Annotated in this window: 62 protein-coding genes, 1 tRNA gene, 1 rRNA gene and 1 pseudogene; 44 read left to right on the top strand and 21 right to left on the bottom strand. The window is 31.5% G+C overall.

Features of this window, described 5'->3' with window-relative positions; all coding sequences use genetic code 11:
• Positions 1 to 16: 16 nt before the first annotated feature.
• From MR875_01550 to MR875_01540, 3 genes are all read right to left on the bottom strand, one after another.
• Positions 17 to 808, bottom strand: coding sequence for an IS5 family transposase (locus MR875_01550; protein MCI6993538.1), 792 nt, complete (start codon positions 806 to 808; stop codon positions 17 to 19).
• A gap of 452 nt (positions 809 to 1,260) precedes the next feature.
• Positions 1,261 to 1,692 carry an amino acid-binding protein gene (locus tag MR875_01545; protein MCI6993537.1) on the bottom strand — a complete coding sequence of 144 codons (432 nt, stop codon included), beginning with the start codon at positions 1,690 to 1,692 and terminating at the stop codon, positions 1,261 to 1,263.
• Between the two features lie 8 nt (positions 1,693 to 1,700).
• On the bottom strand, positions 1,701 to 3,005 hold the full coding sequence (locus tag MR875_01540; GenBank protein MCI6993536.1) for a phenylacetate--CoA ligase: 1,305 nt from the start codon (positions 3,003 to 3,005) through the stop codon (positions 1,701 to 1,703).
• 210 nt (positions 3,006 to 3,215) lie between these two features.
• On the opposite strand from MR875_01540, the gene MR875_01535 reads away from it, so the two are divergent.
• The 3 genes from MR875_01535 (at position 3,216) to MR875_01525 (ending at position 6,638) form a co-directional block, all read left to right on the top strand.
• Complete coding sequence (locus tag MR875_01535) at positions 3,216 to 4,016, top strand: hypothetical protein (GenBank protein ID MCI6993535.1); 801 nt, start codon at positions 3,216 to 3,218, stop codon at positions 4,014 to 4,016.
• Between the two features lie 109 nt (positions 4,017 to 4,125).
• On the top strand, positions 4,126 to 5,736 hold the full coding sequence (locus MR875_01530; protein ID MCI6993534.1) for a sodium:solute symporter family protein: 1,611 nt from the start codon (positions 4,126 to 4,128) through the stop codon (positions 5,734 to 5,736).
• Positions 5,737 to 5,915: 179 nt separating this feature from the next.
• Positions 5,916 to 6,638 (top strand): carboxymuconolactone decarboxylase family protein, encoded by a 723-nt coding sequence (locus MR875_01525; protein ID MCI6993533.1) that lies wholly within the window; start codon positions 5,916 to 5,918, stop codon positions 6,636 to 6,638.
• 23 nt (positions 6,639 to 6,661) lie between these two features.
• Here MR875_01525 and MR875_01520 read toward each other — a convergent pair whose 3' ends face one another.
• The gene (locus MR875_01520) at positions 6,662 to 7,066 is read right to left on the bottom strand and encodes a pyridoxamine 5'-phosphate oxidase family protein (protein MCI6993532.1); all 405 of its coding nucleotides are present in this window, start codon (positions 7,064 to 7,066) and stop codon (positions 6,662 to 6,664) included.
• Between the two features lie 310 nt (positions 7,067 to 7,376).
• Between MR875_01520 and MR875_01515 the strand changes: the two genes are divergently transcribed.
• Both MR875_01515 and MR875_01510 read left to right on the top strand, forming a co-directional pair.
• The gene (locus tag MR875_01515; GenBank protein MCI6993531.1) at positions 7,377 to 7,571 is read left to right on the top strand and encodes a hypothetical protein; all 195 of its coding nucleotides are present in this window, start codon (positions 7,377 to 7,379) and stop codon (positions 7,569 to 7,571) included.
• Positions 7,572 to 7,643: 72 nt separating this feature from the next.
• Positions 7,644 to 7,790 carry a hypothetical protein gene (locus MR875_01510; protein MCI6993530.1) on the top strand — a complete coding sequence of 49 codons (147 nt, stop codon included), beginning with the start codon at positions 7,644 to 7,646 and terminating at the stop codon, positions 7,788 to 7,790.
• Positions 7,791 to 7,992: 202 nt separating this feature from the next.
• Here MR875_01510 and MR875_01505 read toward each other — a convergent pair whose 3' ends face one another.
• Positions 7,993 to 8,541, bottom strand: coding sequence for a DNA-3-methyladenine glycosylase I (locus MR875_01505; protein MCI6993529.1), 549 nt, complete (start codon positions 8,539 to 8,541; stop codon positions 7,993 to 7,995).
• A gap of 256 nt (positions 8,542 to 8,797) precedes the next feature.
• Here MR875_01505 and MR875_01500 point away from each other — a divergent pair.
• From MR875_01500 to MR875_01445, 12 genes and pseudogenes are all read left to right on the top strand, one after another.
• A pseudogene (locus MR875_01500) lies at positions 8,798 to 9,465 on the top strand (aldo/keto reductase).
• Positions 9,439 to 9,831, top strand: a complete 393-nt coding sequence (locus MR875_01495) for a 4Fe-4S dicluster domain-containing protein (GenBank protein MCI6993528.1) — start codon at positions 9,439 to 9,441, stop codon at positions 9,829 to 9,831. Before MR875_01500 ends, MR875_01495 begins: the two are co-directional and overlap by 27 nt.
• A gap of 111 nt (positions 9,832 to 9,942) precedes the next feature.
• A complete protein-coding gene (locus MR875_01490; GenBank protein MCI6993527.1) occupies positions 9,943 to 10,290 on the top strand; it encodes a nascent polypeptide-associated complex protein in 348 nt (115 codons plus the stop codon).
• A gap of 8 nt (positions 10,291 to 10,298) precedes the next feature.
• Entirely contained in the window at positions 10,299 to 11,042 is a 744-nt protein-coding gene (locus tag MR875_01485; protein ID MCI6993526.1) for a metallophosphoesterase family protein, read from the top strand.
• 76 nt (positions 11,043 to 11,118) lie between these two features.
• Positions 11,119 to 12,144, top strand: coding sequence for a Zc3h12a-like ribonuclease (locus tag MR875_01480; protein ID MCI6993525.1), 1,026 nt, complete (start codon positions 11,119 to 11,121; stop codon positions 12,142 to 12,144).
• Positions 12,137 to 13,339, top strand: a complete 1,203-nt coding sequence (locus MR875_01475) for a hypothetical protein (protein MCI6993524.1) — start codon at positions 12,137 to 12,139, stop codon at positions 13,337 to 13,339. Before MR875_01480 ends, MR875_01475 begins: the two co-directional genes overlap by 8 nt.
• A gap of 19 nt (positions 13,340 to 13,358) precedes the next feature.
• Positions 13,359 to 13,763 (top strand): hypothetical protein, encoded by a 405-nt coding sequence (locus tag MR875_01470; GenBank protein MCI6993523.1) that lies wholly within the window; start codon positions 13,359 to 13,361, stop codon positions 13,761 to 13,763.
• A 14-nt stretch (positions 13,764 to 13,777) separates the two neighbouring features.
• Positions 13,778 to 15,001 (top strand): bifunctional ornithine acetyltransferase/N-acetylglutamate synthase, encoded by a 1,224-nt coding sequence (gene argJ, locus MR875_01465; GenBank protein ID MCI6993522.1) that lies wholly within the window; start codon positions 13,778 to 13,780, stop codon positions 14,999 to 15,001.
• 310 nt (positions 15,002 to 15,311) lie between these two features.
• Positions 15,312 to 15,902 (top strand): class I SAM-dependent methyltransferase, encoded by a 591-nt coding sequence (locus tag MR875_01460; protein MCI6993521.1) that lies wholly within the window; start codon positions 15,312 to 15,314, stop codon positions 15,900 to 15,902.
• A 489-nt stretch (positions 15,903 to 16,391) separates the two neighbouring features.
• Complete coding sequence (modA, locus tag MR875_01455; protein ID MCI6993520.1) at positions 16,392 to 17,195, top strand: molybdate ABC transporter substrate-binding protein; 804 nt, start codon at positions 16,392 to 16,394, stop codon at positions 17,193 to 17,195.
• A 58-nt stretch (positions 17,196 to 17,253) separates the two neighbouring features.
• Positions 17,254 to 17,931 carry a molybdate ABC transporter permease subunit gene (gene modB / locus MR875_01450; protein ID MCI6993519.1) on the top strand — a complete coding sequence of 226 codons (678 nt, stop codon included), beginning with the start codon at positions 17,254 to 17,256 and terminating at the stop codon, positions 17,929 to 17,931.
• Positions 17,932 to 17,979: 48 nt separating this feature from the next.
• Positions 17,980 to 19,020, top strand: coding sequence for an ATP-binding cassette domain-containing protein (locus tag MR875_01445; protein MCI6993518.1), 1,041 nt, complete (start codon positions 17,980 to 17,982; stop codon positions 19,018 to 19,020).
• Positions 19,021 to 19,115: 95 nt separating this feature from the next.
• On the opposite strand, the gene MR875_01440 is transcribed toward MR875_01445, so the two are convergent.
• Positions 19,116 to 20,300, bottom strand: a complete 1,185-nt coding sequence (locus MR875_01440) for a coenzyme F420-0:L-glutamate ligase (protein ID MCI6993517.1) — start codon at positions 20,298 to 20,300, stop codon at positions 19,116 to 19,118.
• Between the two features lie 232 nt (positions 20,301 to 20,532).
• Here MR875_01440 and MR875_01435 point away from each other — a divergent pair, with 232 nt between their 5' ends.
• Both MR875_01435 and MR875_01430 read left to right on the top strand, forming a co-directional pair.
• Entirely contained in the window at positions 20,533 to 21,243 is a 711-nt protein-coding gene (locus MR875_01435) for a 2-C-methyl-D-erythritol 4-phosphate cytidylyltransferase (GenBank protein MCI6993516.1), read from the top strand.
• Positions 21,236 to 22,252 (top strand): alcohol dehydrogenase catalytic domain-containing protein, encoded by a 1,017-nt coding sequence (locus MR875_01430; GenBank protein ID MCI6993515.1) that lies wholly within the window; start codon positions 21,236 to 21,238, stop codon positions 22,250 to 22,252. The genes MR875_01435 and MR875_01430 overlap by 8 nt, the downstream gene beginning before the upstream one ends.
• Here MR875_01430 and MR875_01425 read toward each other — a convergent pair whose 3' ends face one another.
• From MR875_01425 to MR875_01415, 3 genes are all read right to left on the bottom strand, one after another.
• The gene (locus MR875_01425) at positions 22,253 to 22,777 is read right to left on the bottom strand and encodes a hypothetical protein (GenBank protein MCI6993514.1); all 525 of its coding nucleotides are present in this window, start codon (positions 22,775 to 22,777) and stop codon (positions 22,253 to 22,255) included.
• A 156-nt stretch (positions 22,778 to 22,933) separates the two neighbouring features.
• Positions 22,934 to 24,298 (bottom strand): MATE family efflux transporter, encoded by a 1,365-nt coding sequence (locus MR875_01420; protein ID MCI6993513.1) that lies wholly within the window; start codon positions 24,296 to 24,298, stop codon positions 22,934 to 22,936.
• Between the two features lie 13 nt (positions 24,299 to 24,311).
• Positions 24,312 to 24,863 carry a MarR family winged helix-turn-helix transcriptional regulator gene (locus tag MR875_01415; GenBank protein ID MCI6993512.1) on the bottom strand — a complete coding sequence of 184 codons (552 nt, stop codon included), beginning with the start codon at positions 24,861 to 24,863 and terminating at the stop codon, positions 24,312 to 24,314.
• 44 nt (positions 24,864 to 24,907) lie between these two features.
• Between MR875_01415 and MR875_01410 the strand changes: the two genes are divergently transcribed.
• Positions 24,908 to 25,234, top strand: a complete 327-nt coding sequence (locus MR875_01410) for a hypothetical protein (protein ID MCI6993511.1) — start codon at positions 24,908 to 24,910, stop codon at positions 25,232 to 25,234.
• Between the two features lie 38 nt (positions 25,235 to 25,272).
• Here the strand turns inward: MR875_01410 and MR875_01405 are convergent, their stop codons facing one another.
• Complete coding sequence (locus MR875_01405; protein ID MCI6993510.1) at positions 25,273 to 27,108, bottom strand: YhgE/Pip domain-containing protein; 1,836 nt, start codon at positions 27,106 to 27,108, stop codon at positions 25,273 to 25,275.
• Between the two features lie 313 nt (positions 27,109 to 27,421).
• On the bottom strand, positions 27,422 to 27,589 hold the full coding sequence (locus MR875_01400) for a hypothetical protein (GenBank protein ID MCI6993509.1): 168 nt from the start codon (positions 27,587 to 27,589) through the stop codon (positions 27,422 to 27,424).
• Positions 27,590 to 27,813: 224 nt separating this feature from the next.
• Between MR875_01400 and MR875_01395 the strand changes: the two genes are divergently transcribed.
• From MR875_01395 to MR875_01385, 3 genes are all read left to right on the top strand, one after another.
• On the top strand, positions 27,814 to 28,749 hold the full coding sequence (locus MR875_01395) for an SAP domain-containing protein (protein MCI6993508.1): 936 nt from the start codon (positions 27,814 to 27,816) through the stop codon (positions 28,747 to 28,749).
• A gap of 3 nt (positions 28,750 to 28,752) precedes the next feature.
• Positions 28,753 to 29,355, top strand: coding sequence for a DUF998 domain-containing protein (locus tag MR875_01390; protein MCI6993507.1), 603 nt, complete (start codon positions 28,753 to 28,755; stop codon positions 29,353 to 29,355).
• Positions 29,356 to 29,491: 136 nt separating this feature from the next.
• Positions 29,492 to 29,740 (top strand): hypothetical protein, encoded by a 249-nt coding sequence (locus MR875_01385; GenBank protein MCI6993506.1) that lies wholly within the window; start codon positions 29,492 to 29,494, stop codon positions 29,738 to 29,740.
• Between the two features lie 6 nt (positions 29,741 to 29,746).
• Here MR875_01385 and MR875_01380 read toward each other — a convergent pair whose 3' ends face one another.
• Positions 29,747 to 30,424 carry a hypothetical protein gene (locus MR875_01380; protein MCI6993505.1) on the bottom strand — a complete coding sequence of 226 codons (678 nt, stop codon included), beginning with the start codon at positions 30,422 to 30,424 and terminating at the stop codon, positions 29,747 to 29,749.
• Positions 30,425 to 30,510: 86 nt separating this feature from the next.
• On the opposite strand from MR875_01380, the gene argB reads away from it, so the two are divergent.
• The gene (argB, locus tag MR875_01375) at positions 30,511 to 31,374 is read left to right on the top strand and encodes an acetylglutamate kinase (GenBank protein MCI6993504.1); all 864 of its coding nucleotides are present in this window, start codon (positions 30,511 to 30,513) and stop codon (positions 31,372 to 31,374) included.
• Positions 31,375 to 31,397: 23 nt separating this feature from the next.
• Here the strand turns inward: argB and MR875_01370 are convergent, their stop codons facing one another.
• Together MR875_01370 and aksF are read right to left on the bottom strand one after the other, a co-directional pair.
• Positions 31,398 to 32,867 (bottom strand): AMP-binding protein, encoded by a 1,470-nt coding sequence (locus MR875_01370; protein ID MCI6993503.1) that lies wholly within the window; start codon positions 32,865 to 32,867, stop codon positions 31,398 to 31,400.
• On the bottom strand, positions 32,867 to 33,856 hold the full coding sequence (gene aksF, locus MR875_01365) for a homoisocitrate dehydrogenase (GenBank protein ID MCI6993502.1): 990 nt from the start codon (positions 33,854 to 33,856) through the stop codon (positions 32,867 to 32,869). Before aksF ends, MR875_01370 begins: the two co-directional genes overlap by 1 nt.
• A 172-nt stretch (positions 33,857 to 34,028) precedes the next feature.
• On the opposite strand from aksF, the gene MR875_01360 reads away from it, so the two are divergent.
• The 3 genes from MR875_01360 (at position 34,029) to MR875_01350 (ending at position 35,463) form a co-directional block, all read left to right on the top strand.
• Complete coding sequence (locus tag MR875_01360) at positions 34,029 to 34,493, top strand: HEAT repeat domain-containing protein (GenBank protein ID MCI6993501.1); 465 nt, start codon at positions 34,029 to 34,031, stop codon at positions 34,491 to 34,493.
• A 157-nt stretch (positions 34,494 to 34,650) separates the two neighbouring features.
• Complete coding sequence (locus MR875_01355) at positions 34,651 to 35,025, top strand: hypothetical protein (protein ID MCI6993500.1); 375 nt, start codon at positions 34,651 to 34,653, stop codon at positions 35,023 to 35,025.
• A gap of 33 nt (positions 35,026 to 35,058) precedes the next feature.
• A complete protein-coding gene (locus tag MR875_01350; GenBank protein ID MCI6993499.1) occupies positions 35,059 to 35,463 on the top strand; it encodes a hypothetical protein in 405 nt (134 codons plus the stop codon).
• Between the two features lie 60 nt (positions 35,464 to 35,523).
• Here the strand turns inward: MR875_01350 and MR875_01345 are convergent, their stop codons facing one another.
• From MR875_01345 to feoB, 3 genes are all read right to left on the bottom strand, one after another.
• A complete protein-coding gene (locus MR875_01345; GenBank protein MCI6993498.1) occupies positions 35,524 to 35,721 on the bottom strand; it encodes a hypothetical protein in 198 nt (65 codons plus the stop codon).
• Between the two features lie 42 nt (positions 35,722 to 35,763).
• Complete coding sequence (locus MR875_01340; GenBank protein MCI6993497.1) at positions 35,764 to 35,994, bottom strand: ferrous iron transport protein A; 231 nt, start codon at positions 35,992 to 35,994, stop codon at positions 35,764 to 35,766.
• Between the two features lie 105 nt (positions 35,995 to 36,099).
• Positions 36,100 to 38,124, bottom strand: coding sequence for a ferrous iron transport protein B (feoB, locus tag MR875_01335; GenBank protein MCI6993496.1), 2,025 nt, complete (start codon positions 38,122 to 38,124; stop codon positions 36,100 to 36,102).
• Between the two features lie 281 nt (positions 38,125 to 38,405).
• Here feoB and MR875_01330 point away from each other — a divergent pair, with 281 nt between their 5' ends.
• Positions 38,406 to 39,413 carry a tetratricopeptide repeat protein gene (locus tag MR875_01330; GenBank protein MCI6993495.1) on the top strand — a complete coding sequence of 336 codons (1,008 nt, stop codon included), beginning with the start codon at positions 38,406 to 38,408 and terminating at the stop codon, positions 39,411 to 39,413.
• Between the two features lie 7 nt (positions 39,414 to 39,420).
• Here the strand turns inward: MR875_01330 and MR875_01325 are convergent, their stop codons facing one another.
• The 3 genes from MR875_01325 to MR875_01315 all read right to left on the bottom strand — a co-directional run bounded on the left by MR875_01325 (position 39,421) and on the right by MR875_01315 (position 41,131).
• A complete protein-coding gene (locus MR875_01325; GenBank protein MCI6993494.1) occupies positions 39,421 to 39,975 on the bottom strand; it encodes a DUF2115 family protein in 555 nt (184 codons plus the stop codon).
• Between the two features lie 61 nt (positions 39,976 to 40,036).
• Entirely contained in the window at positions 40,037 to 40,564 is a 528-nt protein-coding gene (locus MR875_01320; protein MCI6993493.1) for a TIGR00730 family Rossman fold protein, read from the bottom strand.
• 12 nt (positions 40,565 to 40,576) lie between these two features.
• The gene (locus MR875_01315) at positions 40,577 to 41,131 is read right to left on the bottom strand and encodes a DUF2115 domain-containing protein (GenBank protein MCI6993492.1); all 555 of its coding nucleotides are present in this window, start codon (positions 41,129 to 41,131) and stop codon (positions 40,577 to 40,579) included.
• A 72-nt stretch (positions 41,132 to 41,203) separates the two neighbouring features.
• On the opposite strand from MR875_01315, the gene MR875_01310 reads away from it, so the two are divergent.
• From MR875_01310 to MR875_01260, 11 genes are all read left to right on the top strand, one after another.
• Positions 41,204 to 41,848, top strand: coding sequence for a hypothetical protein (locus MR875_01310; protein ID MCI6993491.1), 645 nt, complete (start codon positions 41,204 to 41,206; stop codon positions 41,846 to 41,848).
• A gap of 42 nt (positions 41,849 to 41,890) precedes the next feature.
• Complete coding sequence (locus tag MR875_01305; protein ID MCI6993490.1) at positions 41,891 to 42,370, top strand: hypothetical protein; 480 nt, start codon at positions 41,891 to 41,893, stop codon at positions 42,368 to 42,370.
• 117 nt (positions 42,371 to 42,487) lie between these two features.
• On the top strand, positions 42,488 to 42,943 hold the full coding sequence (gene nikR, locus MR875_01300) for a nickel-responsive transcriptional regulator NikR (protein ID MCI6993489.1): 456 nt from the start codon (positions 42,488 to 42,490) through the stop codon (positions 42,941 to 42,943).
• A 21-nt stretch (positions 42,944 to 42,964) separates the two neighbouring features.
• On the top strand, positions 42,965 to 43,732 hold the full coding sequence (locus tag MR875_01295) for a 50S ribosomal protein L11 methyltransferase (GenBank protein ID MCI6993488.1): 768 nt from the start codon (positions 42,965 to 42,967) through the stop codon (positions 43,730 to 43,732).
• A gap of 6 nt (positions 43,733 to 43,738) precedes the next feature.
• The gene (hycI, locus tag MR875_01290) at positions 43,739 to 44,224 is read left to right on the top strand and encodes a hydrogenase maturation peptidase HycI (protein MCI6993487.1); all 486 of its coding nucleotides are present in this window, start codon (positions 43,739 to 43,741) and stop codon (positions 44,222 to 44,224) included.
• Complete coding sequence (locus MR875_01285; GenBank protein ID MCI6993486.1) at positions 44,221 to 45,315, top strand: ATP-grasp domain-containing protein; 1,095 nt, start codon at positions 44,221 to 44,223, stop codon at positions 45,313 to 45,315. Before hycI ends, MR875_01285 begins: the two co-directional genes overlap by 4 nt.
• 78 nt (positions 45,316 to 45,393) lie before the next feature.
• On the top strand, positions 45,394 to 46,464 hold the full coding sequence (locus tag MR875_01280; GenBank protein MCI6993485.1) for a glycosyltransferase family 4 protein: 1,071 nt from the start codon (positions 45,394 to 45,396) through the stop codon (positions 46,462 to 46,464).
• A 29-nt stretch (positions 46,465 to 46,493) separates the two neighbouring features.
• A complete protein-coding gene (locus MR875_01275) occupies positions 46,494 to 47,924 on the top strand; it encodes a Mur ligase family protein (protein ID MCI6993484.1) in 1,431 nt (476 codons plus the stop codon).
• Positions 47,925 to 48,008: 84 nt separating this feature from the next.
• Positions 48,009 to 48,449, top strand: a complete 441-nt coding sequence (locus MR875_01270) for a hypothetical protein (protein ID MCI6993483.1) — start codon at positions 48,009 to 48,011, stop codon at positions 48,447 to 48,449.
• Positions 48,446 to 49,711: a hypothetical protein gene (locus MR875_01265; GenBank protein ID MCI6993482.1), complete on the top strand. Its 1,266-nt coding sequence runs from the start codon at positions 48,446 to 48,448 to the stop codon at positions 49,709 to 49,711. The genes MR875_01270 and MR875_01265 overlap by 4 nt, the downstream gene beginning before the upstream one ends.
• Positions 49,712 to 49,750: 39 nt before the next feature.
• A complete protein-coding gene (locus MR875_01260) occupies positions 49,751 to 50,182 on the top strand; it encodes a DUF356 domain-containing protein (protein MCI6993481.1) in 432 nt (143 codons plus the stop codon).
• Here MR875_01260 and MR875_01255 read toward each other — a convergent pair whose 3' ends face one another.
• On the bottom strand, positions 50,183 to 50,674 hold the full coding sequence (locus tag MR875_01255; protein ID MCI6993480.1) for a multiprotein bridging factor aMBF1: 492 nt from the start codon (positions 50,672 to 50,674) through the stop codon (positions 50,183 to 50,185). It lies immediately after the preceding gene.
• A gap of 183 nt (positions 50,675 to 50,857) precedes the next feature.
• Between MR875_01255 and MR875_01250 the strand changes: the two genes are divergently transcribed.
• From MR875_01250 to MR875_01230, 5 genes are all read left to right on the top strand, one after another.
• Positions 50,858 to 52,096 carry a proteasome-activating nucleotidase gene (locus MR875_01250; GenBank protein MCI6993479.1) on the top strand — a complete coding sequence of 413 codons (1,239 nt, stop codon included), beginning with the start codon at positions 50,858 to 50,860 and terminating at the stop codon, positions 52,094 to 52,096.
• Between the two features lie 139 nt (positions 52,097 to 52,235).
• On the top strand, positions 52,236 to 53,237 hold the full coding sequence (locus tag MR875_01245) for a PH domain-containing protein (GenBank protein ID MCI6993478.1): 1,002 nt from the start codon (positions 52,236 to 52,238) through the stop codon (positions 53,235 to 53,237).
• A 35-nt stretch (positions 53,238 to 53,272) separates the two neighbouring features.
• Positions 53,273 to 54,313, top strand: a complete 1,041-nt coding sequence (locus tag MR875_01240) for a TIGR01177 family methyltransferase (protein ID MCI6993477.1) — start codon at positions 53,273 to 53,275, stop codon at positions 54,311 to 54,313.
• Between the two features lie 542 nt (positions 54,314 to 54,855).
• A 16S ribosomal RNA gene (locus MR875_01235) occupies positions 54,856 to 56,331 on the top strand.
• A gap of 84 nt (positions 56,332 to 56,415) precedes the next feature.
• Positions 56,416 to 56,489: transfer RNA gene (locus MR875_01230), tRNA-Ala, on the top strand.
• The last annotated feature ends 310 nt before the right edge of the window (positions 56,490 to 56,799 follow it).

Genomic DNA, 56,799 nt, shown 5'->3' with positions numbered 1-56,799 from the left:
GGCTTTGTAGAAATCCTTATTTTTCTTGAATTTGTGTTGTTCTGTAAATGTTGTAAATTGTGTTTTTGAGTTTTGTTTCTTTATTGGATAGTTGTAGACTTCTGCTTCTATTGGTTCCATTGAATATTCTTTTGATTACACTAAATATTGATTCTACATTATTTCTTCGGGAATATATTTCTTTTTGGAATGTATTTTTACTTTTTAACCTGTAATGTCCGTTTTTTGCTCTGGATTTTAATGGTATTTGATCTTCTGCTTTTGCTTCTTCATTTATGCATTTTCTGATGAGTTCAGTATCATATGCTCTATCTGCTAGTATGTATTTTGGGTTATATTTCTTTATGTTTCTTATTGCTGCGATTGCGAATCGTGTGTCGAATCTTGGGCCTCTTTGGGCTGCGAAATGAAGTATTAATCTACTTTCTACATCAATTGAAATATGGTTTTTTACGTAGCTTTTTCGTTCTTTTCGTCTTATTATTGCGTAATATTTGTCTGCATAGTCGTTAGTAAATCCACTTCCATCTAAAGCAATTATTTCACCATCAATTTGATTATTCAGTAATATTTGTTTGTTTAATTCTTGTAATATTGATGTTGGCAGTCTTTGGAAGAATTTCTGGAGTGTTGTATAATGTGGAACCTTTTTTAAGTGCAAATATTTCTGTATTTTATCAGATAATTCTAATAAATCAGTTATCTGCCTATAAGTGCTTCGCGTGTAGATTTTTACTGCTAAAAGTGTGAATAATGCAGGTTGTGTGAAGTCATGCTTTGAAAAATAGCTTGAATATTTATTTAACACAATTTTTGAGTATTTAAATGTAAATTTAATGAATTTTAACAGTTTATTTGGCTTTATGTCTTTGTTTATTTCTTTAATTTTTTTGAGTGCTGGTTTTTCGAAACCAAAATCCGAAAGATTTAATTGCTTTGAAAACAAAATACAATTTGGAGAATGAGTATTTTCAGTGTTCATATTAATATTTATTCTCCATTTTACTATATATAGTTATATGAAGCTTATTTTTTTAATCAATGTGTAATTTCAACTGTAAAATTAGATTACAAACTTTTCAAATGTTTTTAACAAAATTAAAGCAAAAATATAAAAAAATAGAATTATTAAAAAATTTTTGCAAAAATCAAATAGGATTTCTACAAAGCCCTTTTTTTTAAAAATTTCTAAAAATAGTTATTTTGTTCTAATTTTAATTTATAATATAAAAAATAAGTTTAGAAAAGAATGAATCTTTTCTATAAATCTTTAATGTCTTCTGCGTCTAAGATTTTAACATCGCTATTTTCTAATGCTTCAAAAGCTTTTTCCATGTTTTCTAATCTCATAACAACAATAGCTTCATCAGATTTAGTACTTACAAATGCGTATAAGTATTCTAAATTGATTCCGTTTTCATCGAAGACTGCTAATGTTGAATTTAATCCATTAGGTTTGTCTGGAACTGCTAAAATGATAACTTCATTTTCTTTTACGATAAAACCATCTTTTTCAAGAGCATCTATTGCTTTTTCATTATCAGAAACAATTAATCTTAAAATTCCGTATTTGGTTGTATCTGCTATTGAAAGAGCACGAATATTAATATTTTCTTCTGCTAATGTGTTAATAGCTTTTTTAATTCTTCCTTCTTTGTTTTCTATGAAAATTGAAATTTGTTTCACTGCCATGTTACCACCTATTCATCAAAATTCCTTTCATCAATTACACGTACTGCTTTACCTTCACTTCTTGGAAGTGTTTCTGGTTCACAGATTGTTACATCCACTCTAAGCCCAGTTTCAGATCTGATTGATGCTTGGATTTGTTTTTCAACTTTTTCCATTTCTTTCATTTCATCGAAGAATAAGTCTTTTGAAGCTTCTACTTTAACTTCTACTTCATCTAAAATGTCAGGTCTTGTTACATGAATCATGTAGTTAGGGCTGATACCTTCGATTTTAAGTAATGCTTTTTCAATTTGGGATGGGAATACCATTACTCCTCTAATTTTTAACATGTCGTCACTTCTACCGGTGATTCTTGTTATTCTAACGGTGGTTCTTCCACATTTACATTTTTCACCAATTAAAGTAGTCAAATCTTTTGTTCTGAATCTTAAAATAGGCATTCCTGTTTTAGTTAATGAAGTTAAAACAAGTTCTCCTTTTTCACCGTAACCTAAAGTTTCTCCGGTTTCTGAGTCAATGATTTCTGGGTAGAAATGGTCATCTTGGATGTGCATACCATTTTGTTCTCCACATTCTTGAGCAACACCTGGACCCATAACCTCAGTTAAACCGTAAATGTTGTGGGTTTTGATACCGAGTGATGATTCGATTCTTTTTCTCATTTCATCAGTCCACATTTCTGCTCCGTGAATTCCTGCTTTTAAGTTAATGTCTTCTAATGGAATTCCAGCATTTTCACGGGATTCTCCAAGGTACATTGCATAGGAAGGAGTACAGGTTAAAATATCACTTTGGAAGTCAACCATGGTGTCAAGTTGTCTTTTAGTGTTACCTGCAGAAATAGGAACTGTAATTGCACCCATCATATTTCCACCGTGGTGAATACCGAATCCTCCGGTAAATAATCCGTATCCATAAGCGTTTTGAATGATGTAGTCTTTTTCTGCACCAGCCATTTTAAGACCACGTGCAATACATTCCCCCCAATTGTCTAAATCATTCTGAGTGTATGCTGTAACAGTTGGTTTTCCAGTTGTTCCGGATGATGCGTGTACTTCTACAATGTCATCACGTGGAACTGCAAGTAAACCAAATGGATAAGCTTCTCTTAAGTCACTTTTTGTTGTAAATGGTATTTTTTCAATATCTTTTAAAGTTTTGATGTCTTCTGGTTTTAAACCAATTTCATCGAATCTTTTTTTATAAAACTCCACATTTTCATATGCAAGTTTTACGGATTTTTGAAGTCTTTCAAGTTGCAATTTTTCTTTTTCTTCTTTACCCATGCATTCGGCTTTTTCGTTCCAAAACATATTTATCCCTATTTTTTTCAATTTTATTTTACATTGTTTAATTCTTTTTGTTCATTATTATAAATGTTTAGTTTTTTGTTTAGTTTGATATAATTGCTAATTTTAACATTGATTTATCATGATAAAATCATTAATTAAAATCAATTTTTACTTTATTTTTTAAAAAAACTATTTATATTTCTTTAATTTTAATTTAAATTGGTGTTAAATTTGAATTTTAAATTTAAACAGTGTAAAAAAGAGTTTGATGATGGCAATTTTGAAGGTGCTTTGAAGAGTTTAGAATGTATTAAAAGTGACGATAGTGATTATAAATTTGCATTAATGTTAAAATATAATTGTTTGATGGGTTTGGAATGTTATCATGATGCATTGAGCATTATTAATTTGTTAATCTCTGAAAATCCATATGTTTTGTTATTGTGGTTTGATAAGGTCAAATGTCATTATTTCCTTGATGATTTGGACAGTTCTATAAATGCATTGAATCATGCAGAACGTCTTGTTGATTTTGATGATTTTGATGAAATGATCTGCTTTGTGAAGTTATGTAATATGGTTGGTGAATATGAAATTGCATTGAAATATTGTAATTTTATCCTTGATATTGATAAGACTCATGTTGATGCTTTGCTTGAAAAATCTCTGATTGTAACTATCCTCAATGATAAGGATATGATGAATGACTGTGGAAATAAACTATTGGAAGTATGTGATGGTACTTTATCTTCATTGATGGTTCCTTTTGCACTGAAATTATTTTCTGGGAGATATAAAGATTGTTTTGATGTTATTTTGAAGATATCTCGGTTGGATTTAAAGATGTGTGAAATATTAAAAAAAGTTCTTTATACTCAGATGTTATGTGATTTGGATATTCAAATTTGGATGGACTGCAATGTTGGTTTGTCAATTGATGAGTCTATAAATTTATTGATGGATTATCATTATGAAAAAATTGAGTTTGGTGAAATTAGGGATGTCAAATTCATTATAATTAAACAAAGTTAATGTACTAAAATGTACTATGATGTATTTATAACAATCTTTATATAATTTCTTTTCAAATATTATATTGTAAATATAATAATTTATGTTTAATATTTTGAGGTAATTATTTATGGACGTAATGATTTTAGCAATCGTATTTATAATCTACATATTTGCACTTGTTTTTGTAGGTTATTACGCATACAAAAAAACTAATTCCTCTGAAGATTTTATGATTGCTGGTAAGGATACTCACCCGTTCATCATGGCGATGAGTTATGGGGCAACATTTATTTCGACAGCAGCTATTGTTGGTTTTGGAGGAGTTGCTGGTGAATATGGTATGAGTGTTTTATGGTTAGCATTCTTAAACATCATCATTGGTATATTCATAGCATTCGTATTTTTAGGAAAAAGAACTCGTAGGATGGGACATGCATTAAACTCATTAACTTTCCCAGAATTCTTAGGTAAACGTTTTAACAGTAGATTCATTCACTATTTTTCAGGATTAGTTATCTTCTGTGCAATGCCACTTTATGCAGCAGTAGTATTAATCGGAGCTGCAAGATTCTTGGAATCTTCATTATTGATTAATTTCAGTATTGCTTTACTTATTTTGTCAATCATTATTACTTTCTACGTATTATTCGGTGGTATACGTGGTGTAATGTATACTGATGCATTACAAGGAAGTATTATGGTTGTAGCTATGGTCTTTTTACTTGTATTCATATATTGGATACTTGGAGGAGTCGATACTGCAAACACTGCTTTATCTGGTATGGTTAATTTGTATCCTGCTGATGCACTTGCAACAGGGGGAACCGGATGGACATCATTCCCAGAGTTTGGAACTCCATTCTGGTGGTCACTTGTATCTTCAACCCTTATCGGTGTAGGTATTGGTGTGCTCGCTCAACCTTCATTAATCGTAAGGTTCATGACTGTTAAATCAGACAAAGAATTGAACAGGTCTGTTTTAATCGGCGGTATTTTCATTGCAATCATGCCAACCACTGCTTATATTGTAGGATCTCTTTCAAACGTATACTTCTACGATAAATTAGGTAAAATTGCTGTAGATGTAGTTGGAGGAAACATTGATAAAATTATTCCAACATTTATTACAATGGCATTGCCTGAATGGTTTGTATACATCTTCTTATTGTCCTTGATTGCAGCTGCAATGTCTACAATCTCTTCTCAATTGCACACTCAAGGTACTGCATTTGGTGTAGATATATATGGTACATTAAGAGACAAATCCAAACAAAAATTAGACCAAGTAAGTATTTCCAGAGTTGGTATTTTAATCGCTATTATCTTAGCATTAATTATGGCATTCTCACTTCCTGGAAGTGTAGTTGCACTCGGAACAAGTTTATTCTTTGAAATCTGTGCAGCAGCATTCTTACCTGTGTTCTTAGGTGCACTCTACTGGAAAGGAATTACAAGACTCGGTGCTATTGCAGGTATTGTATCAGGAACCTGTGTCAGTTTATTCTGGTTAATGTTTGTATTCAAAAAGACTGCACTCGGACTTGGAATCTGTAAATTCGTATTTGGTATTGACATGTTATTACCAGCAGCACCATGGCCGTTCATTGACGTAATGTTAATTGCAGTTCCAATTTCAGCAATATTTACTATTGTAGTAAGTTTACTTACAAAACCTTTAGAACAAGAAGTAATTGACAAAGCATTTGAAAATATAGACAACAAAGGAAGTGACGCATAATGATGATTTTAGGAATTGAAGACCCAATGATTTGGGGAGTATATGTTGGAATTATCTTATCCACACTTTTATGTGTTGTTTATGGTATTGTAAACTGGAATAAAGGAGATTAAACTCTCTTTTATTTATTTTTCTTTTTTTAATAAACTTTTTATATCTAATTTTAAATATTATTCTTCATGAAAGAATTATTTAGTAAATTTGGAAGAATCCAAAAAAATGATCTTGAATTTCATGAGATTTTTGAAAACTTTGCATTTGGTGAAGTATATGATTATTCTACATTAACTGAAAAGGAATCAATTTTAGCAACTTTGGCATCACTCATTGCATGTCAGTCACCTAAGGCTTTTAAAAAGATTTTATCTGCAGCTCTTGATATGGATTTGGCTCCTGAGGAAGCTAAAGAATTATTATATCAGTCAGTACCATATGTTGGATTTGGACGTGCACACAACTTCTTTGGAATTATTATTAAAGTATTTGAAGCAAAAGGTATTGACTTGCCATTGCTTCCTGAAAGATCAAATACTACTCCTGAAAACAGACATCAGAAAGGTCGTGAACTTCAAGAAAAATTCTTCGGTGCTGAATATATTCAGAATATGAATGATAATGCACCTGATGGTCAAGAACATTTCAATAGGTTCTTGGAGGGATTCTGTTTCGGTGATTTCTACACAAGAGATGGTTTGGATGATCAGTTAAGGGAATTCATCACTTTTGTATTGATTGTATCTCTTGGAAGCTGTGAAAATCAGCTCAGAGCTCACACACAAGCTAATTTAAATGTTGGCAATGACAAAGAAAAATTAGTCTCTGCAATAACAGTTATCATGCCTTATATAGGTTTTCCAAAGACACTTAAAGGTTTAGCTATTGTTAATGATGTATGTGGATAAAAAAGAATATTAATGTTTTAACATTAATATTTAAATTCATATGATTCTTCAACGGTAAACATGTTTCTAATTTCAGCGGTTGCATCATTGAGGAAGAATACTCCTATTTCCCAACCGTTGGATTTGTATGCTTCAGCTATTTCTGGCATTAATTCAAATGCTTTTTCAACGACTGCATCATTTTTAGTCAAATCAGCCACTCCATAGTATCTGAGGAAATGTTCTCCGTCCCATGCAGCGATTTCTACATTTGGATTTTCTTCTAACTGTTTGTATACTGCTTTGAATGTTCCAACACCAAAGTAAATTTTGTCTTCAAATAATAAGTGGAAACCTAGTGGTCTAACTTTTGGTTTGTCGCCGTCTGCGGTTGCAAGGTAAAATACTTGTGCTTTTGATAAAATTTCATCTACTTTTTGTATTGACATTTTTACACCTCTATTTATATACTCTATTTAAACTTCCAATATTTAACTGTTTTAGTATTGTCTTTATTAATTAAAATAATAACGATATAACTAATTAATTTTTGTTAAATACTATTTTTTATGCTTTAAATTATTATTAAATACATATTTGATGTTTAAAATATTTTTTTAACTTATATAATTATTTATTAAATATTTAAAATTTTTTAGAAAATTTATTAAATAACTTAGTGAAAATATATTACTATCGAAAATTATTTTTTTATTTTTGGGTGTTTTTAATGGAAAAAAGACTAAAGTGATAATTTTAATGTTGATTATTTTGGTGGTAATAGGTGTTGCTACTCATTTGTTTTTAACTCCATCTACTATAGAAACTTCAGGTTCTAAAAATATAACTGATATGATTAATAGGACTGTTGAAGTTTTGAATGAGGTTAATAATGTTATAGCTACTTCTCCACCTATGGCTATTGTATTATATGATTGCTCCGGAAAAACTTAAAGCAGTTAATTTCCAATGGATGGAAGATGAATTAATGTATGTTTCGGTTGAAATCATGGTCAATGTTGTAAAATGGTGTTGGAACATTCATTTGATGCATCAAAATTTATTGTTGGTGAAAATGTAATTAAGATTTCTTCAGGTTCTTTAAATGATTTAGATAGGATTTTCAATGTGGAAATGTCTAAAACATTAGAATCTGATGAAATTCCAATTTAAATTTTGAAGTATTATTCTTAATACCTTCTTTTTTATTAATATGTTTTATTTCATATGTCTTGAAACATGGTTTTAATGAAATATTTATATCATAATATTCTATTTTGCATAAAATTTGTAATTTTAATAAAATATGTAATTAAGTAAATAAAAGCAATGATGAAATTCCAGTATTATTTATGATTTGGAACATCATATTATTTTAATCATTTTTATCAAATTTAAAACAATTTTCTTGATGGTTGTTGATAATTCCAATTGATTCAAGATAAGAGTAAATTATTGTTGGACCTACAAATTTCATTCCACGTTTTTTTAAATCTTTGGAAATGGTTTTTGATAGTTCAGATTCTGTTTTAAATTCAGCTTTAATTATTTTTCCATTGGTAAATTCCCAAATATATGAATCAAAGCTGCCGAATTCATCTTGGATTTTCATAAATATCTTAGCATTGTTGATTGTTGCATTAATTTTTCCTTTATGACGAATAATTCCCTCGTTTTCCCGCAGTTCATTAACCTTATTATCATTATATTCGGATATTTTCACATAATCAAAGTTATCAAATGCTTTTCTGAAATTTTCCCTTTTTTTAAGTATTGTAATCCATGATAATCCTGCCTGGAATGATTCTAAAATAAGCATTTCAAATAATTTATGGTCGTCATGTGTTGGGACTCCCCATTCTTCATCATGGTATTTGATGTATATTTCATCATCGGTTACCCAACTGCAGCGTTTAATTGTCATAGAATTTATTATTGGAAATATTTTATTTAAATATATTTTATAGGACGTAATATTTATTTTGTAATTTACGAACAATTGTGCATAGGTTTATAAGTGATTTTGTGCAATAAATGTATAATTAACTAATTTTTATTTTATTTTAAAGAGGGATTATTAATGGTAGAGTTAGGTTTAGGGATGATGACACTCCGTTTTAGATGAAAATGACTTTTCAAGTGTAGATTATGATCAGGTTACAAAGATGGTTGATGCATTGATGGATGCTGGATTTAACTGTTTGGATACTGTTTATCCATATCATGAAGGTTTAAGTGAAATAGCGTTGAAAAAATGTGTTGTTGAGAGATATCCAAGAGAATCTTTTAAAATATTTGATAAATTGCCAACTTTTGCAATCACTGAAGAGTCCCAACTTGAGCCAATTTTTGCAGAACAACTTGAAAGATGTGGTGTTGAATACTTTGATTACTATTTGATGCACAATGTAAGTGGATTTTCTGAAAAAGGGTGGTTAGATGTGGATTCATTTGCTTTTACAAACAAGAAAAAAGAAGAAGGTTACATTAAGCATTTAGGATTATCTACTCATGCTAATGCAGATTTTTGGATAATATTTTAACAGTTCATCCAGAAATGGAATTTGTTTTACTTCAACTTAATTATCTTGATTGGGAAGATGAAGGAATTGAATCAAGAAAATGTTGGGAAGTTGCAAGAAAACACAATAAACCTGTAATGGTCATGGAAGCGTATAAATGTGGTTTCTTATCTGATGTTCCTAAAGAATCAGAAGAACTCATGAAAAAATGTAATCCGGATAAATCTGTTGTATCATGGGCAATGAGATTCGTAGCAAATCTTGAAGGTGTTTTCCTTGTTTTGACAGGTTCAAGTTCTTTGGAACAAGTTGAAAATAATATTGAAGAGTTTAAAAATATAGATCCTTTGAGTGATGATGAATTGAATGTCCTTAAAGAAGTTTCAGAAATTATCAATGCAAACATCACTGTAGATTGTACAAAATGCAGGTACTGTGTTGAATATTGTCCTGAAGAAATAGATATTTCAAAAATCTTTGATTTATATAATAAGGAAAAGATTCTTGGTGAAAATGAATGGTCTCCTATAGGTAATGCGTATGTGAACTATTCTAAGCTTCCGGGTGTTGGAATTGCTTCTGACTGTAGTGAATGTGAAGCATGTATTGAAGAATGTCCACAAGAAATCAATATTCCTGAAGTTTTAAAAGATGTTGCAAAAACATTTGAAACTGAAGGTTACGGTTTCTAACTTTTTTCTCTTTTTTTTTTAAATTTTTATTTTTTTTATTTCAATTTAAGCAACTTTTAATTATAATAAATAATATAATTATAAATAGTTAATTTTTATGAGGATTCTATTATGATACCTGGTATGAATAAAAAACAAATGAAACAGATGGAAAGACAAATGAAAAAAATGGGTATGAAAATGGAAGAACTTGAAGGAGTTCGTGAAGTTATTATCCGTTTTGATGAAAAAGAGTTAATCATTGATAATCCTAGTGTAAGTTTAATGAATGTAATGGGTAATGAAACTTATCAAATTGATGGTAAAGCTCGTGAAGTAGAACTTGATTATGAAATTGAAATTCCTGAAGAAGATATTGAAATGGTAGCTAATAGTGCAGGTGTTTCTGCAGATGTTGCAAAAGCAGCACTTGAAGAATGTAAAGGAGATCTTGCAGAAGCTATCATGAAATTAAATTAATAGATAAAATGACTTTAATTGCACATATTTCAGATTTGCATATTTGTGAAACTGATTTTGATGAAGATATTTTCATACAGGCTGTTACTGAAATAAATCAATTGCAACCGGATATGATTATTTTAACTGGGGATATAACCAATGGTGGTTATTATGTTGAGTTCCAACAGGCTACCCGATATTTGGAGATGTTTGAAGCTCCATTATTTGCAGTCCCTGGAAACCATGATGCTCGTAATTTAGGTTATCAGACTTTTGAAGAAATAATTGGTGAGCGTAGTTGGAAATTAACCATGGATGGTGATTTGACAGTAATTGGGCTTGATAGTAGTTCTCCTGATGAAAGTAGGGGGAATATTGGAAATCCTCAACATATGTGGTTAGAACATCAATTGGATGAATGTGCAATTAATGAAAACTTCTCTATCGTTGCTCTACATCATCACGTAATCCCTATACCTCAAACAGGGCGTGAACGCAATGTTTTATCTGATGCAGGGGATATTTTAAAAACATTAACAACTCATGAAGTGGATTTGGTATTGTCTGGACATAAACATGTTCCAAATGTTTGGAAGTTAAACAATACTATTGTTGTTAATGCAGGTTCTCTTTGTTCTAAAAAACTTAGAGGTAAAATAAAGAATTCTTATATGGTGTATAATATTACAGATGATGAAATAGAAATTTTTCTCAATAATATTGGTGGAGAAAAATTTTTATTTGGAAAATATGCAAGAAATGAGTTATAAAGTAAATTTAAATAATAGGATACAAAAATATATTATACTGAATTATTATTTTAATTGATTATTTTTAGGTGATATTATGAAAGTGGTTGTAGATGCTTCTAATGTGGCTTTTAATGTTAAAAATGAAATGGGACAACCTCAAATGTCTAATATACTTGCAGCTGTTAAGGCATTAGAAGAAGGTGAAGATGAGTTTGTAATTATTGCCGATGCATCACTTCGTCATGATATTGATGATAAAGAAAAATTTTTAAAATTATTGGAAAGTGAAAACGTAGAGGAAGTTCCAGCAGGTAATGATGCGGATCACTTTATTTTGGATATTGCTTCACGTGAAAAAGCAAAAGTGTTGTCAAATGATAAGTTTAGGGACTATGTTGCGGAATTTAGAAACATTTCTTCTATGAGGATTCCATTTGTAATTGAAAATGACAGACTCACATTCGGAAAACCTAAAAAAGCTAAAAAGGATAAAAACATTCTTCAACATATCTGTGATGAAATTATTAAAGAATTAAACTTTAAAAAATGGGAAATTTATACAGGTAAGGAAGGATTGGAGATTTCTCCATTGAATATTGCTAAACAAGCTATTATTCGTATTGATAATGAAAATAACACTGAATCAAGACTTGAAAACATATTCTCTAAAATTCCAATGTTCAATAAAATCGTTGAAATGGTTGATGATGTTGAAATAGCAGCACCTTATGTGATATTTGTTTTGGTTCATCCTAAAGATTATAAATTAGCAGTTAAAAATGCAGGTAATATTTCTGTTACTGTTGCAGAAAGGTTAGGTCTCGAGAAAAAACCTTTAATTGCAGTTAGAAATGATTTGTTCACAAAACCAGGCAATTTTGAATTAAATATTATGTTGGCAGATGAAGTGACTGAATATGCTCCATATAATATTTTGGTCCGTGTATCTGCAAGTGATGAAATATTTATTAAAAGGAACTCAAGAAACATTGCAAGTACCATTGCTGGAAGACTTGGATCTTGGAAGTTCCCATTTGTTTCTGTAAAACCGGATATGCTTTTAGAAAAACCAGGTGATTTCGAAATAGAGCTTGAGAAGGGAGGAGGATTGGATGGTTAATCCTTTAACCAAATCTTTAATTAAATTAGCTACTAAATTAACTCCAATTTCTGTTGGAACCAAATTTTTTCCAACAAATGAAATTGAAAATGAGTATGTAGCATTATTTAACTATACTCAAACTATTCTATTTGAGCTGGATAAAGCAGAAATCACTTCAGATTCTATTTTGGAAAATCTAGTTCGTGATGTTGGTGTTGAAAACATACCAAAGGAGTATAACTTTTACGAATTAAAGCCCGCTGAAAATAAAATTGAGGAATATGCTTTAGTAAGTAACATCATAATGGATAATGACCGTTACTTTTACATAGAACTTGCTAATCCTTCTAATTTAATCAATGTTTTCGTAAAAATCATTGAAAATGAAAAAGGGGAAGTTGTGGAAAAAACAGCAACAGAATTGGTTGCTAAAATGATGAGTAAAAATGATGCAATCCGTGTAGCTATTGAATTAATAGGTATTGGATTATCCGAAGGCAATTCAGTAATTTCTGCTGTGGGTATGACTGGTGCAGCATCAATTGAAAGAGCAATTCATTATACTCAAAATGTTGGAAGTTTTCCAGGTATTGCATTCACCAAATTAGGTGGTGAATATGCACTTGTTTTTGATTCTCCATTTTTACTTCAAGAATCAAGACCTGTTGTTTTGGAAAATTATTTATTCATTGATTTAATTGATTCTACAAAGTTCATTGATAAAAATGGTCGTAATCAACTAGTTGAATTAATGACTGATATTAAAAATTTCATTGAATCTGAATGTAATGGTGAACTTGAAGGTTATCGTGAAGGTGGGGATGATTTTATTGCAAAATTCCCATCTAAAGAATTAGCAATTCGTGCAGGACTCGATGCAGCATGGTTTGCACTTGATAATGGTGCAAAAATAAGGGCTGGTGTTGGTAGAAGTAGAAGAGAAGCCGGTGAAAGAGCTCAACTTGTGGATAGTTTAAAATCAACTGCACCATTGTCTTTAGTTATATTTGAATTGGCAAATGGATTATATGCATACAATATTCCATCTGAATTCACAAGGACATTAATTAACTTGATTGAAAATGAAAAAGCAAAACTAATTGGTATTTTTGCATTTGTATTTATATTTGCATATTTGATGTCAATTTTAGGACTTGGAATATTCAGTTTCGTAGGAGTTATAATAGCTTTAATCTACGCATTTGTAGCTTAATAAATAAAAAAGTGAAATTATGAGAAGAAAAAAAGATGATAAGAGGGTTTTGTTTTCACCACAAAACAACCGTCGAAATCGCTCTAAAAAAAGAAAAATAAGCATTCCCAATAGGTCAGATTTAAATTTACCTAATATTGTTAATAGGCCTAAAAAACAACGTAATCCAAGTAAATGGGGTAATGCTACAGTATTTCTTATTATTCTAGCTTTAGTTGCATTTGTTGTTGGTGCTGGAATTGGGGTATCATTAAGTCTTGATGATGGTGATGATGGTCCTCATTGGCAGAATGTTACTGATGAGATGACTACAAATTTAAATGATACTGATAATGTTACTTATGATAAAGAATTAGATAATGTTGATTTTAATAATAATCAGACATTAACAGAACTAAATGTTACTGTTGAACCATCTTATTAATTTTTGTGATTGTTATGGAGTTTATTAAAGAGTTAAATGGCGGATTTTCTGTTATTGAAAATCTCAAGGTATCTGGAGCACGTGAAGGTAAATATGGTGTTACAATTATTTATTCACCAAACAGTACTGCTTCTGCAGTTTTCACTTCCAATAAAGTGGTTGCAGCTCCAGTTAAATACACTAAAAATGTGCTTAAAAAAGGAATTATTTCAGCTGTTTTTGTAAACAGTGGTAATGCTAATTGTTTTACAGGCGAACAAGGATTTAAGGACTGTGAAACATTAGTTGGATTGGTTTCCAATGAGTTGGATGTGCCTAAAGATGAAATTGCTATTTCATCAACAGGAGTAATAGGTCGTGAAATGCCAATTGATATCATTTCTAAAGTAGCTAATGAATCATTTTCCAGGTTAGGAAATAGTCCTGAGGATTCACTTGCAGCTGCAAAAGCTATTATGACAACTGATACTTTTCCAAAAGAATGTGCAGTTGAAGTTACATTGACTAATGGTGAAACCGTTAAAATTGCAGGTATTACAAAAGGAAGTGGAATGATTGCTCCGAATATGGGAACAATGCTTTCATTTATTGTAACTGATGCTGTTGTTCCTGCTGATGACATTAATAAAGCATTAAAGAAATCTGCAGATATCAGTTTCAACATGATTGTTGTTGATGGTGATGAGAGTACCAATGATACATGTTTGATGATGGCTAATGGATCATCAGGAATTGAAGTTGTTAGTGATGGCAAATTGGATGATAATTTCCAAGAAGCATTGAACTATGTCTGTATTAATCTGGCTAAAAAGATGGCTCGTGATGGTGAAGGAGCTACTAAATTCATTGAAGCTAATGTTTGTGGTGCAAAAAATGAAAATGATGCAAAATTAGCTGCTAAATCAATTATATCTTCAAGTTTATTCAAATCTGCAGTATTTGGCGGTGACCCTAATTGGGGAAGAATAGTGTCTGCAATTGGATATTCTGGTTGTGACTTAAATCCTGATATTGTAACAATAGCTATTGCAAATGAAGAATATGATGTGGATTTGGTTAAAGACGGTAAAATCTTGGCATTTGAGAACACTCCAAACCTTGAAATTGCTGAAAAGGTAATGCAATCCAAAAATGTTGTTGTAAATATTGATATGCATTTGGGTGATGGTGAAGCGACTGCTTGGGGTTGTGATTTAACATATGATTATGTTAAAATTAATGCAGAATATACTACATAAAGAAAACCTTTAAATATCTTGAAAACAAATATTTTTATGTTATAGATATAATTCTAATATTTTTATTATCAACTTGGAAGGAGGGGAAAATATGGCTAAAGTTAAAGGAACTAACAGAAGAACTAGACAAAAAAGAAGTTACACCAAACCTGGTAGTAAAAGAGGAAGAGGAGTTAAACAAACCTGGAAAAAATAATCTTCTTAAATCTTTTTTTTATTTATTTTAACTATTTTTTAAGTGTTATGCAAATATCATCATATTGGTAATTATTATATACTATTTTTTAGAAAACTATTATATGGTGATTATATGAATGGACACAGAGCTCATGGATTTTCAAGTGTACATTTTTTAGATTCTGATGAAATATTGGGTGAATTGGATCTTAAAGGTAATGAAACTTTTATGGATGCTGGATGTGGAGATGGCCACATTGCAATTAAAGTAATTGAAGAATATCTTCCTGACGGTACTGTTTATGCTGTAGATGTATATGATGCATCTATTGAAGATATGGAAACCTACAAAAAAGAAAATGGTGTTGAAAATTTAATTAACATTGAAGCAGATATTCCAAAAGGAATTCCTGGCATTGAAGATGAATCAATCGATGTTGTTTTGATGGTTAATGTATTCCATGGTTTTAAAGCATCAAGAACTATGGATGAAGCTATCGAAGAATTTAAGAGAATCATTAAAAAAGATGGTAAAATTGCAATAATGGATTATAAGGCTTGGGAAGTTCCAAAAGGTCCGCCAACTGCATTTAGAAGTTCTCCTGAAGAGCTTGAAGAAGTATTCAATAAACACGATCTTAAAATGACTTATTTGAATACTGAAATTGGTGAGGATATTCCTGAAGGCAAATCTCATAATTTCATTGTTTTCCAAAAAGTATAGTTTTAATTTTGGGATTTTACCCAATCTCTTTTTTTATTGAAATGAAAAATATTGGTATTTGTTCGTGTGTGTTCTTAAAAAGTATTTGTCATTATATGTTGATGTGTAATATTATTTTAATCAAATATTTGACTTAAATTTAATTATTTTTATTATTTATAAATATTTTATTTATTTTTATTTTTTATTTTTAATCGATATGTAATTATTTATGACGATATGAAAAGATTTATATATCATTATGTAGTTAAATTATAATTACTAATCATGATAATTGAATCTTGATTCAAGATTAGTAAAAAAATTTTATGAAATATTATAAAATTGGATAATAAATATTCAGTTTACTAATATTTATTTTAATTATTGTAATCTTATGGTCTGCAGAAGTGCATGTGATAAGTTATTACTAATTTTTACTAATCTTGGGTTTATTTTTTGTTGTCTGATAGTGTATTATTTGTTAAATTATTAAATGGAGAAAAAACAATGGATACTAAAAAGATAATCATTGCTGTTGTAGCAATTATAGTCATTATTGCTGCAGGTTTATATGTTACTGGTTCATTAGGTACTTCTACTGATTCTAGTTTAAATGGTCAAGATGTACAATTAGCAGCTGCGGCTAGTTTAAAAAACGTTTATGATGAAAAATTAATCCCGATGTTTGAAGAAAAATATCCTGGTGTAACTGTAACTCCTACTTACGCTTCTAGTGGAGACTTACAAAAACAAATTGAAAACGGTTTAAAAGCAGATGTTTTCATGTCTGCTGGTAACAAACAAATGGATGCTTTAATTAACGAAAGTTATGTTGACAATGCTTCAAATGTAAAATTCTTAGAAAACAAACTTGTTTTAATTGTACCTGCTGACTCTGATTCTAACATTACTTCATTTGAAGAATTAAAAGATGTAAATGGTACTATTGCAATTGGTGATCCTGAATCTGTACCTGCTGGACAATATGCTAATGAATCATTACACAACCTTGGTGTATGGGATTCTGTTGAAGATCAATTATCTTTAGCAACTGATGTAACTGCTGTATTAAACCAAGTAGCTCAAGGATCTGCTGACTATGGTCTTGTATATACTTCTGATGCTCAATCCAATGATGATGTTAAAGTAGTATGTGAAGCTCCGGAAGATTCATTAAAAACTATCGTTTATCCTGTAGCTCCACTCAAAGATTCTGAACATGCAGATGCTGCAGATAAATTCATGGAGTTCTTACAAACTCCTGAAGCTCAAAGTGTATTTGAAGACTATGGATTCACTATTCATGAATAGATTTTATTAAATCTATTCATATAAAAATTTAATAAGGTTAAAGGAGATATATACTGACATGATGGATTGGTCCCCTGTTTTAATTTCAATGAAAACTGCAAGTATATCAATTTTCATAACCTTTTTTTTAGGTTTAATTGTTGCATGGGGTATCATTAAAATTAAAAATGACACAATAAAAGTAGTGCTTGATGGTATATTCACATTACCTCTCGTATTGCCACCTACTGTTGTAGGATTTTTTTTATTGTATATTTTTGGTGTTAGAGGACCTATCGGTAAGTTTTTTATAGACTTTTTCACTGTGAAAATAGCTTTTTCATGGTCTGCAACAGTTCTTGCTGCAGTAGTCATGTCTTTTCCTTTAATGTATCGTTCCGCTCGTGGTGCGTTTGAACAAGTTGACAATAACTTGGTAGATGCTGGTCGTACATTAGGTATGTCCGAGTGGAAAATTTTCTGGAAAGTTTTATTTGCAAATGCATTGCCAGGAATCATTAGTGGTGGAATTCTTGCTTATGCTCGTGGTTTAGGTGAGTTTGGTGCTACAGCTATGATTGCAGGTAATATTGCAGGACAAACCAGAACCCTCCCTATGGCGGTTTACTCTGAAGTGGCTGCAGGTAATATGGGTGAGGCTTTTAATTATGTAATAGTCATTATTATCATATCATTTATAGCTATTTTTATAATGGATTTTATTTCTATACGTAAAGAAAAACAATGGAATAATTAGTTGTATAGAAATGATTTTATTTCATTCTTATTTATTGGGTGTTGGATTATGAGTAATAAATTGTTAAAAGTAGATATCCAAAAGAAACTTAAAGAATTTGATTTAGATGTTAGTTTTGAATTGAAAAAGGGATGTTTGGGTATTCTTGGCCCGTCTGGTTGCGGTAAAAGTATGACACTAAAATCTGTTGCAGGTATTGTAGATCCAGATAATGGTATTGTAAGTTTGGATACAGATGGTGAAGAAACTGTTTATTATGATTCCAATAAAAAAATTAACTTAAAACCTCAGAAAAGAAAAGTAGGTTACTTATTTCAGAATTATGCTTTATTTCCAAATATGACTGTTGAGGAAAATGTAGCTGTAGGTTTATCTGAAGATGATGATGAAAGTTTTGTCTCTGAATTGATTGAACGTTTTCATTTGCATGGTTTGGAAAAAAGATATCCTAGACAATTGTCTGGTGGTCAACAACAAAGGGTAGCTTTAGCTCGTATATTGGCATATGGTCCTGAAGTTATTTTGTTGGATGAGCCATTCAGTGCTATGGATACTGTTTTAAAAGAAAGATTACGTATAGAACTCATTAATTTACTAAATACTTATAATGGATTGTCTATTTTGGTTACTCATGACCGTGATGAAGCGTTCCAATTTTGTGATGAAATATTGGTAATTGAGGACGGTAAGATTATTGCAAAAGGACATACTCATGATGTATTTGAAAATCCTGGTAAAGTTCAGGTTGCTAAACTCACAGGATGTAAAAATATTTCTAAAGTAGAAATTATTGATGATTATCATGTCAAAGCTTTGGAATGGGGAATTACCCTTGAAGTATCTAAAAAGATTTCGCAGAATATTACTCATGTTGGAATAAGAGCGCATGATTTTAATCCTGCTAATCCAGATGATGTTAATGTTGTTGAAACAGAAAATTCAACAAAATTAGAAAGACCTTTTGAATGGGAAATAACATTGGAAAATGGTCTTTGGTGGAAATTAGATAAATTAATTTATGATCATGAACTTGAAGTTCCTAAATACTTAAAAATTGATCCTAAAAATGTTATATTATTGGAGGAGTAATTTACTTACTTCTTTCTAAAAACTTTTTTTTCAATGAATAAAATAAGACTTTTTAACTATTTTTTTAAAATAAAAAAAGAGTAGGATTTTGAAATTTAGTCATTTGCTAAATTGTCAAAGTATCCTTGGATAAATATAACTGGAGTTCCTTTATCTCCAGAACCACTGGTTAAATCACATAATGAACCGATTAAATCAGTTAATCTTCTTGGGGTGGTTCCTTGTGTAATCATTTGTCCAGTTAAATCTGAATCTTTGTTTTTGATTTCTTCTTTAATAGCTTCTTTTAATTCGTCCCCTCTAAGGTCTGCGAATTTGTTGTCAGAAACATATTTTAATTTGATTTCATTTGGAGTTCCGATTAATCCGCTGGTGTGCGCAGGGGATACAACAGGGTCAGCTAATTCCCAAATGTGTCCTACTGGGTCTTTGAATGCACCGTCACCGTAAACCATAACTTCAATTTGTTTTCCACTAATTTCAATTAATCTTTTTTGTACTTCAGCAACCAATTTGTCACCGGTTTTTGGGAACAATTTTAATTTTTCTTCAGTTGCTTTGTTTGAACCAAGTACTCCGTATTTTGGGTTAAAACCAGAATCTCCTATTGGTTCGGTTAGGACATTGTGTAATCCATAGACGTTAGCTCCTTCAGCTTTGAGTAATTTTGTAGTTTTTTCTCTTGTATGGATATCACAGGTTAAAATATCAGTATTATAATCAAGAATTGTTTTTACATCATTGGAGAAGACAAATTCAACTTCACAGTCTTCACTTTCAATCAATTTTCTGTAAAAATCAATCATGTTAATTCCAGTAAATGGGTGTTTCCATGATCCGAATGTTTTTTTGTATTCTTCTTCAGAAATGACGCTTGCTAAATTGTATTCGCTGTTGTCTAAAACTTCTTCATCTAAAATTCCATTTCCCACTTCATCTGCAGGGAAAGAAGTTAAAAGAGTAATTTTATCCATTCCTCTTGCAATACCTTTTAAGATGATAGAAAATCTGTTTCTACTTAAAATTGGGTTTGTTACTCCAATGTTTTTAGATGGGAATTTATTCTGCAAGTCTTGTGCAACATCATCAACAGTTACATAGTTTCCTTCTGAAATACCTACAACTGCTTCAGTAATTGCAACTACATCTTTGTCTTTAAATTCAAATCCTTCACTTTCTTTTGCAGCCATAAGCGAGTCAACTACTATGGTTGCTAAATCATCATTTTCTTTAATAATTGGGGTTCTTATTCCACGTACGACAGTACCAACACATCTCATATTTGATTACTCCGAATTATCATAAATCAGTCAGTTGGAAATATAAAATTCCAATAACCCATATATTTTATATTGTTCTATTTATATATACATTAAGATTTATCTTACATTTTTGAACATTTTAATGTTGGATTATTCTTCAAAGGATTAATATTGAAAATTATTATATACTATTTTTTAAAGATTATATAATAAGAAATTTTAATTAATTTTTGAAAAGGAGTAATTTTATATGATTTTTGCAGCAATTTTGGCTGGTGGAATTGGATCAAGAATGGGTTGTACTGACACACCTAAACAATTTTTGACATTAGGAAATAAACCTGTCATTATTCATACTATTGAAAAATTTGTTATAAACGAAAAAATTGATAAGATAATTGTATTAATACCTAAAAATTTCATTAATCACACTAATCATTTAATTGAAGAATACATTCCACATAATGATGATATTATTGTTATTGAGGGTGGTGCAACAAGAAATGACACTTTGATGAACGGTATTAATTATATTGATGAGAATTTCGGAATTGATGATAATTCAATTATTCTCACTCATGATTCTGTTCGTCCTTTTGTAACTCATAGAATTATAGAAGATAATATTGATGCTGCAAAAAGATATGGTGCATGTGATACTGTAGTTCCGTCTACTGATACTATTGTTGAGAGCATAAATGGTAAGACTATTGAAAGTATCCCTGTAAGGGATTATTATTACCAAGGTCAAACACCACAGAGCTTTAATATAAAGAAACTTTTTAACTTAATCAATAGTTTAACAGAAGAAGAATCTAATATACTTACAGATGCATGTAAAATATTTGCACTTAAAGATGAAGATGTATATCTAGTCGATGGTGAAGTGACAAATATTAAAATTACATACCCTTATGATTTGAAATTAGCAAATACAATACTTGAGGATATTCATGATTAATATTGTTTACAGATTAAAATCTCCAAAATTCTTTGAAGAAGCAATTGATGAAATTGAACTTGATGGAGTTATTGTAAGGCCTACCTATCTTTCAATTTGTCAGGCTGATCAAAGATACTATCAAGGTTCACGTCCTGCAGAAGTTCTTGAGAGAAAATTGCCTATGGCATTGATTCATGAAGGAATCGGGGAAGTTGTATTTGATGAATCAGGTGAACTTAAATCAGGAGATAAAGTTGTAATGATTCCAAACACTCCAACTGCAGATGATGTCTGTAGGCTAAATTATTCTTATAGTTCCAAATTCAGAGGCAGTGGCTTTGATGGATTTACTTCTGATTTGGTCAGGTTAAATTTTGATAGGGTTGTTAAAATCCCTGATGAATTTGATTCTCATGTTTCTGCATTCATTGAATTAATGACAGTAGCATATCAGGGAATATCTAAATTTAATGAAATTGCTATCACTCCAAAAGATATTTTGGGAGTCTGGGGAGATGGAAACTTAGGTTTCATCACTGCACTTTTCTTAAAGGAGAAGTTTCCTGATTCCATAGTATTTATTTTTGGAAAACATTTGGAAAATCTTAATCTATTTTCATTTGTTGATGGAATCTATCAGATACATAATGTTCCTGATGATTTGGCAATTGACCATGCTTTTGAATGTGTCGGTTCAAGTGCATCCCAATCAGCTATCGAGCAGATTATTGATTTAATAAATCCTCAAGGAACAATAAACCTGTTTGGTGTAAGTGAATATCCTATTCCTGTCAATACACGTATGGTTTTGGAAAAAGGATTGGTCATGCAAGGTAATAGTCGTTCTGAGAGGGAAGATTTTGTTGGAGTTGTGGATACTCTCAAACAAAACCCTAAACTTTTTGAATATTTGGAAAAATTGGTTACCAACGTATGTGAAATTAATTCATTGAATGATTTGAAAGAGTCATTTGATAAAGATTATAGTTCTCGATTTGGTAAAACAATTTTAAAATGGAATAAATGATTAAGTAATGTCATTAATTATTTTGAAATATTCTTTTCTAAAATAATTCCTTTCTTCTTTTTTACATATTATTGGCATCATTGACAATGCATGCAAATCTTCGCTATCAAGTATTTCACCTTTACTTAGTTTATTTTTTATTATATTCAACAGCATATGTGCAGGATTTTCTTCAATAGCTGCTAATTTAATTGTAAAATCTGATTCTGATTTGATTTCACATTCTTTAACGCAAATATTCACTGTATTGGGGCATATGATATATATTGACACATGTTTATTGTTTGTTTCATATAGTGCTTCTGCAAGTTCCACATATTTTACAAGTTCATCTTCGGTAAAATCTGTTATCTGCAGTTCCAGGTCTATAATTTCATCTTTTTCAGTTATGAAAATGCTTCCTTCTTGGTAGATGTGCTGTTCTAGGTTTAAATTTTGAATTGGGATTTGACATTTAATTTTGCGTTGATCTTTGAATGTTTCTTTGATTAGTTTTGTTTTCATTATAAAATCTTGTTCTTTCACTGTTTAACCTCTATAATTTTGATTTGCATTGCTTATATCTAATTTTGGGATTAATAAATTAGTAAGTTATTTTTTAATGCAATTTTACAGGGTTAAATCAATTTTTAATGGTGATGTAATTTTAAAAAATAGGATGGATTAAGAGTGGGTGAACTCTTAATTTCCAAATTCTGCTCTTGTTCTTTTAACTTCATATCTTGCAAATATATAGTTTATAATACTTGCAAGGGCTCTTCCTATACATAATCCTAGCCATATTCCTAAAAGGTCCAAATGGATAACATATACGAATAATATTATTAAAGGAACAACGAATATGATTTCTCTAAGTATAGTAAACATCAAACTGTATATTCCTTTTCCAATTCCCTGATAAAAGAAGCTTGATGGTATTCCAATACCTGTTAAAATTAATGTTGGACATGCAACCTGAAGATATAATGCAATTCCCGGAACTAAATTTGCGGTTTCTGGAGTGTATGCAAATATGGTTGATAATGGTGTTGCAAATACCACTAAAACCAATGTGATTACAGTTCCTAATGCTAAACCAAATTTAGATCCATATTTGTGTGCTCTTGAGAGATAATCTCCATTTTTCGCACCAAATGCACTTCCGGATACTGCAATAACTGCAGATCCAATAGCTGTAAGGGGCATAATTGCAAATAAGTATAATCTTTGACCTGATGTAAATGTAGCAATTCCATAGTCTCCTCCAACTTGGGATATGATGATTAGATATATTGACATTGCAATAGCCATAATGAGCATGTCAAGTGATGAAGGAATTCCAACTTTTAGTATGTCTTTTGTTAAGTGGGTGTCAAATCTGAAGTTTTTAAGGTTAACATTGACATAGGTGTCTTTTTTAATTAAAATCCAGTATAACATTATCAATGCGGAAATTGCTGAGCTTACAATTGTTGCAAGTGATGCACCTGCAGAACCTAATCCTAATGTGTAAATAAATAATGGGTCCAATATCGCATTTAAAATCACTGTTGCGACTACTACATACATTGCACGTTTCATATCTCCTTCACCACGAAGTATTCCGCTGCAACCATTTGAAAACATGAATGCAATTAAACCTAAAAACATTGGTGTGGCATATGAAACTGCTTCATTTAATGTTTGTCCGGTAGCACCATAGCTTCTAAGCAGTGGTTCCTGAACAAGCAATAATACAATTGTTAGAATAATTGATGCAATAAAAAAGATGTATAATGAATGTGTTGCAGATTTATTCGCCATTTCATGATTCTTAGCACCAATAAATCTTGCAATACTACTTGTTGCACCGTTTCCAAGCCCAACGCTTGCTCCATTCAACACCATAAATATTGGTGTTACAAATCCGATTCCTGCAATAGCGGTTGGTCCAAGACCGGCTACCCAGATTCCATCGATAATATTGTATAATGCGGTTAAAATCATGGATATCATAATAGGAATAGCTAATTTTTTTACAGCTATTTCAGGTTCACCTCTCATTAATTCTACATTCTTATTTGCCATACTGGATCCCTTTTTATTCTTCCTTAAGTATCTCTTCACTATTTCTTGCTATTTTTCTTAACTGATTTCTTGTTTTTTCATCTATCTTATCAATTCCGACTTTCGATTCCCAGTCTTGCAAGTCTTCTGTTAATAAAATAGCTAATTCAGCTCCTTTTTCTGTTGTATTTAGTATGTATTTTCTTCTATTGTTTTCATCAATAGTCCTTTTAACATATTCTTTGTCTTCTAGTTTTCTCAAAGCTTTTGCAATTGTTCCTTTGCTTTGGCCAAATATGTCTGCAAGGTCATCTTGAGATAAATTTTTCCTTTTATGTATCTCCATTAAATAACGTCCCTCATGGAACATATCTATTTTATTTGGATTTTTCATGGAATATCTTAGTTTATTTTTAGATATGTGGTGTATTAATGCAATAAAAGGCATTGAATCAAATTTATCAATCTTTTCCTGAGTCATAGTTTCATCTAATATGATTTTTTCAAAATAAATTTTTATTGATAACTCCATATTAATGTTTCCAAAGAAACTGTTTATAGGTAAACCATTATCTTGAACGGACATCAGTTTTAATAGAGATTAATCTAATATCTATTATTGGTGATGATGTGGATTATGAAGAAATAATTAAAGATAAATTCCCAAACTGTAATGTTGAAGTTTTAACACCAGATATTTTTGAACTGGAAAATTTGGCTGAATATATCACTGACGATATTCTTGTTTATAATCCTCATATTATTTTTGTATATAGGCATTTAATCAGATTCATGGTGAATGTCGATTGTAAAGGTAAAATCTATTATTTGGATGGCTTTTCAGAAGAAGACTTGAAAGTCATTTATGCAGGACTCTTAAAATATGCATGGGAATATGATGTTAAAGTTAATCTATTTAAGAATTCTGATCCTGATAATGATTTATTAGGTTTATAGTTAAAAAAATAAAAAAAGAGAAGTTAAAAGTTTAACTTCTAGAATAATCCACTTTCTTTTAAACGTTCTTCAAAGTATTTTGAAGATTTGTCTGCTTTTTGTTTAATGAGTGCTGCAGCAATAATTGTAACTATTCCAATACCTACAAGAATAGTCAGTGCTGGCATGTAATTTGACCATACCACGCCTAATTGAGCTTCACGAATCAATGTAATTGCATAGGTCATTGGTAAATATGGATACAATGTCTGGAAGAAGTGATGCATAATTTCAATTGGATATATTCCTCCAGTTCCAGATATTTGAAGCACTAAAAGGACTACTCCAATACCTTTTCCAACTTGGCCCAATGCGGAAATAATGGAATATACCAGAATCATAAAGATTACTGACACCAGTATTGCAGAGAAAATGAATAGTGGTGCATTTGTTATGTAAATTCCTAAAAGATATGCTCCGCTTATTGTTACCAATGCTTGAAGTATGCTCATAACTACAAAGAATGATAATTTACCCATATACATTTCAATTGGAGTGTATTTGGTTCCTTGGCTAGTTCCTGGAGTAATCATTACACAGGTAATAATTGCACCAACCCACATTGACAATACAATATAGAATGGAGCTACTTCAGATCCATAGTCTGGTACTGAAAATTCTTCGTGTCTGTCGAGTTTTATTGGTGAGAAGAAATATTCTCCAAGTTGGGTTTCGTTGATTCCAGTAACGCTTGAAAGTGAATTTGCAGATGAACTAAGAGAGGCTGCTGCGGTGTATAATGCCTGTGATGCAGAACTTGAAAGCATTTGAGCACCAGCAGCGAGGCTTAATGAACCTTCTGCAAGTTTAACTGAACCATCTGCTACTTGGTTTGCACCTCCTGCAACATCACTAGCACCATTTGCAACTTTTGATGAGCTTTCAGCAAGTTTAACTGAACCATCAGCTAATTGGGATGAACCTTTAGCTAATTCTCCACTTCCGTTTGCAAGTTTCACGTTTCCTTCAACATATTCTTTCATAGGACTTGGAAGTGTTGATGGGTTGACTTGGGATTGTATTTGTTCTGATCCTTGTTCTAATTCGTTGGCACTTTCTTTAATGGATGAGGAACCTTGTTTGACTTTATTTGCTCCATCATTGACTGCAGAAGATCCTTGTTGGACTTGTTCTGCACCAGATTGAACTTGACTTGCTCCGGATTGCACGTCTCCAACTCCTGAAGATACCTGGCTTGCACCGGAAGATATTTTTGCAGCACCTGCAGAAAGTTGACTTCCTCCACTTGATAACTGACTTGCACCTGATGCAAGACCATCTTTCAATTCACCAAGTTTTCCATAAGCTGCAAGGTTTATTATCTGAACAATCTTTGCATTAACTGTTGTATAAACTGTATTTGCACCTGTGTCAGTTAATTTTGTAGCAACAGGATTTGATTTAATGTTTACAAGGTACTCAAGTTCAGCCTGTTTTGGATTGTCTGTCATGATTGAAGCAATATTTTTACTCAGATTCTTAGGTATTATAATACCTGCATAGTAATCTCCATCATGAACACCCTTTTGCAGTTCATCTTCACTTACGAATTTCCAATTGAATTTCGTATTGTTTTTCAAATCCTTAACAATTTCATTACCAACATTTATTTTTGTACCATCTATTGTTGATCCATTATCCAAATTAGCTATTGCAAATTCCACTTCATTAGTGTTTTCATATGGATTCCAGCATGCCTGAATGTTTAAAAGAGCATAAAGGGAAGGTAAAATAATAATTGCAACTAATACGATTGTAACTATGGGATTTGAAAATGATGCTTTAAAATCACGTTTCATGATTTCTGTAATGTTTTTTAAATTAATTTTGCTCATTTAAATCACGTTTATACCTATTAGGTTATATTATTTTTCTTATAAATGATGGGGGGCTTTTCATATAGTGAAACGGTTGTGTTTCGTTTTTTTTGTTATTCAACAAGTAATATTGTTTATGATAGTTTCCAAGTTTCAATTTCAATCTTAAAGTTGAAATTCCCAAAATATTATTTTTCATTGATAAATTTTAACCTATGATACATATTATGTTAAATTTTTATAAAAAGGTATTGTTTAATTAAGATTTTCTCATGTAATGAGTATTGTACAATAAAAATAGAAATTGGAATATTATTATTTACATATATGATTACATTTGGAAAAATTCATCACAATATTCGCAATAATAATTATATTCATTTATGCAGCAGTTTCCTAGGATGACTTTATTGTCCATTGATTCGACAGCCAATTCATCATCAGGTTCTCCGTGAAAAACTTTTTTCAATTCACGCATGCATTTTGGACAGGTTTTCATATAATGCTATTGGTTGGTTTAAATATTAATAATCTATGCAATTAGGTAAATTTTGAATAATTTTGTGTTTTTTATAAGAAAAAACGAATATTTTATGCAAAACATTAAATTAACTAAAAGATATAATATAACTATTATTAAATTTATATGCTTTCTTAATTGAGAGTTTAATTAGTAGATTTAGCAATTTCAACCATTGCTAATGAAGTATGAAAGGTGTTTATGTGAGTGAACAAAAATTAGAAATTTTCAATGTTTTGAATTTTTTAGATAATGGCTATGAACTTAAGGATATTTTAAATGAAGGTAATTTCGGTACTTTCCCATCAGCACAAGACTGTATTCAATATTTAGTTGATGAAGGATATCTCGCTGGCGAATTTGAAGTAGAAACCTCTTCTAATACAGGTGGAGAATTAACTGCAGAAGAAATATCCAAAAAATACACTGTTGCTGAATTGAAAGATATTTTAAGAGAAAATGGTTTAAAAGTTTCTGGTAAAAAACAAGAACTTATTGAAAGAGTTTTACCAGTATTAAATGAAGGTAGTGAAGAAACCACTGAAAATGAAGGTAAAATATCTGCTGATTTAGAATTAACTGATAAAGCAAAAGAATATTTAAAAGAAAACGAATGGATGGATTTATACATGTTTGCACTTGTTGCATTCAGATTTGAAGACTTTGAAACTTATATGGAAAATTCATCTGAAGATGTTATAAATACTGGTTTAAAATTCTGTGATGAGATTATTTCAAGATCATTAATTGCTAATCAATTCTTGGTATTCATTGATGCATTATCTGCAAAAGCACACGTTTATGCTTATGATAAAGATTATGAATCCTTCTTGGACTATGATTTACAACGTTTCATATTAGGATTAAACCCTATTGTATTGGATCCTACAACCTATGCTACTTATGATGTAATTAACTATGCAAATGTAGTTAACTTGAAAAATGTCGTAGATCAACTTGACCTTGGAAGCTTAAAGAAAAGATTTGATAAAATCTGGAACAAATCCAATATCAAAAGTACTACTGTACCTAAAAAGACATGCTACAAAATCTTGCAAAAAGCTATGGCCGGTGCAAACATCGAAGAACTTAACTTTGATTTAAAACAAAAATACTTTAACAAAAAGTTCGGGATTTAAGTTATGGGAAGTAAAGTTGCTGGAATTGTCTTTATAATTGGCAGTTTATACTATATTGTATCTGAAGCTATTTCTGCAACTTTTTTCAATGCTTCTCTTTTCAATACTTATTTTTTTCACACTATTTCTGAACTTGGAATTCCAAATGTGAGTTCTCCGCTATCATGGCTTATGAATTCAGCATTTATTTTAATGGGTTTAACACTTCTTTTCGGCAATTTGTATAAGTTCAAAGATTTTTTAACTAAAAATAAAATTGCAGTCTACATTTTAACATTGATAACAGCTATCGGAGTTATTATTGTTGGTTTTATTTATGGTGGAAATCCATTTACATTGGGTTATCATATGATGGGGGCTATGATGGCGATTCTTGGTGGAAATATTCTATTGGTTGTTATTTCAAGGTCTATGAATGAATTTTCCAAATATCAAATGATTTCTCTGATTTTAGGTGTATTAGGTTTGATTTCATTTTGGATTATGTTTTTCAATATGAATAGTATTTACATGCCTATTTTTGAAAGACTTTCAGTTTATACTATGATAATTTGGTGCTTTTTAACAGGAATATTCGTTTATAGTAATAAATCCATTGTCTATTAATTATATTTTAATATTATTTTTAAATAATTGATGTTTTATAAAAAATATTTTATTTTTACTTTTTTTATTTAATAATACTCTCATTTTTATAAAAGTTTATATACTTTTTAAATTAACTATAATTAAAGGTGATATTATGACCAACTTAGATAAATCTGTTGAAGAAGAAATTTTAGCAATTGTCGAAAAATATCAAAAAGAAAACACAAAACTTTTAAATTATCTTATTACTGATGATGAGATTACATTCTTCTCTCCATTGGCAAACGGTAATTCAATTACTGCTGAAGACTTGCAAAAAGTCGCAGATATTTTAAAAGGTGCATTCAAAGGAATGCAAATTGTTAATCAAGAATACAGGTTCATATTTGAACTTGGTTTATAGTTGGGGTTATTCAACCCCTAAATATTTTTTAGTTAATTTACATTCACACATGCACTTAGTACAACCCAAACCATTTTTATACTGATCAACAATATATTCTCTGCATGTTTCAATGTCAATAATGTCCTCTCTGTTTAGTCTATCGTTCCATTTTTGAGGGTTTATTGCATCAACAGGGCATGCATTTTGACAATTTTCACAGTCATCGCATTGTGAATCTGTAATTGGAACTCCCAATTCAAGGGGCATATCAGTTAGTATTCCTCCTAATGCAACAGCAGAACCATATTCTGGTGTAACAAAAAGTGCAGACCTTCCAATCCACCCCATTCCTGATTTTGTAGCTATTGTCTTATATGGTAGTATACTCAACAGTTTTTTCATGTCACATTCATTTCTATCCATTGTAAGTGCAAATGCATTATATCCAAGATTTTTAATGTATTTTTCACCTTTAAGGGAAATTTCAGTTAACTTGTCAATTTGTGAGTGAAAACAGGACCAGTATGATTCATAATCTTCCTCTTCAACGTATTTCATTGCTCTTTTTGGAATCTTTAAAACAATGCTTATGCCATTTGGCAAATCTGTAAATTCGCTGGCTAGTCCATCAACATCAGCAAATCCCACTTTACTTGCTCCAATTTCTGTAAGATATTCTTTAAGATTATTTCCCTCAGACATGATTTTAGTTATATTGAATTTTTTATTTAACTTTTAGACTTTAATTTTATAAATGATTAAAAATAATATTAATTAATAGTGATTAAATGAAAGATATAGATGTTTTAATTGAAGCTTTACCTTATATTAAAAGGTTTCATGATAAAAAAATATTGATTAAATATGGTGGACATGCTATGGTTGATGAAGAAGCAAAGTCCTCCACAGCTCGTGATACTGTTTTACTTAAATATGTTGGAATGAAACCATTAATTGTACATGGTGGAGGTCCAGAAATCTCAAAATCCATGGATAAACTTGGAAAAGAATCCAAATTCATCAAAGGTTTAAGAGTTACTGATGAAGAAACCATGGAAATTATTGAAATGGTGCTTGTAGGTAAAATATCAACTGAAATCGTATCAGAACTCATTAAACACGATGGTCAGGCAATAAGCTTATCAGGTAAAGATTCAAGTTTAATCTTCGCTCATAAAAAAGCAGCAAGTAAAATCGATGAAGAAATAGTTGATTTGGGTCTTGTAGGTGAAGTGGATTGTGTTAACACTGATTTGCTTGAAATGTTTTTAGAAAACGATTACATTCCAGTAATCTCTCCAGTGGGTATTTCCCAAAGTGGTGCTAGCCTTAACTTGAATGCTGATACTGCAGCAGGTGAAGTTGCAAGTGCTATTGGTGCTGAAAAATTAATCATTTTAACTGATGTTCCAGGTGTCTTAAGAGATCCTTCTGACCCTTCAACATTAATTCAAAAAATCAAAGTGGATGAGATACCTTCACTTATTGAAGAGGGTATTATCTCAGGTGGTATGATTCCAAAAATAGAAACCTGTGTGAATGCTATTAATGATGGTGTTAAATCATGTCACATTATTGATGGTCGTAAAAAACATTCTTTACTTTTAGAAATCTTTACCACAGATGGTATAGGAACTATGATTTACAAATAATCATAGTCGCTTTTTTTATTTTTTTATTCTTTAAACATTGCTCTTAATTCTCTTCTGAGCAATTTCCATCCGTTTACTCTTGGAAGTTCGTCAAGTGTAAATATTTTCCTTGGAACTTTATATCGGGATACGTTTTCTCTAGCGAATTCTACTAATCCTTCGCTGTCTTCTTTGTCTTCCCAGACAACTGCAGCAACAGGTATTTCTCCTCTATGGCAGTCGTTTACACTGAAAATAGCTATTTCCTTAACTGCAGGATATTTGATTAAAACTTCTTCAACTTCAGTTGGATAGATTTTCCATCCGCTCATTACAATCATGTCTTTTTTACGGTCAGTGATGAATAAACGGTTGTCTTCATCAAGATATCCGACATCTCCTGTCAAGAACCATCCATCATCTAAAAAGGATGCTTTTGTTTTTTCTTCATTTCCCCAATATCCTTTTGCAACTGCAGGACCTCTAAGTGCAATTTCACCTTGTTCATATTGTGGCATGATTTTATCAGGGTCATGTTCATCAACGATTTTAACTTCTGAAAAACAGACTGGATGGCCTACACTTTCAAATCTGTCTGCTTCTCTGTAATCTTCAGGTCTGATTACTGTTCCAGTTCCAATTACTATTGTTTCAGACAATCCATATGCATTTATGATTGGTATTTCATAAGTTTCATGGAAGTCTTTCCATATTTTTTTATGCAATGGTCCTCCACCGGAAATGATTTCACGCACAGTTTCAAGCTGTTTTCTAGCATCAATGGTGGTCAATGAATGAATTACTGGAGGCATTCCAGATAATACAGTAACTTTTTCTTCTTCACATAACTCCAAATATTCGTCCATATTGAACTGTTCCATCATTATGTAGTATGCAGCAGCTCTTAAAGCAGAAATTGCCCAGGATAATCCGACATGTGCCATTGGATAGATTCCTAAAAAAACATCGTCCTGTTTGAAGGTCAATACATCACATTCGTTGTGTATTGCAGTAAAATAGTTTCCATGTGTGAGCATTGCACCTTTAGGCTGTCCAGTGGTTCCTGAAGTATATTGTAATTGACATAAGTCATCCCAATCGGTGTTTTCGGATTCTAAAACATCACAATTCTTAAAATCAGAAATCTTTTTTGGAATATATGTATCAATATCGATGATGTCTTTTGCTTTATCATCAGTAATCATCAATTTTGCTTTTGAGTCGCTTACAATGTAATCAAGTTCATGAGCAGTGAAAACTCTGTTGGTTGGAATAGCTATTGCACCTATTCTCCATATTGCGAAAAGTGAAAACAAGTATTCTTCGGAATTTTTTAAATAGATGAGAACTCTATCTCCTTTTTCGATTCCTAATTCCTTTAAGTTTCTACCGATTTGAGAAACTATTGATAAAATCTCCTTTGAGTTGTATTTTTCTCCTGTTGTGGGATTATATAATACGTTTTTATCTAAACGTTTTGAATTAGCATCTAAAAAAGTAGTAATGTTTAACATTATATTAACTCCTTGACTATTGCTTTTGTAACGTCCATTGTTGAAGAATCTCCGCCTAAATCTGGTGTTCTGATTTTGCAGTCTGCAACAACCTTTTCAACTGCATTTTTTATGTCATTTGAAATTTCCCATTCTCCTAAGTAATCGAGCATCATTGAAGCAGATAATATCATTGAACATGGGTTTGCAATGTTTTGTCCTGCAATATCTGGGGCTGATCCGTGAACTGGTTCGAACAATCCATTATGGTCTCCAATGTTTCCTGATGGGGCAAGTCCAAGTCCTCCGACAAGTCCTGCACTTTCATCAGATAAAATATCTCCGAATAGATTGCTTGCTACAATAACATCAAAGTTTTGTGGTTGGGTAATCAAATACATTGCCATTGCATCAACATAAAAGTCTTCAGTTTTTATTTGAGGGTATTCTTCAGCCACTTTGTAGAAACTTTCCTTGAATACTCCGTCTGTTTTTTTTAATACGTTGCTTTTATGAACACAGGTGACTTTGTTTTCTCCTCTTTTGAGGCATAAATTAAATGCTGCTTTTGATATTCTCTCAGATGCTTTTCTGGTGATTATTCTCTCAGCAATCATTTTATTTTCATCACCATATTCTGCTTGGGAATATAGTCCTTCAGTATTTTCCCTTACAATTACAAAGTCAATGTCATCATGAATTGAGTTCACTCCTCTGTATGATTTGATTGGCCTTATGTTTGCATAAACGTTAAGTTCTTTTCTTAAATTGATAATTGGACTTGGTTGTCCTGGTGTTGAGGTTGATGCTCCAAAGAGTACTGCATCACTATCTTTAGCTATTTTGATTGTTTCTTCAGGTAATGTGGTTCCATTTTTATTAAAACAGTCGAAACCTGCTTCACCATATTTGAAACTGAATTCTAAGTCTAATTTATCAAGTAAATATTCACAGGCAGACATTACTTCTCTGCCTATTCCATCTCCACTTATTACTGCAATATCGTACATTGTTTCACTTATAAAAATTTATTCATATATTAGTAATATTGCTTTAATTATATTTAAATGGATAATTTTAAAATTTGTTCGTACAGTATCGAAATATATTTATACATAAAAGATACAATACTATATTAATTACTAAAAATAATAGTAAAATTATTCAATATGAGGGATTACAATGGAAAGTACTATTGAAGAATTAATTGAATTATTAAATGATAAAGATGATTTTGTTGTTGAAGATGCAGTAGGACAATTAGAAATTAAAGGTGAAGAAGCTGTTGAACCTTTAATCGGCGCATTATCTCACAGGAAAAAAAATATCAGATTACATGCAGCTACCCTTTTAGGTGGAATGAATGCAGAAAGCGCTATTCCTGCATTAATTGAAACATTAAAAGATAACAATAAACTTGTAAGAAGAGAAGCTTCCACTGCTTTATCTCGTATGGGAGCACCAGCAGTTGATCCATTAATTGGAATCTTAACTGATGATGACTGGAAAGTAAGAGGGGCTGCTGCTTGGGCACTTGGAAACTTAGGTGATGAAAAAGCAATTCCTGAACTTGAAAAATTACTTGACGATGAAAGTAGTTTTGTAAAAGCAGGTGCTAAAAGCGCTATTGAAACTATCCAGAAATAAATAATTTATTTCTGTTCTCTTTTTTTCTTTATTTTATTTACATTTTCGTTGTATTAAATCTTATTTTTATTAGGAGTTTATAAAATGCATTACACAGGACCAGTTTATAGGCCACCGCCTGAAGCAAACACACCATTACTCGAAGTGACATATGTTCATGGAACAAATGCTCATTCTGCACAATGTATCATACACAAAATTTGGAATATCTCCAATTGAACATGTAAAAGAAGACTTGGAGGAATTATCAAAGTATTATCCTAAAAATTTAAAAAGAATATTCCTTGTAAATGGAGATGCATTTGCACTTCAAGCAAAAAAATTACTTGCTATTTCAGACTTGATTCATGAATATTTCCCAGAAGTTGAATGTATAACCTTCTATGCATCAATTACAAACATAAAACCAAAATCTGATGAAGATTTAAAAAAATTTAGGCAAAAAGGATTCAATGAATTGTACATTGGCCTTGAGACGGCTTATGACCCAGCACTTGACCAAATGAGAAAAGGTTATACTCAAAAGGATTAGTATGAACAGCTTGAAAGGATTCAAAATGCTGGAATGGACTACAATGCTCTATTGATGCTTGGTGTTGCTGGAAGAGGCAACTATAAAGATAATGCAGAAGCTACTGTTGATTTGCTCAATACATTCAAACCAAAAATTGTAGGGCCTCTGACCACTTCAATTCAAAAGCCAGCTCCATTGTATGATATGAAATTGAATGGTGAATTTGTTGAAGCAACAGAAAGAGAAATGATTCTTGAGGAATTAATTCTTCTTGAAAATCTTGAAATGGATGATGACTGTTTTTTCTTTGGAAGTCATCCATATAACTTGATAAGATTCAGCAATACTTTTAAAAACAGGGACAAAATGGTTGAAGATCTTATGAATCAGGTTGCTAAAATTGACGAAATGCGACCTGGAATTTTGGATGCCGTGCTTCCAAGAGGCAATTTGTAAAAATAGTGTAATTATGTGATTGGAATTATATGTATTTCATTCCAATCAATATTTTTCTTATTATATTGAAATTTTCATTAATTTAAGTTCATTTTTAAGTTTACTAATGAATTTGAATTCTTCTTCAAACTCCGGATGATTTCCAAATCCGCAATTGGGGCAATGAACTTGTTTGCAGCCATGTTTTCCACAACCGGCACAGCCTCTATTTTCTAGTTTTGTTTCATCAAATTCACATCCGCACATATGACATTTCATTATCTCACCATTAAATAAAAAAATTATGAAAACATTGAAATTTTATTTTATCTCAATATTTTCAGCTTCTTCTTTTCGAAGACAAACATCATATCCTTTTATGCTCATTTCAATTGGGTCTCCTAAAGTAGCAACCTTTTTGATTGTAATTTCTGCTCCTTTAACAAAACCCATACCTAATAAATGTCTTCTTAAATCCACATTCCCAGTATCATGAAATTTTACTAATTTCACTGTTTCACCTGGTTTTGCATCAGTTAATGTTCTTTTCATTTTTTCACCTTTTTTTAATAAATTAATAAATAATGATTAGAAAATTTTAATCATTATCTTTTGGTTTTTTAATTCCTCTAATTCCACTTCTGCTGCGCATTAAAATCACCTATATCCAAATCCTGCAAGTAAACCTATATTGTAAATCAAGAATGCTACAATATATCCGGTTACTAATGTAATACAACACATGGTTAATGCCCATCTGTAACTGTTGGTTTCCTGTTTGATTGCACCAATAGCTGCAAAACATGGAGTGTAAAGTAATGTGAATGCCATGAATGAAACTGCAGATAATGGTGTGAATGTATCATGCACTAAACTTGTAATTCCTGCTTCGTCATCTTCTGCCATACCAGCTAATGTACCGAATGTTGCAACTACTACTTCTTTAGCAGCAAGTCCTGCGATGATTGCAACAGCAGCCTGCCAGGTTCCAAATCCTAATGGTGCAAAGATTGGGGCAATAACATTACCGATCATTCCAAGTAAACTGTCTGCAGATCCGTATTCTACACCTAATGGGAATATGCTTAATGCCCATAAAACGATTGAACAAGCAAGAATGATAGTACCTGCTTTTCTTAAGAATCCTTTTACTTTTTCCCAGGTATGTAATAATATACCTTTGAGGGATGGTACTTTATAGGTTGGTAATTCCATAACGAATGGTGTTGATAATCCTTTGAACATTGTTCTTTTAAGGATAGCTGCAACGATAAGTGCTACAACAATACCTAATAGGTAAATTGCAAGCAACATGGTTCCCTGATTGTCCGGGAAGAATGCAGCGATAAAAATAGCGTAAATTGGTAATCTTGCAGTACATGACATGAATGGAACAAGCATCATTGCAAGCATACGGTCTCCTTCATTTTCCATGGTTCTTGTTGCCATAATAGCAGGCACTCCACATCCAAATCCTAAAATCATAGGAATGAATGCTTTTCCGTGAAGACCAACAATTTTATGCATTAATTTATCTAAAGTGAATGCTGCTCTTGCAAGATAACCACAGTCTTCTAAAATACTTAAGAACAGGAACATCAAGATAATGATAGGTAAGAAAGTGAGAACACCACCTACTCCACCGATGATACCATCACAGATGAAGGATGCTAAGTATTCATTTGCAATAAATCCTGCGACAAATTCGCTTATGCTACCAAATGCTACATCAATCATATCCTGGAAAGGAGCACCAATTGTGAATGTTAACTGGAACATGGCCCACATGATAATAATGAATATGAATGGAGCCAATATTCTGTTTGTAACGATCTTATCTATTTTGTCAGTAGTTGTTTCTTTTTCAACAGCAGGTTTTTTAACTGATTCGGCTACTAAACCGTCAATAAATGCATATCTTGCATTAGCAATGACTTCTTCTGAACCTTCCTGGTAAACATCATGTAAATGTTTGCTTACTTTATCTACTTCAATTAATATTTTAGATCCATACTCTGATTTTTGAACTTTATCTATGATAATGGTGTCTCTTTCCAATAATTTAACAGCTGTCCAGATTGAAGGAACATTCATGAGAGTTTCATCTTTTTTAATGATTTCCTGAAGTTCAGCTAAATGCCCTTTAATATCATTACTGTATGATATTTTTTCACTGGAATCTATAGGTTTTTTTGCTTGTTTTTCAACAGTATTTAATAATTTTTCAAACCCATCACCAGTTTTTGCGCTGATTTCAACTATTGGAATGCCTAAAAGTTTACTCATTAACTTAATGTCAATAATGTGTTCCTTTTTCTTTGCAAAATCATTCATGTTAAGTGCAATTACTAAGTTTGCACCTAATTCCATCATTTGTACTGTTAAGTATAAGTTACGTTCTAAATTAGCAGCATCAACTACATTAATAATCACGTCTGAGTCATCATCTACAATGAAATCTCTTGAAATGATTTCTTCCATGGAATGTGCACTCAATGCATAATTTCCAGGTAAGTCAATAACATTGTATTCGTAATTTCCATGTTTAAAATGACCTTCTGCTTTTTCAACAGTTTTTCCAGGCCAATTTCCTACATGTTGGCGCATACCGGTTAATTTGTTGAAAACAGTAGTTTTACCCACATTTGGGTTTCCTGCTAATCCTACAATTAGTTTTTTCATTAATTTTTCTCCAATTTTTAGTATCAATTAGAATAATCTTCTTTTTGAATATTATTCTTCAATAAAAATTTAGCTTTGCTCAGCTATGACTAAAATTCAAGCATCTAGAATATTAGTTATCAATCAAAATTTATCACAACTAAATTTTAGGTGTACCTAAATATGTAATTGTTAGTTGTCATGATATATAAATATTTAGGTATGCCTAAACTATTTATATCATGAAATTAAATAACAGTATTTAAAAAGAAAATTCTCTTATTTTCAAAAGGATGATAATGATGAATAATGCTATTGAAACAGCTAAACAATATGTTAATGGTAATAATTATGAAAATGCAATTTCATTGGCTAGAAAAAACCATGGAAATGATAATGTTGAAGATTATCTTGCAATTTTGGATTTATTAATTGATGCTAATTATTTGCCTGCAATTGAAGAAAAAGGAATATACTATCAACATTATGATGAATCTCATGACAATTATGATTATGGTGAGAAATATTTTAATCGATATTTGCAAGAGCAGCCAAATTCTATAAATGTTCTTTGTGATAAATCTTTATCAAAATTTAACAAAGGAAACCTTAAAGGAGCTTTAAAATATATTGATAAAGCATTAAACAATTATGATTCTTATTATGATATTGAAAAACCTCGTATAACTAAAAAAGAAGTGTTGATGAGTAAAATAAAATTGCTAATTAAAGCAAAAATGTATGAAGATGCATTAGCACTGCTTGATCAATATGAAACTGAGTATGATGGGGATGAAAAATCTGATTTGTATAAAGGACAAATGCTTCAAAAACTAGGTGAAAATGAAAAAGCAATGTATTATTTGGATAAATCCCTTCAAAATGAGGATACGTTAGTTGGATTCAATGCAAAAGCTGATGCATTATATGAACTTGGTAAGTATAAAGAGGCTCTAAATTATCATAAAAACTGTCTTCATTATGAAAGTAAAGTTGATGATGATTTGGAATTAATAACTAATTTTAACTACAAAGCTGCGTTCTGTTGTGTGAACTTGGGGAATGAATCAGAAGCAGTGAAATATTTAAATAAAACAATTAACATGTTAAATGAATATGGGAGACTTCCAAAGGATATTGAAGCAATATATCAGAAATGTTCATTCGAAAAGGAAAGGATAATTAAGAAAGGGGAAGTCAATGATGACGAGTTTGGAAAAACTAGATTCTTTTCTACAAGAACATCAATTATAATATTGGGTGTAATTTTATTTTTCTATGTGGTATTGCGATATTTTGGATATAATTGAAATCATATTAAATGTCTGGTGTTTGACGAGCAACACACAAATGGCATACTGCATTAATATTGTCTTTTTGACTGTCCTTAACTGGGCAGAAATATTCTCCATTTATCTCTTCTATTTTTAAACCACCAGGATATTCGCTTCCAACAAGATGTACTGGTTCTTCTAATATAAATGTAACATAAGCAGTATTTACAACATAAATCAATGGAAATTTGTCATCGTTATGTATTGTCATTTTTTCTTTTTCAAATGTTCTTTTAAATCTGGGAAATGATTTTTCAAAAGCTTTTTTATCAATTATTGATTTATGGTTGTAATCTTCATTTTCAAGAATGTCCTTTGTGCTCATAATGAATGATCTATTATATATTTCAAGGAATTTTTCACGATAATTTGCCTGAACATATTCCGCCTCTTTTCTTAAATGGGCTGAAGCAATCATCAGGTCATGTACGGATATTGTTGATGCATATTTTTTAAGAATAATCATTAATTCTTCTTTTGTAATGTTTTTCTTCAAAGACAATTCTTCAAATTCATCTAATATGCATTTACTTTTCATAGTTTTATATATATTGGATTTGATAAATAAATATGTTAAAAAAGTAATTGATATTTTTGAGTTATTCTAAATACTCAAAAATCTCTTCAACATTATCTGTGACTTTAAAAAGTTCAGTTTGTTTATATAAAAAGCCTTTTTCGCTCATTTCATCAATCATCTTAATCATTGTGTCATAAAATCCATTGATGTTAAAGATTACAATTTCTTTATTATGTCTTTTGAGTTTTCTGAGGGTTATGATTTCAAAGAATTCATCTAATGTTCCGATTCCACCCGGTGAAATAATGAATGCATCTGAATTTTCAACAAACTTGTTTTTTCTCTCATCCATTGTATCAACATAAATGAATTCACTGCAATCCTGACAAATCGGCTCAAAGTTTCCAATCCATTCAGGAGCAATTCCTATGCTTTTTCCATTGTTGTCATGCACTCCATGGGCACATGCACCCATCATTCCAGTATTTCCACCACCAAAAACAAGTGTATGTCCTTTTTGTGCAATAAGAGTGCCTAATTCATAGGCAACATCAGTATAAATTTCATCTATTTTTCTACTTCCAGATCCATAAAGGCAAATTCTCATAATCTTCACTTCCTAAATATCAGGGGTTTGCTCTGCAAGGCATAAATGGCAGATTGCATTTACATTGTCTTTTTGATTATCTTTCACAGGACATAAAAATTCTCCATTTCTTTCTTCCACTTTTAAGCTACCTGGGAATTCACTTCCAACAGGATGTATTGGTTCTTCCAAAATAAATGTAGTGTATAATGCGGTGATAACATAAATCAATGGGAACTTATCCTCTTTTGATGCAGTCAATCTTTCCTTTTCAAAAGTTCTCTCAAGCATTGGGAAAGACTCATCGTAGGATTTTTTGTCTATATTTGCATTATGATTGTAGTCTTCCTTTTCCAAGACTTCTTTCATGCGCATGATGAAATATTTGATGTAAACTTCCAGGTATTTTTCACGATATTGAGCATGAACATATTCTCCATCTTTTCTCATATGTGCTGTTGCAAGCATCAAATCATATACTGAGATAATCGCAGCATATTTTTTAAGCAAATCCATCAATTCATTTTTGGTAATTGCATCTTGGGGAGATAATTCTTTAAGTTCAACTAATATGTCTTCCGGGTTCATGATGTTTATTATAAAATTCAATAAATAAATACTTTTAATATAAAAATCTAAAATAATAGTGAGGTAAATTAAATGTCTGAAGGTTTTATAGAAATTACAAAAGAAGATATTGAAACTATATCAAATGCTTTAAAAGTCAATTCTGATTATAAATTAAACAATACAAAATTTGACGTCAAAACATTTGAAAACGGTAAGGATATTAGTTTAATTCAATATGTTGCAAACGTAGAAAACGAATTGGTTTTCCAAACAAAAGAAGAAAACGGCAAATACTACATCTCAGAGATTTTTGATTTATTTGTAGATAATATTGTAAACGGTAATGCTTCAAGAGATGTTTTCCAATCTGTAAGTAGTTATTTCCATGATGTAATTGAAAATGAGAATAATGATTTTGCAGATGAACAAGAAGAATTAATAAACTTTTTAGTATTGACTGAAGAGTATGATGCAAACAAGCTTGAAGCTGATTTGGATCCATCTAAAATACGTGAAGATTATAAAAATGATTATGACCAAATCTACACTGATGATTCTTTAAACAGGGTTCAAAAAAGTCTTGCATTAAAAGAATTGCTCCACATGTCAATATGTCAAGTTGTCAATGACATTGATTTATTTTTCACAAGGCCTTATGACTTGACTCCTGAAGAACATGCTGAAAAAACCAGACAGGAAAAAATAGCTGAAGAAAAAGAGTTGCAAATGTCATAAGTATTATAAGGGATATTATTCTATATATTTAATATAAACAAAATGCCTGATTATATGATAACTATTACCAGAAAAGAAGAAGTTGTTTTAGACCAAGTTAAAATATTCAATATGGAATATGATGATGGGATTCCATTAAACATCCTAAAAAAAGAGTTGGGATTTCACGAATATGATTTGGTTCATATTCTTGAAGAACTTCAGAATAAAGATTTGATTGTCTTTAAAGATAAAAAAGTCAGATTATCTGATAGTGAAAAAGAAATCAATACTGTTAATTCCAAAAAAGATGTTGAAGAATTGGAATTAAACTTAAAAGAAAAAGAATCCTATAATTTGATTAAAAATCTAGTTGATGATAAGAACTTGATTTCCAAATACACTCTTGAAGGTCATTTGTTATATGGTGACTTGAAACTCACAAACTTTAGAATGTACCATATCATCTTGTCTCTTCAAAACAAGGGTCTTCTAAAACCAATCGATAAAAATGACGGTGAATATTATTTATTAGTTGAATAATATTTTTTACTCTTTTTTTAATATTATTAGTATTAATATTTTATTAATTAATCATAATATTTATATAACTTAATTATTATATCTATAAGTAATAATTGATTTTTAATGTGTATTATTATGATGAGAATAAGTATGTCATTACCAAAAAAATTACTCGCCGATTTTGACGAAGTATTAAAAGACAGAGGATATCAGTCTCGTTCAAAAGGAATTCGTGATGCACTTCAAGATTATATAGTAAGGTATCAATGGATGAATTCCATGGAAGGTCAAAGAATCGGTATTGTAACTATTATTTATGATCACCACTACACTGGAGTTATGGAGAATTTAGCTGAAATTCAGCACAGTTTCAGAAATGAAATCAACACTAGTATGCATATTCACATGACTGACAAATACTGTATGGAAATTGTAGTGGTAAATGGAGATATTGCTGAAATTCGTGATTTAACTGAAAGAATCATGAGACTTAAAGGAGTTGAACATGTAAAACTCACAAGTACAGCAAATGGTGAAGAATTCAGTGAACCAGGTCACTCACACGACCACGGTCATCATCACCACCATTAACTCTTTTTTATTTTTTTTAACATGAAATTCAAAACAACTCATTATCATTTTGACTTACTTAAGGATAATGATAGATTAGCCGTTTTTTTTGAAGCTATCAATGATTATAATGGCAATACTACATTAGCTTATGATTTGGGCTGTGGAAGTGGAATTTTGTCCTATTTTTTAAATGATAAATTTGATGAAATCATATCTCTGGAAATGGATGATGCAGCATATATATGTGCAAAGGACAATTTAAGCCCATTTAAAAATATTGATGTTATTAATACCGACGTTTTAGAATATGACTTTTCAAAAAAAGCTGATTTAATAGTTTGTGAAATGCTGGATACTGCAATGATTGATGAAGAGGAAGTTCCAGTTTTAAATTATGCTAAACAGTTCCTAAAAGAAGATGGTAAGATTATACCTCAAGGAATCATAAATACTGTGGAACTTGTAAATCTTGAAAGACATTATATTCATTGGGATGAAGGAGTAAACTATGAAGAATACTCAAAACCAATAGTGTATAATGAATTTAATTTTTTAGATGAAATCAATCCTGAATTTGAAGCTGATTTGACATTAAAAGTAGATAAACCAGGAATCATCAATGGATTAAAGATTACAAGCTACACAAAACTTGATGACGGGATAATTGCAGGTCCATTGCCAATGTTAAATCCACCATTACTGATTCCATTAGATGAAAAGTCAGTAAAAGTAAATGATTTAATAAATGTAAAGTTAAAGTATGTAATGGGAAATGGAATAGAAACTATCCATACTGAATATTATTAAGGTGATATGTTGTCTTTTGATTTGGATTTGAATGAATTTTTATCTGATTTTAATAAATTAATAGTATTAGGTGTCGGCAATGAACTTAAAAGTGATGATGGTGTCGGACCGTTCATTATTAAGAAATTAATTGATGATAATATTGAAAATGAAAATTTAATACTAATCAATGCAGAAACAGTTCCTGAAAATTTCACAGGTAAAATCAGAAAAGAACAACCAAGCCATGTAATTATTGTAGATGCATGCTTAATGGGAGCTCAACCAGGAAACATCAAAATTGTTGATAAGGATGATTTTGCAAACATTGGTATTTCCACACATTCCATGTCATTATCATATTTTGTTAAATATTTGGAAAGAGATAATGATTTTAAGGTAATATTTGTTGGAATTGAACCTGAAACTATGGATTGGGGTGAAAAACCAACAGAACAAGTTGAAAAAACCGCTTATTATTTCATTGATTTATTAAAGGAGATTGTATTATGAAGTTATTGTTTATTGGTTCAAGATTATATGATGATATAGATTGGTATGTAAGAAGAAAAAACATTGAAAGTGTTTTGACTGAATCCAATGAGAATGCAATTAATTTGGACTTGCCTGATCAGGTATTTATTGTTCCTCGTGGTATGGATGGTCCAAAACAGGTTGCATTAATGCAAAAGGTAGATGCTATTGTTCCATTAATTGGAATTGATCCTCCATTGATAGATGTTGCACACATGAAGGAAGAAGTTGAAGAGGAATATGGAATTCCAGTAATTGCTGCTGGTGTAAGAGCAGTTGAATTAACTTCAGATAAAATCAAAACTAAAGGATTTTATGATGAAATAGGTGTCGTAACTCCTAACTATCAAATTTTAAACAGTCCTGATGATTTAACTTTGGAATTTCCTGTAGTATTAAAACAAGGGGCCGGCCAAGGTGGAAAAGATATTAAAATTGCAAAATCCATTGAAGATGTAAAAGAATACTTTGAAACTTTTGACCAAGCTTTATGTGAAGAGTTCATTGAAGGATCTGAAATTTCCATTGAAGTATTAGGATTCAACGGCGAATATGTTGCATTACCTCCAATATATAAGGGAGAAACCACTATTGAAGGTACACATCCATTGCATAAGGTTAAATTAGGTCCTTGTATGGTTCCAGGATTAGACAATAACTTAGTTCAACGCGCTGCTTATAAAGTGGCTAAAAACTTGGCATCTGATGGTATTTTTGAGATGGATTTCATGTATTCTGCAAAAAAAGACCAATTATATGCAATTGAAGTCAATACACGTCCTAATGGAACAAGATATTTGACTACTGCAACATGCGGTGTTAACTCATTATGTGAATTGGTCAATATGGCTATTGGGGAATTTTCATTATCTAATATTTCAGATAAGTTAGAATATAATTATGCTACTGAAATTCCAGTCGGTAATTATGAGGGTCCTGCTCCAAATGAACCTGTAAAGTCATTTGATGACAATGATTTTGTTGTTCATGGTCCTGCTGGATATCAAAGGGTTACTGCAAGAGCAAAATCAAAAATTGATTTAGAAAAATTAGTTGATAAATTAGTGTAAATCTGTGTTATAAGTTATAATTATATACTATTATCAATAGATATTTTAGTAATCTAAAAGATTTATTGTGTGGTAATAATGAATAATACAGATATGTTAATTCTTTTTTTAATAACATTATGTGCAACAATATTCTTTACATGGTATGTAAAAAGAATATTGCTTAAAGCAAGGATTGCTGACAATCCTATAGTTAGTGAACATAGACATAAGAGCGGAACTCCAACAATGGGGGGAATTGCGTTCTTATTCACAATTTCTTTGATAATTGTATTATATTATCAGAACACTCCAGTAATGCTAGTGTCATTCATCATGCTTGCAGGTGGTATTGTAGGTTTAGTTGATGATTTAATTGGTCTTAAAGTTAAAGAAGTTCAAAAAATCGTTGTAAATATTTCAAGTGAAGTTATCACTCTTGGAAGATTGGATGTTGAACCTAATGAAGAAGTGCGTGTAGCTACTCCTAAAGCAAAAGCTGAAGTTGATGATTTGCTTAAAGAAGGTAAAGTTGAAGTAGTTGGAGAAGTTCCAATCAAAACAGAACCTGAAGAGTTTGAAAAAGTCATCTGTCAAATAGTATTAGGTTTATTCTTTGCATTAACTGGTATTGTTACTACTATTGGTGGTTTCCAATTAGGTATTTTGGCTATTCCTGTTGTTATAATAGCGATTCTCGGATGTATTAATTCAGTTAATCTTATCGATGGTATGGATGGTCTTGCAGCAGGTATTGTTGGAATTGCATCAATTGCTTGCTGTGTATATGGTTACTTATTCGGACAAGCATCAATTATACCACCGTTCTCAATTCTTGCAGGATTATGTTTAGGATTTTTGGTATTCAACAAACATCCGGCATCAATATTTATGGGAGATACTGGGTCATTCGTATTAGGTACTGGATATGCAGCAGCTGTTTTAGTATGTGATATTCCATACTTTGGAGTCCTTGCATTAGGTGTACCAATCATTTCAGTTGTAGTCAGTTTACTCCACAGAGCAAATGTTATTAAATTACCAGTAGAACCATTACATCACACTTTAAATCACTACGGTATGTCTGAAACAAAAATTGTATTCAGCTATTGGGGAATTACACTTTTATTATGTATAATAGGCATTCTTGCTAAGATGTACATATTCTAATTTCTTTTTTTTCTTTTTTAGGTGATATTATGAATATTAATGAATTACTAAGGATGGTTAATGGAAAACTTTATGGAAACGTTGATTTTTTTTCAATCGATGGATTTTCCGGTAGATTTACTTTTTTAAATGATGCACACACAGGGGATATTGTTGTAAGGCACTGGATTAATGGCGATGGTATTGCAATTGCATTCCGTAAGAACATTGCTTGTTTGATTACTCAAACTCCAAAGGATGATGCTATTGAAATGGCTGAAAAGCTTAACTTTCCATTAATAGTTACAGATAAAATAGAGCTTGCCAATTCTCTTGCTCTTTCACATACCATTAAAAAATATTCACCTAACTCAACTAATATTGTAATAACTGGAACTAATGGTAAATCAACAACTTCTCACTTAATTTACCATATTCTAAATAATGCAGGATATCATGTACTTACAAATACAGACAGTGAATCTGAATTTAATACTTTAATAGATCCTATGGTTTCAAAATTAATATCCGATGAAGTTAAGAAAAATGGAAAATTGGATTATTTGGTCATTGAAGTATCAGAAGTTCAGGGTTGGCTTGGAAAACTAATGAAAAATCATGCTGCATTGATGAGTGAAGCAATCAAACCAAAAGTTGGGGTAATAACAAATATTGCAATGGATCACATAGGTCTTGTAAACTCTATTGAAGAAGTATTTGATGAAATAACAGCGGTTCCAAAAGCAATTGGCGATGGAGTATGCATCTTAAACCATGATGATGATTTGGTTAGAAAATTAGATGCAAAAAATCCTTTCTATGTGTCAATGTCTAAACTGGATGAGGAAAATGCAGTCTACTTTGACAATGATGCAATTTATTATAAAAACAATCCAATTCTAACAGTTGATGAATTGCCATTTACAGGTAAGCATTTTATACAGAATATCCTATCTGCTATTGGAGCATGTGTTTCATTGAATATTAAAATGGAAGATATTGTTGAAGGAGTCAAATCTTATAAAGCACTCAATAGACGTTTTGCAAAATTAAACGATGAACCTTTGATTTTTGATGATTTTGCACACAATCCTGATGGAATCAAAGCGACTATTTCCGAAACTCTCAAATTGCTTCCTGAAAATCAAACATTATATGTTGTTTGCGCTATTAGGGGATCAAGAGGTGTTGAAATCAACGAGTTAAATGTTGAAGCACTGGTTGAATCAATGGATGACAATATTGAACTCATATTATCTTCAAGTAATGATGTTGTCAATAATTTGAATTGGGTTAATGATGATGAAAGGGAAGTTTTCTTTGATGTTTTAGGTAAAAATAATGTTGATTATATTCACTATGGTGATTTAAAAGACTGTTTAAGTGAAGTTTACAAAAAAGCAGATAAAAAAGACATAATTTTGTTAATTGGTGCTCAGGGAATGGATCCTGCTGAGTCACTTTTAAATGACATAAAATAAATTTAAATATTAAATTAGTTTAATATAATAAATGTATAAATTAATTCTTTTTATGAAAGAATATTGATACAAGAGGAAATAAACATGTTTATAAAGATTAGAAGAGACACATTAATAATTTTATTATTAGCGTTTATTTTGATTCTTTGTGGCCGTTTAATTACTTATGTAGCGTTTGCATCTTCTGATGAAATAAATGATGGTATTGCTATTTCAGGTGTCATTGTTAAAGGTAATGATATCGTTCCGGTAGATACTATCAGATCAAATGTTATGCAAGCGGGTTTTAGGGATGGTAGTGTGATTTATGGAGACATTTTAAAAACTTCCAAAAGGGAGGTTTCACTCCAAGATGCTATTCAGACGGCCCAAGAATTTGCAACACGGTCCACAGTGCCGGGTACATCTGTTCAACCTATTACTGCAGCAGATGTTCAAGTAGATAAAAATACTGGTGTAGTTACAGTCACTGTTATTGAAGACTTTTCGTCTGTTGAATTGGAAAACAAAACAAGTGGTGGATGAAATTGAATAAGCTAAAAGTATCACTTGTATTTTTTGCAGTATTATTATTGACAATGAGTAGCGTAGCAGCTACTTGTAACATTATAGTTATTACTGACCCTTCTGGTAAGGACCCTAACGGTGCAGCTGCTGGAAGTATGTCATTTGCGGACAATATGTTCCAGTCAACTTTCCTGTTATCCAGAACTAATCATTTTGCAGTACTCTCTGGGGGTACTGGTAGTTCTGATACTAGGTTAGATTCCATTATTGATGCAGTTGCTAGTTTGGAAAACAATGCTTCTGCAGCATCTGCAGCAGCTATTGCATCCCAGTTTTCAGGAGCGCGTCTGGTCGTCGGCGGTCCTAGTATTGGTGCGGCTGTTGGAGGATCATTCAATGCATATGTAATTACAGTTGATGATGCAAGCAATGATATTAAGGTAACTCCTTATACTAGTGGTGTAGCAACCCTGCAACCTGGTCAGAAAGGAGCTATTATTCACTTGAGGAACACTGCAGGTAACCCATTGTATGGTACTGCGGATTCTGTAAGAAAAGAAACAGCAATGAATATTGGTAAAATGATTAGGGACGGTTATTCTGCAACTACAATTTTATCAGAAGCTATGGGTGAAGTAGCTAAGGATTCTGGTGAAAAATATGGTGGGGGTGGAGTAAACCTCGTATCTGGTATTTCAACTTCCGACATGTTCACACCTAAGGAAATGAATGCTACTGGTTACCCGATGGATGAAGAATATTCCAAAGTTTGTGACAGTTGTGGATGGGCGATGGGTTTCCCTGCAGCTGAAGCTTATGAAAAATGTCCTGTATGTAATGATGATATACGGACTGTATATGCATATCAGGCATTGGGTAATGCATTGACTGTTAGTTCGAAGGCGGTCAGTGTTTCAGTCTATGGAAGTGACAGACCGGGATTATCAGAAACAACTAAAGAAGTTGTCGAAGCTTCTGTTGCTAAAAACGGTTATGATGCATCTGCAATTGCAGGTTCTATTAACAGAGGTATTAACAATGGTCTTATCGTTGGTGTTGATCACGTTGAACCTAAAGATATCAATGTTAAACAAGGTTCAAAAGCAGTTGGTGTTTATTATAAAGCACTTCCTAGTGAAAGATCATCTCCTGCGTGGGATCTGCCAATAGATGGGAACATTTTAACAATTCTTGGAAGTGTGCAGACTGCTGTTGGTATTATCTTGATTTTATTAGTAGTATTCAGAAGCAGATTGCTTAAATCTTTCCAAAATCGGTGATTATTCACCTTTTTATTTTTTTTATTATGGTGGTTAAATATGGCATTAATTTTAATCAGAGGAGAAACAAATTCAAAATTACTTAATGCGATAGCAGATATGGAACGTCATGGTAATTTGAATTTAACATCAAAGCCTAAAGTGGTTGACTCTAAATTTGCTGATTCATTAGTTGAAAAAATTTTAAATTCTAAACTCAGAACCAAATCTAAAGTCGCTACTGCATTTTTTGTAAAAGAAGATACTACTTTAAGTATTATGCAAGTAAAAAAAATTCATCCTCCAGCACACGTTGTTGTTGTCAGTGATGAGTATGATGGTTATCATAAATTGAAAAAAATACTTAATAATGCTAGAGTATTTCAGGGGTATTATTCCCATAAGGCTAAAAATGATGGTTTAATAGATTATTCTGTTAAAGGTCAAAAAAGGCATGTAAAAAATGAAAAGTTAAACAGCTATGTAAAATAACTATTTCCTTTTTATTTTCACAATACTTCCTAAGGTACGTTCACCTGTGGAAGTGTTAATAAATTGATTTAAATCAACATTACTTGTTTTTTCAAGAAGTTTTATGTTTAAAACTTTTTCAAATTTTTTTGTTAATTTTATATCTGGAGTCATTTTTCCAGTTTCGATTCTGGTGATTACAGATACTCTTTCATTGATTTTTTTACCTAAATCTTCACGAGACCATTTTTTGGATTCTCTTGCATTTCTAATTTTTGAATCGAATTCTTCAACTAATTCTTCGGTAGGTTCATCTCTTCTGGAGTAGCTACCACGTTGAGTACTTTTAGCTTTCTTTCCTTTGGATTGCTGTCTAAATTTAGGTTGTGCAGGTGCTTTTTGTATTCTTCCAAGTTTTGAACACTCTTTACATACAACCATAACTGATCCTTCGATTTTTGCTCTTATTGGATTATCTTCGGGTACTGTTTTTCCACAGATTTCACATTCCATATTAATCAGTTTCCTTTATTTTTTAATAAATATTATATACTATTTAATTTATAAATGTTTGTTGGTAGGAAGTTTAAATAAATACTTTTATATACTTTAAAGTTACAAATGGTTATTAAAGTAGTATGTTATGAAAAATTTAATTGCTAACTGGAGATGATTCACATGGATGATTTTAATGATTTGGAAAATTCTTCAAAAGATCAATTAATCGAAAAAGTAGAATCTCTACAAGATGAAATAGAATTATTAAGAGAAGAAAAATCCAAAGCAAAAAGTAACTTAATGTGGAAAGTTAGGAAATTAGAAAAAGATAAAGTCTTAATTGAAAATGAAAAAATTAGACTCGAAAGAGAAACTAAATCATTACGTTCAGAAGTTGATAGATTTAGGTCTCCACCTTTGGTGTTAGCTACTATTACTGAAGTATTGGATGATAACAGAATGACTGTTAAAAGTAGCACAGGACCTAGTTTTCTTGTTAATTACTCAAAATTCTTAGATGAAAAATTATTAGTCCCTGGTTCCAGGGTCGCATTAAATCAACAAACTTTCGGTATTGTTGAAGTTTTACCATCTGAAAAAGATGTAAATGTTTCCGGAATGGAAATCGAAACTAAACCGGATATTACCTATGAAAGAATTGGTGGTTTGGAAGAGCAAATCAGAGAAGTTAAAGAGACTGTTGAATTGCCTTTGACTGAACCTGAATTATTCGAAAAAGTAGGAATTGAACCACCTAAAGGAATATTGTTATACGGTCCGCCAGGAACAGGTAAGACTTTACTTGCAAAAGCTGTTGCAAACGAAACCAATGCTACATTCATTAAAATTGTAGCTTCTGAGTTTGTTAAAAAATACATAGGAGAAGGTGCAAGATTGGTACGTGAAGTATTTGAACTTGCTAAAGAGAAAGCTCCTGCAATTATATTCATTGATGAACTTGATGCTGTTGCAGCTAAAAGACTTAAAAGTTCCACTAGTGGTGACAGAGAAGTTCAAAGGACTTTAATGCAACTTTTAGCAGAGCTCGATGGATTTGAATCCAGAGGAGATATTGGTATTATTGGTGCAACCAACAGACCTGATATCTTGGATCCTGCATTATTACGTCCTGGTCGTTTCGACAGATTTATTGAAGTTCCACTTCCAAATGTTGATGGAAGACGTGAAATTCTTAAAATCCACACTAAAAACATGTCCTTCGATGAAGAAGCAGACATTGACTTGCTTGCTGATTTAACCGAAGACTTGTCTGGTGCTGACTTAAAAGCAGTATGTACTGAAGCGGGTATGTTTGCAATTCGTGAAAAACGTGATAAAATCACTGTAAATGACTTTATGGATGCTATTGAAAAAGTAATGGCTAAAAATAAAGAAGACGAAATGTTCAATACCGAAGCTGGAGTAATGTTCGGATAAATTTTAAAATCATAAATAATAAGCCAATGATGAACCCTATGAGCTCTGATATGTGATGAATGATGGGCGAGCTGAGGCTTATTTATTTAATCTTTTTTTTTATAAAACTTTATTTAAAAGTTAATTCTAATATTAAATTATGTTATTTAATAAAAATGAGAATAAAGCTAATGAACGAATTCTTTATAAAACAAAATCTAATATGCTTTTAGGCTGTAAAAAAGCTATTTATGGTCTGGTGTTATTGATTGTTGTTTTGTCTGTTTCACCAATGATAATAAAATCCATTGGGAATATGCAGGTATATCTGATTTCTCAAATTCAATTGCCTTTAACCAGGTATGCTGCCATAGCTTTTTTTGTTGTCATTTTTATTATTGTAATATATATTATATGGCAAATTATCAGTTGGTATTCTCTTGAGTATACACTAACAGATTCAAGAATTATTATTAAATCAGGTGTGATATCAACTAAAAAAAATTACATGCCTTATGCAACTATTCAGGATGTGAGTACTTCTCAAAGCATTCTTGCAAGGCTGTTTCGCATAGGTACTGTATCAGTTTTCAGTGCTTATGACAATAATCAGATGGAGTTAAAGAATATTTCAAATCCTTCTGATGTTGAGGAGATAATATTTTCAAATATGAGAGGATTTAGAAGTTTCCAGCCTCAACAGCAAAGATCCATAAATCGCCAGCAGGAAAATTATTTGGATGATGGTGATTATTTGGGCAGGAATGATATGTATGATGAATTCGAGCCGATTACTCCAATCACCCGTGAAAGGGATGTATATCCTAGAAGGGATTATGAATATTATCCTGAAGATATGAACTTTGAAAACCTCAGTGGCCAAAGGCATGAATATGAATATGAACCATATGATAATAAATTTGGAAATGATGTTGATAGATTTGTTGATGAATTTGAACCTCAAAACAGTTATTCAGATGAAAGTTATTATAATGACATAAGGGATGATTATTCTTATAGTAATGATGATTATTATCAAAATATTGATTCACAAACTCAATATAATGATAATCATGTTGAAGTTTCAAATAAAGATTCAAATAATCTAGGTAACTCTAGTGAAGAAGTTATTAAAAGACATTTTAATAAATTTAAAAGATAATATTTATTTTTATTTTTTTATTTCAGGTGAAGTTAATGGAACTATTATGTATACAATCACAGGAACATCCTGAATTGCCTCTTGCTGAATTAAATGCAGTAATGGAATGTGAAAATATTGATGCAGATGTTGATGTGATTACTGAAGGTTTGGTTATTTTAAGAAATATTTCAGCAGATGATTTGGATTCATATTATGAAATATTGACAAGAAGATTAGGTTATACTCATGAAGTGCATGAACTTATAAAAGAATCCAATCTAGATAATTTTGATGAGGACATGTCTTCCATTGCATGGTCAGAGTATATTGATGAAACTTTTGCTGTTCGTGTAAAAAGATTTCACACAGAAATTGACACTGTTGCAACTGAAAGAAAATCAGGTTCTTTGATTCTTTCAAACTGTGATGATATTAAAGTTAACTTATCAAAACCTAAAACATTAATCCGTGTTGTTGCTCATCAAAATGATATGTTTATTGCTATTGAAAGAATTAAACTAAATAAAAAACATTTTGAAGAAAGTAAACCTCATAAAAGACCATTCTTTTACCCTGGATCTATGAATCCAAAATTGGCAAGATGTATGGTTAATCTTTCAAGAGTTAAAGAGGGCCAACTGTTGCTTGATCCATTTTGTGGAACTGGTGGTATACTAATTGAAGCAGGATTAATTGGATGTAAGGTTGTTGGTTCAGATATCTACTGGAAAATGAAAAAGGGTACTTCAATTAATCTAGATTACTATGGAATTACTGATTATAGAACATTTAATCTTGATGTTCGTGAGCTCAAAATGTATGAAAAAGTAGCTGCTGTAGTTACTGATCCACCATATGGTATCTCTACCTCTACTGGGGATATTGAAGGGGACGATATTTTCAGGGAATTTTTCAAATCTATCTATGATAACATGAGGGATGATGCATATCTTTGTATGGCAAGTCCGCATTATGTTGATTTAAAACCTATGGCTGATGAAGTAGGTTTTTACATTGTTGAACAGTATGGAATTAAAATGCATAGGAGTTTGACAAGGATTATTACAGTAATCCGTAAAAATACCTCAGAATAATATAGGCATATTTATATACTAGTTATTTGTCTAGTAAGCTTATTATACCTAAAATTCCATTACTTTATTTTCTTTTATTATTCATCTGATTATTAATTTATTTTACTATTTTTTTCTTTTTCTAAAATTGATTTATTTAACTTAGTATTCATGTTTTTATTTTATAAAATAGTTGATAAAAATTTTTATTTAAGTAAAATATTTATTTTAATTTATTATTTTATTTTTTCAATATATTTTGCAATATTTTATAATTGAATTTGTTACTAAAATTTGTCTGTCTAATAGATGTGCTATGTGTTATATGGCGATGACCTAAGTATTATTGCATGGAGCAATGTTTACTATGATGGTTGCATTCCGCATGTAGCGATACATTTGTGAGTACTTGAATTTTCTCAAGTATGATGTTAGTTTTGTAGATGTGGTGAATTAGTTACAAATTTATTTGTTTCAAATTTATGTGTATACTCGTCTATATTTTTTAGCGTACTTCATAATTTCAATTTAATTATAGTTTATTATGATCTGTTATGTGTTCAATTCTGTTTGATCCTGGCAGATGCTACTGCTATTGGGATTCGATTAAGCCATGCAAGTCGAACGAGTTTAGACTCGTGGCGTACGGCTCAGTAACACGTGGATAACCTACCCTTAGGACCGGGATAACCTTGGGAAACTGAGGATAATACTGGATAGGCAATTATTCCTGTAATGGTTTTTTGTTTAAATGTTTTTTCGCCTAAGGATGGGTCTGCGGCCGATTAGGTAGTTGGTTAGGTAATGGCTTACCAAGCCTTTGATCGGTACGGGTTGTGAGAGCAAGAGCCCGGAGATGGAACCTGAGACAAGGTTCCAGGCCCTACGGGGTGCAGCAGGCGCGAAACCTCCGCAATGTGAGAAATCGCGACGGGGGGATCCCAAGTGCCATTCTTAACGGGATGGCTTTTCATTAGTGTAAAGAGCTTTTGGAATAAGAGCTGGGCAAGACCGGTGCCAGCCGCCGCGGTAACACCGGCAGCTCTAGTGGTAGCAATTTTTATTGGGCCTAAAGCGTCCGTAGCCGGTTTAATAAGTCTCTGGTGAAATCCTGTAGCTTAACTATGGGAATTGCTGGAGATACTATTAGACTTGAGACCGGGAGAGGTTAGAGGTACTCCCAGGGTAGAGGTGAAATTCTGTAATCCTGGGAGGACCGCCTGTTGCGAAGGCGTCTAACTGGAACGGTTCTGACGGTGAGGGACGAAAGTTAGGGGCGCGAACCGGATTAGATACCCGGGTAGTCCTAACTGTAAACGATGCGGACTTGGTGTTGGGGTGGCTTTGAGCTGCTTCAGTGCCGAAGGGAAGCTGTTAAGTCCGCCGCCTGGGAAGTACGGTCGCAAGACTGAAACTTAAAGGAATTGGCGGGGGAGCACCACAACACGTGGAGCCTGCGGTTTAATTGGATTCAACGCCGGACATCTCACCAGAGGCGACAGCTGTATGATAGCCAAGTTGATGACTTTGCTTGACTAGCTGAGAGGAGGTGCATGGCCGCCGTCAGCTCGTACCGTGAGGCGTCCTGTTAAGTCAGGCAACGAGCGAGACCCACGCCCTTAGTTACCAGCTTATCCTTTTTTGGATGATGGGCACACTAAGGGGACCGCCTATGATAAATAGGAGGAAGGAGTGGACGACGGTAGGTCCGTATGCCCCGAATCCTCTGGGCAACACGCGGGCTACAATGGCTAAGACAATGGGTTCCGACACCGAAAGGTGGAGGTAATCCTCTAAACTTAGTCGTAGTTCGGATTGAGGACTGTAACTCGTTCTCATGAAGCTGGAATGTGTAGTAATCGCGTATCACTATTGCGCGGTGAATACGTCCCTGCTCCTTGCACACACCGCCCGTCACACCACCCAAAAAGGGCTTGGATGAGGATGTAGTGTTTTGTTATATTCGAATCTAGGTTTTTTAAGGAGGGTGAAGTCGTAACAAGGTAGCCGTAGGGGAACCTGCGGCTGGATCACCTCCTTTTACTTAATATATTTATTTTGTGTGTATTGGATTGATGTACACAATTTGAACTGTTTATCAGTTTCTACAAAACTAATTTATTGGGCCCGTAGCTCAGACTGGGAGAGCGCTGCCCTTGCAAGGCAGAGGCCCCGGGTTCAAATCCCGGTGGGTCCACTTAATACTTTATGTATTTTTATCCGTGCAGCATTGTTTCTGTGTGAAACTAATGTGAAGGGAAAATTTATATTATTATGATTTTCCGTGCATAAGTAACCCTAACTGGCACTAACTAACCAGATTGTGTTAGATTATGTGTTAATTTTTGAAAAAAGATCAAATCTTATTATTGATTTAAGTCTTTTTTTAAGCATTGTTAGAATGAGAGACTATCCTAATTAGTAAAAGTATGGTTTTTATTCTTCTTAATGGTTAAAAAAAAATATTATAGACTTTTTTCTTGTGTATTAGATTTTTTTTGAATTGT

Origin of the sequence: Methanobrevibacter sp. (assembly GCA_022775905.1) — an archaeon.
Lineage (GTDB): Archaea > Methanobacteriota > Methanobacteria > Methanobacteriales > Methanobacteriaceae > Methanocatella.
The sequence above is the reverse complement of the archived record's forward strand: the minus strand, read 5'-3'. Positions and strand labels throughout refer to the sequence as shown.

What these genes read in the sequence shown, in the direction of transcription:
- MR875_01310 (MCI6993491.1), top strand. Translation starts at nt 41,204, where the DNA reads ATGTCTGAAGGTTTTATAGAAATTACAAAAGAAGATATTGAAACTATA.
- MR875_01260 (MCI6993481.1), top strand. Translation starts at nt 49,751, where the DNA reads ATGGCATTAATTTTAATCAGAGGAGAAACAAATTCAAAATTACTTAAT.
- MR875_01385 (MCI6993506.1), top strand. Translation starts at nt 29,492, where the DNA reads ATGACCAACTTAGATAAATCTGTTGAAGAAGAAATTTTAGCAATTGTC.
- MR875_01255 (MCI6993480.1), bottom strand. Translation starts at nt 50,674, where the DNA reads ATGGAATGTGAAATCTGTGGAAAAACAGTACCCGAAGATAATCCAATA.
- MR875_01525 (MCI6993533.1), top strand. Translation starts at nt 5,916, where the DNA reads ATGAAAGAATTATTTAGTAAATTTGGAAGAATCCAAAAAAATGATCTT.
- MR875_01510 (MCI6993530.1), top strand. Translation starts at nt 7,644, where the DNA reads ATGGTGTTGGAACATTCATTTGATGCATCAAAATTTATTGTTGGTGAA.
- MR875_01435 (MCI6993516.1), top strand. Translation starts at nt 20,533, where the DNA reads ATGATTTTTGCAGCAATTTTGGCTGGTGGAATTGGATCAAGAATGGGT.
- MR875_01390 (MCI6993507.1), top strand. Translation starts at nt 28,753, where the DNA reads ATGGGAAGTAAAGTTGCTGGAATTGTCTTTATAATTGGCAGTTTATAC.
- MR875_01380 (MCI6993505.1), bottom strand. Translation starts at nt 30,424, where the DNA reads ATGTCTGAGGGAAATAATCTTAAAGAATATCTTACAGAAATTGGAGCA.
- MR875_01475 (MCI6993524.1), top strand. Translation starts at nt 12,137, where the DNA reads ATGGTTAATCCTTTAACCAAATCTTTAATTAAATTAGCTACTAAATTA.
- MR875_01430 (MCI6993515.1), top strand. Translation starts at nt 21,236, where the DNA reads ATGATTAATATTGTTTACAGATTAAAATCTCCAAAATTCTTTGAAGAA.
- MR875_01445 (MCI6993518.1), top strand. Translation starts at nt 17,980, where the DNA reads ATGAGTAATAAATTGTTAAAAGTAGATATCCAAAAGAAACTTAAAGAA.
- MR875_01305 (MCI6993490.1), top strand. Translation starts at nt 41,891, where the DNA reads ATGCCTGATTATATGATAACTATTACCAGAAAAGAAGAAGTTGTTTTA.
- MR875_01340 (MCI6993497.1), bottom strand. Translation starts at nt 35,994, where the DNA reads ATGAAAAGAACATTAACTGATGCAAAACCAGGTGAAACAGTGAAATTA.
- MR875_01540 (MCI6993536.1), bottom strand. Translation starts at nt 3,005, where the DNA reads ATGTTTTGGAACGAAAAAGCCGAATGCATGGGTAAAGAAGAAAAAGAA.
- MR875_01265 (MCI6993482.1), top strand. Translation starts at nt 48,446, where the DNA reads ATGAAATTGAATAAGCTAAAAGTATCACTTGTATTTTTTGCAGTATTA.
- MR875_01320 (MCI6993493.1), bottom strand. Translation starts at nt 40,564, where the DNA reads ATGAGAATTTGCCTTTATGGATCTGGAAGTAGAAAAATAGATGAAATT.
- MR875_01350 (MCI6993499.1), top strand. Translation starts at nt 35,059, where the DNA reads ATGGACTACAATGCTCTATTGATGCTTGGTGTTGCTGGAAGAGGCAAC.
- MR875_01530 (MCI6993534.1), top strand. Translation starts at nt 4,126, where the DNA reads ATGGACGTAATGATTTTAGCAATCGTATTTATAATCTACATATTTGCA.
- MR875_01245 (MCI6993478.1), top strand. Translation starts at nt 52,236, where the DNA reads ATGTTATTTAATAAAAATGAGAATAAAGCTAATGAACGAATTCTTTAT.
- aksF (MCI6993502.1), bottom strand. Translation starts at nt 33,856, where the DNA reads ATGTACGATATTGCAGTAATAAGTGGAGATGGAATAGGCAGAGAAGTA.
- MR875_01280 (MCI6993485.1), top strand. Translation starts at nt 45,394, where the DNA reads ATGAATAATACAGATATGTTAATTCTTTTTTTAATAACATTATGTGCA.
- MR875_01480 (MCI6993525.1), top strand. Translation starts at nt 11,119, where the DNA reads ATGAAAGTGGTTGTAGATGCTTCTAATGTGGCTTTTAATGTTAAAAAT.
- MR875_01315 (MCI6993492.1), bottom strand. Translation starts at nt 41,131, where the DNA reads ATGAACCCGGAAGACATATTAGTTGAACTTAAAGAATTATCTCCCCAA.
- MR875_01400 (MCI6993509.1), bottom strand. Translation starts at nt 27,589, where the DNA reads ATGAAAACCTGTCCAAAATGCATGCGTGAATTGAAAAAAGTTTTTCAC.
- MR875_01270 (MCI6993483.1), top strand. Translation starts at nt 48,009, where the DNA reads ATGTTTATAAAGATTAGAAGAGACACATTAATAATTTTATTATTAGCG.
- modB (MCI6993519.1), top strand. Translation starts at nt 17,254, where the DNA reads ATGATGGATTGGTCCCCTGTTTTAATTTCAATGAAAACTGCAAGTATA.
- MR875_01515 (MCI6993531.1), top strand. Translation starts at nt 7,377, where the DNA reads ATGTTGATTATTTTGGTGGTAATAGGTGTTGCTACTCATTTGTTTTTA.
- MR875_01440 (MCI6993517.1), bottom strand. Translation starts at nt 20,300, where the DNA reads ATGAGATGTGTTGGTACTGTCGTACGTGGAATAAGAACCCCAATTATT.
- MR875_01240 (MCI6993477.1), top strand. Translation starts at nt 53,273, where the DNA reads ATGGAACTATTATGTATACAATCACAGGAACATCCTGAATTGCCTCTT.
- MR875_01470 (MCI6993523.1), top strand. Translation starts at nt 13,359, where the DNA reads ATGAGAAGAAAAAAAGATGATAAGAGGGTTTTGTTTTCACCACAAAAC.
- MR875_01360 (MCI6993501.1), top strand. Translation starts at nt 34,029, where the DNA reads ATGGAAAGTACTATTGAAGAATTAATTGAATTATTAAATGATAAAGAT.
- MR875_01520 (MCI6993532.1), bottom strand. Translation starts at nt 7,066, where the DNA reads ATGTCAATACAAAAAGTAGATGAAATTTTATCAAAAGCACAAGTATTT.
- feoB (MCI6993496.1), bottom strand. Translation starts at nt 38,124, where the DNA reads ATGAAAAAACTAATTGTAGGATTAGCAGGAAACCCAAATGTGGGTAAA.
- MR875_01420 (MCI6993513.1), bottom strand. Translation starts at nt 24,298, where the DNA reads ATGGCAAATAAGAATGTAGAATTAATGAGAGGTGAACCTGAAATAGCT.
- MR875_01505 (MCI6993529.1), bottom strand. Translation starts at nt 8,541, where the DNA reads ATGACAATTAAACGCTGCAGTTGGGTAACCGATGATGAAATATACATC.
- hycI (MCI6993487.1), top strand. Translation starts at nt 43,739, where the DNA reads ATGTTGTCTTTTGATTTGGATTTGAATGAATTTTTATCTGATTTTAAT.
- MR875_01415 (MCI6993512.1), bottom strand. Translation starts at nt 24,863, where the DNA reads ATGTCCGTTCAAGATAATGGTTTACCTATAAACAGTTTCTTTGGAAAC.
- MR875_01285 (MCI6993486.1), top strand. Translation starts at nt 44,221, where the DNA reads ATGAAGTTATTGTTTATTGGTTCAAGATTATATGATGATATAGATTGG.
- MR875_01490 (MCI6993527.1), top strand. Translation starts at nt 9,943, where the DNA reads ATGATACCTGGTATGAATAAAAAACAAATGAAACAGATGGAAAGACAA.
- MR875_01460 (MCI6993521.1), top strand. Translation starts at nt 15,312, where the DNA reads ATGAATGGACACAGAGCTCATGGATTTTCAAGTGTACATTTTTTAGAT.
- MR875_01275 (MCI6993484.1), top strand. Translation starts at nt 46,494, where the DNA reads ATGAATATTAATGAATTACTAAGGATGGTTAATGGAAAACTTTATGGA.
- MR875_01405 (MCI6993510.1), bottom strand. Translation starts at nt 27,108, where the DNA reads ATGAGCAAAATTAATTTAAAAAACATTACAGAAATCATGAAACGTGAT.
- modA (MCI6993520.1), top strand. Translation starts at nt 16,392, where the DNA reads ATGGATACTAAAAAGATAATCATTGCTGTTGTAGCAATTATAGTCATT.
- argB (MCI6993504.1), top strand. Translation starts at nt 30,511, where the DNA reads ATGAAAGATATAGATGTTTTAATTGAAGCTTTACCTTATATTAAAAGG.
- MR875_01485 (MCI6993526.1), top strand. Translation starts at nt 10,299, where the DNA reads ATGACTTTAATTGCACATATTTCAGATTTGCATATTTGTGAAACTGAT.
- MR875_01330 (MCI6993495.1), top strand. Translation starts at nt 38,406, where the DNA reads ATGAATAATGCTATTGAAACAGCTAAACAATATGTTAATGGTAATAAT.
- MR875_01355 (MCI6993500.1), top strand. Translation starts at nt 34,651, where the DNA reads ATGGAACAAATGCTCATTCTGCACAATGTATCATACACAAAATTTGGA.
- nikR (MCI6993489.1), top strand. Translation starts at nt 42,488, where the DNA reads ATGATGAGAATAAGTATGTCATTACCAAAAAAATTACTCGCCGATTTT.
- argJ (MCI6993522.1), top strand. Translation starts at nt 13,778, where the DNA reads ATGGAGTTTATTAAAGAGTTAAATGGCGGATTTTCTGTTATTGAAAAT.
- MR875_01545 (MCI6993537.1), bottom strand. Translation starts at nt 1,692, where the DNA reads ATGGCAGTGAAACAAATTTCAATTTTCATAGAAAACAAAGAAGGAAGA.
- MR875_01370 (MCI6993503.1), bottom strand. Translation starts at nt 32,867, where the DNA reads ATGTTAAACATTACTACTTTTTTAGATGCTAATTCAAAACGTTTAGAT.
- MR875_01325 (MCI6993494.1), bottom strand. Translation starts at nt 39,975, where the DNA reads ATGAAAAGTAAATGCATATTAGATGAATTTGAAGAATTGTCTTTGAAG.
- MR875_01345 (MCI6993498.1), bottom strand. Translation starts at nt 35,721, where the DNA reads ATGAAATGTCATATGTGCGGATGTGAATTTGATGAAACAAAACTAGAA.
- MR875_01295 (MCI6993488.1), top strand. Translation starts at nt 42,965, where the DNA reads ATGAAATTCAAAACAACTCATTATCATTTTGACTTACTTAAGGATAAT.